The organism is Flavobacterium erigeronis, from assembly GCF_054075165.1.
Genome location: NZ_JBSKGP010000010.1, coordinates 57,672 through 115,342, shown reverse-complemented (window position 1 = coordinate 115,342; position 57,671 = coordinate 57,672). Strand labels below are relative to the sequence as shown.

At 33.8% G+C, this 57,671-nt stretch carries 48 protein-coding genes (2 of these 48 cut by a window edge); 21 read left to right on the top strand and 27 right to left on the bottom strand.

Annotation, left to right across the window (positions count from 1 at the left end):
- The 9 genes from ACWA1F_RS19265 to ACWA1F_RS19225 form a co-directional block, all read right to left on the bottom strand.
- Positions 1-423: the 5' portion of a methionine ABC transporter permease MetI gene (locus ACWA1F_RS19265; protein ID WP_456896045.1), read on the bottom strand. Its footprint begins 231 nt before the window's first position; only the first 423 of its 654 coding nucleotides appear in the window; it begins with the start codon at positions 421-423; its stop codon lies beyond the left edge, outside the window.
- Positions 416-1,447 (bottom strand): methionine ABC transporter ATP-binding protein MetN, encoded by a 1,032-nt coding sequence (gene metN / locus ACWA1F_RS19260; protein ID WP_456896043.1) that lies wholly within the window; start codon positions 1,445-1,447, stop codon positions 416-418. Before metN ends, ACWA1F_RS19265 begins: the two co-directional genes overlap by 8 nt.
- Positions 1,448-1,998: 551 nt before the next feature.
- Complete coding sequence (locus ACWA1F_RS19255) at positions 1,999-3,027, bottom strand: NHL repeat-containing protein (protein ID WP_456896041.1); 1,029 nt, start codon at positions 3,025-3,027, stop codon at positions 1,999-2,001.
- Positions 3,018-4,232 (bottom strand): hypothetical protein, encoded by a 1,215-nt coding sequence (locus tag ACWA1F_RS19250; RefSeq protein ID WP_456896039.1) that lies wholly within the window; start codon positions 4,230-4,232, stop codon positions 3,018-3,020. Before ACWA1F_RS19250 ends, ACWA1F_RS19255 begins: the two co-directional genes overlap by 10 nt.
- A gap of 154 nt (positions 4,233-4,386) precedes the next feature.
- On the bottom strand, positions 4,387-5,508 hold the full coding sequence (gene nagA / locus ACWA1F_RS19245) for an N-acetylglucosamine-6-phosphate deacetylase (RefSeq protein ID WP_456896036.1): 1,122 nt from the start codon (positions 5,506-5,508) through the stop codon (positions 4,387-4,389).
- A gap of 242 nt (positions 5,509-5,750) precedes the next feature.
- On the bottom strand, positions 5,751-7,148 hold the full coding sequence (locus ACWA1F_RS19240) for a TolC family protein (RefSeq protein WP_456896034.1): 1,398 nt from the start codon (positions 7,146-7,148) through the stop codon (positions 5,751-5,753).
- A gap of 1 nt (position 7,149) precedes the next feature.
- The gene (locus ACWA1F_RS19235; protein WP_306155963.1) at positions 7,150-8,502 is read right to left on the bottom strand and encodes an HlyD family secretion protein; all 1,353 of its coding nucleotides are present in this window, start codon (positions 8,500-8,502) and stop codon (positions 7,150-7,152) included.
- 2 nt (positions 8,503-8,504) lie between these two features.
- Positions 8,505-10,160, bottom strand: coding sequence for a peptidase domain-containing ABC transporter (locus tag ACWA1F_RS19230; RefSeq protein WP_456896031.1), 1,656 nt, complete (start codon positions 10,158-10,160; stop codon positions 8,505-8,507).
- 102 nt (positions 10,161-10,262) lie between these two features.
- Positions 10,263-10,667: a hypothetical protein gene (locus tag ACWA1F_RS19225; RefSeq protein WP_456896029.1), complete on the bottom strand. Its 405-nt coding sequence runs from the start codon at positions 10,665-10,667 to the stop codon at positions 10,263-10,265.
- Between the two features lie 373 nt (positions 10,668-11,040).
- Here ACWA1F_RS19225 and ACWA1F_RS19220 point away from each other — a divergent pair, with 373 nt between their 5' ends.
- Positions 11,041-11,490: a DUF1810 domain-containing protein gene (locus tag ACWA1F_RS19220; RefSeq protein WP_306155966.1), complete on the top strand. Its 450-nt coding sequence runs from the start codon at positions 11,041-11,043 to the stop codon at positions 11,488-11,490.
- 398 nt (positions 11,491-11,888) lie between these two features.
- Here ACWA1F_RS19220 and ACWA1F_RS19215 read toward each other — a convergent pair whose 3' ends face one another.
- The 11 genes from ACWA1F_RS19215 to ACWA1F_RS19165 form a co-directional block, all read right to left on the bottom strand.
- Positions 11,889-13,931, bottom strand: coding sequence for a protein-disulfide reductase DsbD family protein (locus ACWA1F_RS19215; RefSeq protein WP_456896027.1), 2,043 nt, complete (start codon positions 13,929-13,931; stop codon positions 11,889-11,891).
- A 139-nt stretch (positions 13,932-14,070) separates the two neighbouring features.
- The gene (locus ACWA1F_RS19210) at positions 14,071-16,887 is read right to left on the bottom strand and encodes a M16 family metallopeptidase (RefSeq protein ID WP_456896025.1); all 2,817 of its coding nucleotides are present in this window, start codon (positions 16,885-16,887) and stop codon (positions 14,071-14,073) included.
- Between the two features lie 13 nt (positions 16,888-16,900).
- Positions 16,901-18,283: a TlpA family protein disulfide reductase gene (locus tag ACWA1F_RS19205; RefSeq protein ID WP_456896023.1), complete on the bottom strand. Its 1,383-nt coding sequence runs from the start codon at positions 18,281-18,283 to the stop codon at positions 16,901-16,903.
- Between the two features lie 28 nt (positions 18,284-18,311).
- Positions 18,312-19,790, bottom strand: coding sequence for a retropepsin-like aspartic protease (locus ACWA1F_RS19200; RefSeq protein ID WP_456896021.1), 1,479 nt, complete (start codon positions 19,788-19,790; stop codon positions 18,312-18,314).
- A 6-nt stretch (positions 19,791-19,796) separates the two neighbouring features.
- The gene (locus ACWA1F_RS19195; RefSeq protein WP_456896019.1) at positions 19,797-20,672 is read right to left on the bottom strand and encodes a thioredoxin family protein; all 876 of its coding nucleotides are present in this window, start codon (positions 20,670-20,672) and stop codon (positions 19,797-19,799) included.
- 64 nt (positions 20,673-20,736) lie between these two features.
- A complete protein-coding gene (locus tag ACWA1F_RS19190; protein WP_456896017.1) occupies positions 20,737-22,257 on the bottom strand; it encodes a PKD-like family lipoprotein in 1,521 nt (506 codons plus the stop codon).
- Positions 22,258-22,291: 34 nt separating this feature from the next.
- Entirely contained in the window at positions 22,292-23,062 is a 771-nt protein-coding gene (locus tag ACWA1F_RS19185; RefSeq protein WP_456896015.1) for a DUF4843 domain-containing protein, read from the bottom strand.
- A gap of 15 nt (positions 23,063-23,077) precedes the next feature.
- On the bottom strand, positions 23,078-24,523 hold the full coding sequence (locus ACWA1F_RS19180) for a RagB/SusD family nutrient uptake outer membrane protein (protein ID WP_456896013.1): 1,446 nt from the start codon (positions 24,521-24,523) through the stop codon (positions 23,078-23,080).
- Positions 24,524-24,528: 5 nt separating this feature from the next.
- Positions 24,529-27,849 (bottom strand): SusC/RagA family TonB-linked outer membrane protein, encoded by a 3,321-nt coding sequence (locus ACWA1F_RS19175; protein WP_456896011.1) that lies wholly within the window; start codon positions 27,847-27,849, stop codon positions 24,529-24,531.
- A 172-nt stretch (positions 27,850-28,021) separates the two neighbouring features.
- On the bottom strand, positions 28,022-29,170 hold the full coding sequence (locus ACWA1F_RS19170) for a FecR family protein (RefSeq protein WP_456896009.1): 1,149 nt from the start codon (positions 29,168-29,170) through the stop codon (positions 28,022-28,024).
- Between the two features lie 157 nt (positions 29,171-29,327).
- Positions 29,328-29,921 carry an RNA polymerase sigma factor gene (locus ACWA1F_RS19165; protein ID WP_456896007.1) on the bottom strand — a complete coding sequence of 198 codons (594 nt, stop codon included), beginning with the start codon at positions 29,919-29,921 and terminating at the stop codon, positions 29,328-29,330.
- Between the two features lie 485 nt (positions 29,922-30,406).
- Between ACWA1F_RS19165 and pdxR the strand changes: the two genes are divergently transcribed.
- Complete coding sequence (gene pdxR, locus ACWA1F_RS19160; protein ID WP_456896005.1) at positions 30,407-31,816, top strand: MocR-like pyridoxine biosynthesis transcription factor PdxR; 1,410 nt, start codon at positions 30,407-30,409, stop codon at positions 31,814-31,816.
- Between the two features lie 134 nt (positions 31,817-31,950).
- Here pdxR and ACWA1F_RS19155 read toward each other — a convergent pair whose 3' ends face one another.
- Positions 31,951-32,211, bottom strand: coding sequence for a DUF2024 family protein (locus tag ACWA1F_RS19155; protein ID WP_456896003.1), 261 nt, complete (start codon positions 32,209-32,211; stop codon positions 31,951-31,953).
- 364 nt (positions 32,212-32,575) lie between these two features.
- Between ACWA1F_RS19155 and ACWA1F_RS19150 the strand changes: the two genes are divergently transcribed.
- Both ACWA1F_RS19150 and ACWA1F_RS19145 read left to right on the top strand, forming a co-directional pair.
- The gene (locus tag ACWA1F_RS19150) at positions 32,576-33,307 is read left to right on the top strand and encodes a YggS family pyridoxal phosphate-dependent enzyme (RefSeq protein ID WP_456896001.1); all 732 of its coding nucleotides are present in this window, start codon (positions 32,576-32,578) and stop codon (positions 33,305-33,307) included.
- Positions 33,308-33,671: 364 nt separating this feature from the next.
- On the top strand, positions 33,672-34,376 hold the full coding sequence (locus ACWA1F_RS19145; protein ID WP_456895999.1) for an AAA family ATPase: 705 nt from the start codon (positions 33,672-33,674) through the stop codon (positions 34,374-34,376).
- A gap of 114 nt (positions 34,377-34,490) precedes the next feature.
- Here the strand turns inward: ACWA1F_RS19145 and ACWA1F_RS19140 are convergent, their stop codons facing one another.
- Positions 34,491-35,936, bottom strand: coding sequence for a glycosyltransferase family 2 protein (locus tag ACWA1F_RS19140; RefSeq protein ID WP_306155982.1), 1,446 nt, complete (start codon positions 35,934-35,936; stop codon positions 34,491-34,493).
- Between the two features lie 497 nt (positions 35,937-36,433).
- On the opposite strand from ACWA1F_RS19140, the gene ACWA1F_RS19135 reads away from it, so the two are divergent.
- Complete coding sequence (locus ACWA1F_RS19135; RefSeq protein WP_306155983.1) at positions 36,434-36,880, top strand: response regulator; 447 nt, start codon at positions 36,434-36,436, stop codon at positions 36,878-36,880.
- A 12-nt stretch (positions 36,881-36,892) separates the two neighbouring features.
- Positions 36,893-40,912 (top strand): PAS domain S-box protein, encoded by a 4,020-nt coding sequence (locus ACWA1F_RS19130; protein ID WP_456895996.1) that lies wholly within the window; start codon positions 36,893-36,895, stop codon positions 40,910-40,912.
- 96 nt (positions 40,913-41,008) lie between these two features.
- Here ACWA1F_RS19130 and ACWA1F_RS19125 read toward each other — a convergent pair whose 3' ends face one another.
- A complete protein-coding gene (locus tag ACWA1F_RS19125; RefSeq protein ID WP_456895994.1) occupies positions 41,009-41,425 on the bottom strand; it encodes a lipocalin family protein in 417 nt (138 codons plus the stop codon).
- Positions 41,426-41,552: 127 nt separating this feature from the next.
- Entirely contained in the window at positions 41,553-42,539 is a 987-nt protein-coding gene (locus tag ACWA1F_RS19120) for a hypothetical protein (protein ID WP_456895992.1), read from the bottom strand.
- A gap of 348 nt (positions 42,540-42,887) precedes the next feature.
- On the opposite strand from ACWA1F_RS19120, the gene ACWA1F_RS19115 reads away from it, so the two are divergent.
- The 13 genes from ACWA1F_RS19115 (at position 42,888) to ACWA1F_RS19055 (ending at position 52,762) form a co-directional block, all read left to right on the top strand.
- Complete coding sequence (locus tag ACWA1F_RS19115; protein WP_456895990.1) at positions 42,888-43,079, top strand: hypothetical protein; 192 nt, start codon at positions 42,888-42,890, stop codon at positions 43,077-43,079.
- 51 nt (positions 43,080-43,130) lie between these two features.
- Positions 43,131-44,834, top strand: a complete 1,704-nt coding sequence (locus ACWA1F_RS19110) for a tetratricopeptide repeat-containing sensor histidine kinase (RefSeq protein ID WP_456895988.1) — start codon at positions 43,131-43,133, stop codon at positions 44,832-44,834.
- Between the two features lie 6 nt (positions 44,835-44,840).
- On the top strand, positions 44,841-45,509 hold the full coding sequence (locus ACWA1F_RS19105) for a response regulator transcription factor (protein WP_456895986.1): 669 nt from the start codon (positions 44,841-44,843) through the stop codon (positions 45,507-45,509).
- Between the two features lie 153 nt (positions 45,510-45,662).
- Positions 45,663-45,896 carry a hypothetical protein gene (locus tag ACWA1F_RS19100; RefSeq protein WP_456895984.1) on the top strand — a complete coding sequence of 78 codons (234 nt, stop codon included), beginning with the start codon at positions 45,663-45,665 and terminating at the stop codon, positions 45,894-45,896.
- Complete coding sequence (yidD, locus tag ACWA1F_RS19095; RefSeq protein ID WP_456895982.1) at positions 45,893-46,174, top strand: membrane protein insertion efficiency factor YidD; 282 nt, start codon at positions 45,893-45,895, stop codon at positions 46,172-46,174. Before ACWA1F_RS19100 ends, yidD begins: the two co-directional genes overlap by 4 nt.
- 11 nt (positions 46,175-46,185) lie before the next feature.
- Positions 46,186-46,581 carry a tellurite resistance TerB family protein gene (locus ACWA1F_RS19090; RefSeq protein ID WP_456895980.1) on the top strand — a complete coding sequence of 132 codons (396 nt, stop codon included), beginning with the start codon at positions 46,186-46,188 and terminating at the stop codon, positions 46,579-46,581.
- Between the two features lie 3 nt (positions 46,582-46,584).
- A complete protein-coding gene (locus ACWA1F_RS19085) occupies positions 46,585-47,853 on the top strand; it encodes an ABC transporter permease (RefSeq protein ID WP_456895978.1) in 1,269 nt (422 codons plus the stop codon).
- 4 nt (positions 47,854-47,857) lie between these two features.
- Positions 47,858-48,757: a hypothetical protein gene (locus tag ACWA1F_RS19080; protein WP_456895976.1), complete on the top strand. Its 900-nt coding sequence runs from the start codon at positions 47,858-47,860 to the stop codon at positions 48,755-48,757.
- A 172-nt stretch (positions 48,758-48,929) separates the two neighbouring features.
- Positions 48,930-49,991: a type I restriction endonuclease gene (locus ACWA1F_RS19075; protein WP_371878208.1), complete on the top strand. Its 1,062-nt coding sequence runs from the start codon at positions 48,930-48,932 to the stop codon at positions 49,989-49,991.
- Positions 49,992-50,066: 75 nt separating this feature from the next.
- Complete coding sequence (locus tag ACWA1F_RS19070; protein ID WP_456895974.1) at positions 50,067-50,432, top strand: DUF4359 domain-containing protein; 366 nt, start codon at positions 50,067-50,069, stop codon at positions 50,430-50,432.
- Positions 50,433-50,471: 39 nt separating this feature from the next.
- Positions 50,472-50,888: a hypothetical protein gene (locus tag ACWA1F_RS19065; RefSeq protein ID WP_456895972.1), complete on the top strand. Its 417-nt coding sequence runs from the start codon at positions 50,472-50,474 to the stop codon at positions 50,886-50,888.
- Between the two features lie 102 nt (positions 50,889-50,990).
- Positions 50,991-51,200 (top strand): hypothetical protein, encoded by a 210-nt coding sequence (locus tag ACWA1F_RS19060; protein ID WP_456895970.1) that lies wholly within the window; start codon positions 50,991-50,993, stop codon positions 51,198-51,200.
- A 209-nt stretch (positions 51,201-51,409) separates the two neighbouring features.
- The gene (locus ACWA1F_RS19055; RefSeq protein ID WP_456895968.1) at positions 51,410-52,762 is read left to right on the top strand and encodes a GH1 family beta-glucosidase; all 1,353 of its coding nucleotides are present in this window, start codon (positions 51,410-51,412) and stop codon (positions 52,760-52,762) included.
- A 146-nt stretch (positions 52,763-52,908) separates the two neighbouring features.
- Here the strand turns inward: ACWA1F_RS19055 and ACWA1F_RS19050 are convergent, their stop codons facing one another.
- The gene (locus ACWA1F_RS19050; protein WP_456895966.1) at positions 52,909-53,274 is read right to left on the bottom strand and encodes a hypothetical protein; all 366 of its coding nucleotides are present in this window, start codon (positions 53,272-53,274) and stop codon (positions 52,909-52,911) included.
- Between the two features lie 360 nt (positions 53,275-53,634).
- Positions 53,635-54,261 carry a hypothetical protein gene (locus ACWA1F_RS19045; RefSeq protein ID WP_456895964.1) on the bottom strand — a complete coding sequence of 209 codons (627 nt, stop codon included), beginning with the start codon at positions 54,259-54,261 and terminating at the stop codon, positions 53,635-53,637.
- A gap of 568 nt (positions 54,262-54,829) precedes the next feature.
- Between ACWA1F_RS19045 and ACWA1F_RS19040 the strand changes: the two genes are divergently transcribed.
- Positions 54,830-55,012 carry a hypothetical protein gene (locus tag ACWA1F_RS19040; protein ID WP_456895962.1) on the top strand — a complete coding sequence of 61 codons (183 nt, stop codon included), beginning with the start codon at positions 54,830-54,832 and terminating at the stop codon, positions 55,010-55,012.
- A 292-nt stretch (positions 55,013-55,304) separates the two neighbouring features.
- The gene (locus ACWA1F_RS19035; protein ID WP_456895960.1) at positions 55,305-56,813 is read left to right on the top strand and encodes a tetratricopeptide repeat-containing sensor histidine kinase; all 1,509 of its coding nucleotides are present in this window, start codon (positions 55,305-55,307) and stop codon (positions 56,811-56,813) included.
- A gap of 77 nt (positions 56,814-56,890) precedes the next feature.
- Here the strand turns inward: ACWA1F_RS19035 and ACWA1F_RS19030 are convergent, their stop codons facing one another.
- A protein-coding gene (locus tag ACWA1F_RS19030; RefSeq protein WP_306155998.1) for a TolC family protein crosses the window boundary here: on the bottom strand, positions 56,891-57,671 show its 3' portion. 659 nt of this gene lie beyond the right edge of the window; 781 of the gene's 1,440 nt are visible here — the last part of the coding sequence; the start codon falls outside the window, past its right edge — the gene reads right to left on this strand; its stop codon occupies positions 56,891-56,893.

The following is a 57,671-nucleotide window of genomic DNA, read 5'->3' as shown; positions in this document are numbered from 1 at the left end:
TTCTGGCAATAATACTTTGTACACAATTTGAAAAGGTGTTGCGCCTAATGCTCTTGCCGCTTCGATCAATCCTGACGGAAGGCTTAGCAAGCTATTTTCTACCAAACGTGCAATAAAAGGCGCTGCACCAATACTTAACGGAACCAAAGCGGCACTTACTCCAATTGAAGTTCCCACAATGGCACGCGTAAAGGGAATCATCCAAACGATTAAAATAATGAATGGAATAGAACGAAAAACATTTACTATAACAGATAATGTTCTGTTTAAAACTGGCTGCTCTAAAATCTGGTTTTTACGGGTTAGGAAAAGCAAGATTCCTGTTGGAAGTCCTAATAAAAAACCGAAAAAGCCCGATACAAAAGTCATAACAATGGTTTCCCATGTTCCTTTTAGCAATAAATCTATAATAGAATCAGACATAACCTAAAATTTCTGTTTTAATGTGTTTGGAATTAAAATATTGAATCGCCGCATCGTAATTTTCGCGTTTTCCTGAAAGTTCAATCAGCATGACACCAAAATTAACTTCGCCAGCCTGATCCATTTGCGCGCTTACGATTTTGAAATCGGTATCAAAAATTCTTGACACTTCTGAGATCACAGGTTCGTTAACCGATTTTCCTGTCATTTCCAATTTCAATAACGGATTTAAACTTCCGTTATCCTGCTTTTGCAATTTATCCTGATAAACTTCTGGAATATCAATATGAAGAGACGAAGCGATAAACTCTTTTGTCAATTCGTGTTTCGGGTCTGCAAAAATTTCGCCTACACTTCCCTGCTCTATCAATTTTCCGTGACTGATAACCGCCACTTCATCACAAATTGATTTTACCACTTCCATTTGGTGTGTAATCAACAGAACCGTAATATTCAGACGTTTGTTAATGTCTTTCAATAAATTTAAAATTGATCTTGTTGTCGCAGGATCTAATGCGCTTGTCGCTTCATCAGACAAAAGCACTTTCGGATTATTGGCTAAAGTTCTCGCAATCGCAACTCTTTGTTTCTGCCCGCCCGAAAGACTTGCTGGATAATCGTTTGCTTTTTCGGCCAAACCAACCAATTGCAACAATTCTAAAACACGCGTTTTGATTTCGTTTTTAGGAGTTCCTGCCAATTCTAGCGGAAAAGCCACATTATCGAAAACAGTTCGTGAAGAAAGCAAATTAAAATGCTGAAAAATCATTCCGATTTGTCTTCTTTCTATTGCCAATTCTGCATTTGATAATTGCATTAGCGCTTTACCATCCACTATAATTTCACCAGAAGTTGGCCTTTCTAATAAATTGACACAGCGAATCAGCGTACTTTTTCCCGCTCCTGAAGTTCCAATTACACCAAAAATTTTCCCTTCAGGAACTCTAAGCGAGACATCAGACAAAGCCGAAACGATTTTGTCTTTCTGATGGAAAGTTTTGGTTACATTTTTTAATTCAATCATTTTTTGAGTTTTAAAAACAAAAAAGCCTTTCATATATAAGTTGAAAGGCTTTCGAAATAAATTTTATTATTTTATATATAAGCCAGATCAATAAATACCATAACAGCAACACAGCACATCATACTGTGGCGATAATAATTATTCATTTTCTGGTTCTGTTTCTTCATAGCGAGTGCAAATTTAAACAGTTATTTTCAATTTTAAGGCATAAATTGTTAAAACTTTTATTTCCCTATCAATTTAGTAGGTTATTTTAAAAGGAAATTCCAATATTAAAAATTCCAAATCCCAATTGACGGAATTTAATTTTTAATTATAACCAACGTATTATTTATTTTCATTAGGACCTCGAAGAGGTCAAATATTTATAAAGACTCAAAAGCTGTTATGTGCGACCCCGAAGGGGTCGTATAATCGTAACCTAAATAAAATTTCTATAAACATACAATCCCGTTGGGATTTGTCACATCTTGAAAACAATTAAAATAAAAAAATTCCAAATTCCAATTGGAAGGTTGGAATTTGGAATTTCAAAATTGGAATTTAAAATTTTAATTATTTTGTTCTGCAATTACAGATTTATTCAGTTTGATTACTCTGATTTTTTTATTGGTATTATCAGACAAGAAAATGCGGTCGTCCAGCTGAGCTGTTCCTACAATGGTTCCGAATGCATTTTTTCCTAAAATATCAGAAACGCTTAAAGCTGCTTTGTAATTCATTTTAACGAAACCTGCTTTTGGATATAGTTTTAAATAAGACGCGCTTCCAATATTTTCTGAAGTTACAGCCCAATCTTTACTGAAAGAAACCGCAATTGGCTTGATATCTACAAATTGTACTTTTTGCGGTTCAATAGGTGTTGTCAGAGAAGCTGCAGCATTTGCTTTAATATTTGCAACACTGTAATATAAATAGCTTTTTGCATCTCTTCCTGCCACAACCAGATTTCCATCAGAAACATCCATAGAATATACTTCTGTGTATCCGTTTAAGGTATTCAGTTTGGCAATAGGCTGTAAATTCCAATCGCTTGTTTCGGTAATTTGAGAAGCTTCAAAAACTTTGATGCTTTTTTCTTTTTCCTTTACGAATATCAATCCGTCTTTTGCCACAACGCCAAAAACGTGTACAAAAGTCTGCCACCATTGTCCGTTTCCAACCGTGCTGATTCCGGCAGTAGTAGCTTCATCAAAAACAAACAATCTCGATTCTGTACTTCCAACATAAATACGGCCGTTATCAACGCTAACCGATGTTAAACTCGTCAGCGCAATGGTTGTGGTTCCTTTTTTATATTCTTTTATGGTTTTAATGTGTTGCAATGTTAGAGCATTAAAAATCTCCAAAACATTTCCGTTGATCACATACAGTTTTTCATTGGCAATAGCGATGCCTTTTGGGTCAAATGCTTCTGTACTTCCTGGAATATTTTCGTTTGTAATCGACGCTTCATCAGTCGGATAATAATAGGTGTAATCTTTAGAGGCAACATCATCTTTACTGCAATTGGTAAACAAACAAAGTGCTAAAATTAGGGGCAGAATATGTTTCATGTGTGAGGTATATTTTAGTTCCATTTTCCTTCGCCTTTATATTTCAGCAAAAATGGATTTTTAGGATCGATTTTAAATACTGGTTTTTTATAACTTCCTTTTACGTAAGCTGTTTTTGAATACGTTTTTAAAACCTCTGGATCTGTAAACGGAAGATCATTCAAATGAATCAGGTATTTATAAAAATGAGTCAGCATTTCCTGCTGTCCTCCGCCCTCTCCGCTATTTGCAAGATTGCTGCTATGGCTAAAACCAATATGATGAGAATATTCGTGAGACCAAACCGACATTTCTCCTACCCAATGTCCGGTTACATAACCCGATTCCCATTGCGATGCCAGATTTCCTCCGCCCCAAGCAGAATCTCCTCCTACCATAGCCATCCAAACGGGTCTTTTATCCAAGTAATTCCAATATATTTTTTCGATTTCTTCTTTCGAATAATAGTCGTAAACGCCATCAACATCGTCAGCATTCCCGTGCCAGTTTAAGGCCCCGTTTATTGCAGTTCCTGCTGTTGTTGCTTGCTCTTGTTTGTATTTATCGAAATTGGTAAAAGTGCTGTAATACAAAGGATGGCTCAGTGCATACGAATAATTGATAATCATCGTAATCGCTTCTTTTGCCAATGCCGGATTCATTGGAAGAAATTTACCCAATTCGTTAATGTGGTAACCGTCATGAAACTGAACTAAATGGTTCGATTTTATTTTTTTGAATTTTTGGAATAAAGGATCTTCCGATTCTACTGAAAACTCAATTGCTCCAGACGAAAATCCTTCTATTTTATCAATAGTCACGGTATTTCCTGTTTCTAACAAATAATCGTTTGTCTTGTCTGTCAAAGGAATTTTATGAAACGAACGATGAAATGCGGGAACTTTTGAAAAGCTAAAAAGCAAAAACTTCTTGTCGTAATTAGGCAGTTTTGCATAGACTTTTACATCTGTCAATCCAACTGGAGAATACAGGGAAACTTGTACAGAATCTTTTCCTTTTTGGATAACCTGAAAGGGTTCGTTTACTCGAAACCAGCGGTCTGTTTTATCATACATTTTTGAAGGACTTTCGTCATCTTCAAATAGGATCATCGGTTTATTTTCTGTGGGTAAAGCTGAGGCGTCAATGCTTGGTAGGTAATTTGGCTTGTAGTTTTCGCCATCGTCACTGCAGCCAAAAATAATACTTGCCAATAGGGCAAGTACAAAAAAGTGAGTGTTTTTTCTCATCAGTAAGTAAGTAGGTTTGGGGTTAAATATTCCTGCAAAACTATAAATATGCTTGGTATAAACAAGCTTCTTGCAAGAAAAATACGAATATAAAATATACTAACCGTAAGTTTATACCAATACCTACTATACTTAAAAGTTATATTTTAGAATTCTATTGGCTCAAGTCCAAAGTTTTGATTGCTGATAAATCAGAATTGAACTGGACAAAACTCGCAGGAAATCCTAACTTGATTTTTCCTACTTTATCTTGCAGGCCAATTGCTGCAGCGACTCTTATGGTTGCCATTTTTATGGCTTCATCTGCCGAAATGTTCAGATTATTAAAGGCATTTTGCACGGCTTCTGTCATCGAGATTGAGGCTCCAGCTAGATTTCCGTCTTCATTTCTATAGAAACCGTCTACCAAATGAGCATCAAAATTATCCCATTTAAAATTGGAAACTTTTCGACCTAAAAATGTCGCGTCACTAATTAAGAAAAATTTATCCTGTTTTAATTTATACGCAATTTTAGCGGCCGCATAATCGCAATGCACGCCGTCTAAAATAACTGGAGCATATACTTCTTCATTTTCAAAAACAGCTCCGACCAAACCTGGCTCGCGATGTCCGAACTGCGTCATAGCATTAAAGAGATGCGTTACGAGGTTTATTCCTTTCGAAAAATAAAATTGTGCTTCTTTGTGTGTTATGGTCGAATGTCCGATAGAGATTGTTATACCGCTTTCGATTAGCATATTCAATTGTTCTTCTGTAAAACATTCTGGAGCAATTGTAATGACTTTTATAACGTCTTTTCCTTTGCTAATAATTTCTTGAAGTTCTTCGTTGGTGGGTTTTCGAACTTGATCGATACTGTGCGCGCCACGTCTTTGCGGATTTAAAAATGGGCCTTCTAAATGCATTCCGATTACGCCATTTTTATGTTTTTTCATATAATCGCGAACGGCTTCAATTCCTTGCAGAATGGTTTCTCGCGAAGAAGAAATTAAACAGGGTAAAACATGTGTTGTGCCGTATTTCATGCTGGCTTCATAAATATCCTGAATGGTTTCTTCGTTTGGAGTCTGGCTGAAATAATACTTTTCTCCGCCATTTATCTGAATATCTATAAATCCTGCGGCAAGGTGATTTCCCTTTAAGTCGATTGTTTGAATATCGTTTGGAACTTCTGTCTGTACCGAAATAATAGTTCCGTTTTCTACAATTACAACTCCGTTTTCTATTATTTCGTCACCTGTATGCACAACAGCATTGACAATTGCTTGTTTCATGTTTTGGATTAATTTCTTTTTTCCAAATTTAAAAAGAAGTTTGGATTATTCTCTAAATAAAAAAGCTTCAGAAAGAGATCTGAAGCTTTTTTGAATTTAAATTCTGAAAATTAATATAATGAAAGCTATTATATGCAGGGAAGCAATGTGTTTTCATTTGCAAATCTGGAACACAATGCGGATATTCTTTACGTTCCCACGGTTGAAACCGTGGGCTATGTTGAATTAGATTATCAAGATTTTTAATCTGGATTGGCCAATATTTTATACAATTCGGCATTCGAAAGATAAAATTGGTTTTCTAAACTTATTTGCGAAAGCTTTGCACTTACCAAATTATTTTCTCTCGAATTGATTAAGAAAATCGAACTTTCGCCAAAAGAAAATAATTTTTCTTCTGAATTCAGCATCGTCATATAATCGTTTACCAGATTATCGATTACGATTTTTTGTTTTCTTAAAGAAGCAATTTCGGTCTGCTGTGCTTTGATTTTATTTTTAAGCTCCAATCGCTGCTGTCCAATATCGTACTGCATATCCTGAATTTTCAGTTTTGCCATTTTTAAACTTCCGCGTTCTTTTCTTAAGAAAATCGGAAAACTAAAATCGATATTAAACTTATAATCATCAGCGTTGAAATTATTCCAATAATTCGGTTCTGAAATATAATTGTAACCGACATTTATTTTTGGAAGCAATGAATTGGCTTTCAACTGTCGATTGACTTCCAAAATATCCATTTTAGTTTCTAAAGACTGAATTTTTGGGTGCGAATCTAACGACTCCACATCGACCATCATAGCATCCGTTCTTAAGGTTTCCTCAATTGTCTGTATTAGATTTTGTTCTGGTTTTACCACATCTCCCAATTCAACTGGAACATTTTCAATCCATAAAAAATTAGCCAGTTTTAGTTTTGCTTTCGCTAATTTAAGATTTCCGTTTTCAACATTCAGCTCTCTATTTCGCACTGTAATTTTAGCTTCAACGCTATCAATTGCCGGTGCATCTCCCGCAGCGATTAGTTTTTTAACTCCTTGAAAACGAGTGCTGGCAAAACCTAAATAGTTTTTGTACAATTCGGCTTCGTTATAGCTTTTTCTCCATTCAAAATACGCTTCACTAGCCTGATATAAAACTTCGATGGCTCTTAGTTTTCGCTGGGCGTCGCTTAATTTTACCTGAAGTTTACCTTCTCTTACATCGGCCATTCTTTGGTTAATAAACATTCCCTGCCCCAAAGCAACGTTAATTCCAAGCGAAGTTAAACCGGCTTCTGGAGTTTTATTTTGCGGATTGTAATATTCGCCGCTTGTATCGTCAAAACCTGCTTTAATCTCTACTCCATACCAAGTCGGAATTTTGAAACTGCTGTTTAATAACGAATAGTATTCTGTGCCTTTAAATTCTTTCTTATTGTAATCTACTTCCAATTTTGGATCAAATCCGCCTCGCGCCGTCATCAATTTTGCCTGCGCATTCGACACTTCAAGATTGGCTTGTTTTACCAATGGGTGGTATTTTTTTACATAACCCAAGAACTCGATATAAGTAAGTTCCTCTTGATTAAAGTTCTGACTCTGCAGCGTAGAAAAACAAAATACCAGTAAGAAAGAAAACAGTTTTACAAGATTTCTCATTTTACTTTTTCTCCTTTCCTTTTTCTTCTTTTTCGCCTGAATTATAATAGTTTGGCGGGAAACCATTCAAGTTTCGCCAAATCTCATACCAAACCGAAACCGTTTCAAGCAAAGCAATACTTTGCGCTCCGGCACCGATGCTTAACTCTTTAGGCCAATGGCGGTCTACTCCGTCTGGAGCTACTAATATTCTGTATTTTCCGTTCGGGCTTATAAAGTTTTCAATAGCAACGACTTTTCCTCCGTAAGTTCCGTAAGACAATCCTGGCCATCCCGAAAATACGATTCTTGGCCATCCGTCAAACCAAACACGAACTTTTGCACCGCGGTGAACCAACGGTAAATCGATCGGATCAACGTACGTTTCTACCGCAATATCGTATTTAGAAGGCATAATGCTTACCACAGAAGTTCCTTCTTTAATAGTTTCTCCAAGACCCGCCAATAAAGCACGGTTTACATAACCGCTTTGAGGTGCTGTAATGTAGTACAAACCATTTCTAAGTCTATAATTGGTGTACTGGTTTTCTAGTTTATTTACCTGAGCTTCTGTGTCGTACTGCGTGCTTAAAGCGGTAAATTTGTCGCTTCTCGATTTTGAAATTTTTTCAGCATATTCTGCCGTAATTCTATTGATTTCTACTTTCGCATTAATCAATTCGTTTTTGCTGCTTAGCAATTTATTTTCTTGCGTAATTACATAAGCTTCAGATTCTTGCAATTTTAATCTTTTTTGCTCGACATCTGTCAAAGGTTTTAAACCTTCTTTGTTTAAAGCAGTCGAACGATCAAATTGCGTTTTTGCAATTCGAAGCTGTGTTTTAACTGCCACAAGATCCATACTGTCACTTTTTATTTTTAGCAATGACTGGCGAATTTTGTTCTGCGCTTGCTGTAATTTCAATTGTCTTTCTGTGTTTAGCGACTGTGCCTGCACATCAAGAGAATTTACTTTATCGCCATACGATTCTACAGCCATTTTTTTGGCATCTACTTGTTGTTTGGTATTGCCAACCAGATTCGGATCCAAGTAATCTTCTTTGATCTCCGAAATAAAAAGTATCGTATCTCCTTTTTTTACATAATCTCCTTCTTTTACAAACCATTTTTCAATACGTCCCGCAATAGCGTTGTGAACTGTTTGCGGTCTTTGATCTGGTTTTAAAGTTGTTACAGAACCGCTTCCTGAAATATTCTGCGTCCAAGGCAAGAAAAGGCAGCATACTAGAAAAATCAAAAATCCGATAATGACTTTGTTCAAAATTCTGTAATGCGGTCTGCGGGCAACGCTTGTAATCGATTTGTATTTGCCCGGCGTTATAAGTACGTTATTATCTTTAGATATGTTGAGCATGATTAAAGCTTTATGTCGTTAATAATTTTTCCGTCATCAATCGTAATCATACGAGTGCATTTGCTTTTCCAAACATCATTTTTAGAAGTTACAATAACAGTCCAGTCATTTTCTTCAGAAAGTAAAAAATCAACTATTTTACTCGAAGTTATGTCGTCCATTTTATCTACTGGATCTTCTAAGAATAAGATATTCGGTCTCCCCACAATACTTCTGGCCAAAAGAATTTTTTGAACATCAGAAGCAGAAAGTTCACGACCTCCGGGATGAATTTGATTCTCCAACCCGTTTTCGAAAGTTTTAATGTACGGTGTAAGACCAACATTGTCTAAAGCCCATTTTAAATCATCGCTATTTAGTTTTTCGTTTCCAAAAACAATATTTTCGCGAATCGTTCCTGCAAAAAGCGTGTCTCCCTGCAAGTAGGTTCCTGCCTGCGCTCTATAAGTATCTTCGTTAAGACGATTCATATAATTGTCTGTCACATACATAGCACCGCTTTCTGGTTCTAAAACGCCCGAAAGCAATCGCAGTAAAGTACTTTTTCCTGCACCGTTTGTTCCGGTAAGAATAATTTTTTCTCCTTGAGAGATTTTTAAATTGATATTCTTAAGCGATTTTTTATTGTGTTGCGGATAATTGTAATTAATGCTTTCGGTTTCGATATTGATTCCTTTTTCTGTTTTGTCTGAAGTTTGCGGAATGCACGAAATCTCCATATCTGTCACCTGACCGATTTTTTCAACAGAAGTCAAAACGTCGTAGAAAGACTCCAAACCGAAGATAATTTTTTCTACCGAATTGATTAATAATACAATTACGATCTCAGCTGCTACGAACTGCCCTATGTTCATTTGGTGGTGAATTACCAGAAAACCACCGATCGATAATAAGGCAGCAGTAACAATTACCTTAAAAATAGTAAGCTGAATGTATTGTTTTTTCATTACCTGAAAGTGTTTTTCACGGTAATTGACGTAGTTGGTTACATAGCCGTCATTTCGTTCCAGAGCATATTCAAAAGCTCCTTTTCTGCGGAAACTTTCTCTGTTTCTGGCAATTTCCTGAAGCCAAGCTGCAACTTTATATTTAAATTTTGATTCGTTCAAACTGGTTTCCAGTCCGTCTTTATAAGAAAATTTAAAAATGACATATAAAATCACAATAAAAAGAAGTCCGATTACCATAAAGAAAGAATGGTAGAGAACTAATAAAATAATCCCCAGACCGACCTGAAGAAATGCTGTACAGAAATCTAACAACAATTTAGCTGTACCTTTCTGCACCATCAGCGTATCGAAAAAACGATTGGCTTTTTCTGGAGCATACTCAGAATACATTTCTTTAAATTTAATTAAAGGCATTCTGTAAGCAAATTCGAAAGAAGAACGAACGAAAATTCGCTGCTGCAGATTCTCTACAATACGCAGCTGTAAAATGTTAAGGACTCCTCCAAAACCAACTCCAATTGTTACCAGAATCACTAGAACGATCCACGAAACGCTCAGCTGTCCGCTTTGAATAAAATTAATAATGGCTTGGATTCCCAAAGGCAGAGAAAGATTTACTAACCCTGCAAATGCAGCATAGAAGATAATTTGATATACATCGCGCTTATCGAGCTGCAATAAGTTATAAAAACGTTTAAATGGTGTCATGAAATGTAAGTATAAATACAAGATTATTACATAGAATAAATATACGGCAAAAACCGCACTTATAGATTAAGATTTTGATCCTAATCCTTAAAAAACAAGTATTTATGAATTCAGCCGAGGAGGCGGTATGTCTATTTTACCATGAAAACCAAAGGAGAAGATTGTATTATCAATATATTTTTTGCCTTCAGATTCAATTCGAAAACCCATATTAGGCATCAATGATTCTGATGAAATCAAATATTCCATTAAGGGAATTCCTTTTGCTAATTTGGCTGTTTTAGTATCTTTTGTTTTATAGTCATCCAGTTCTTCTGGAATTCCGTCGCATTTGAAGATTTTTTTCAAGAAATTACACGTAATCCCTTTTACGGTGTAGGTTTCAGCATTATCGGTCAAGATGCGGCTCACGCTATTAGAAATGTTCAAACTGCTAATTAGAAAATAGCCGACAAGCAACGCCTGAAGGCATTTACATAAAAAGCTATTTTTAATTTTATTCAACATTTCTAAAATAAATATTTTATTCTACTGCTAAATTTTACTTCTTAGTTGGCAAAAAACTATCTTTTTTCATCTAAAAACCCAATGATTTAGCGGTGTTATTCTAATTTTTGTGAGCGCGCAATTTAGACCCATATTTTTTGCCGTACATTAAAATAACATTAGAATTTCGCTTATTTAGAAACTTTAAAAATTAATTAACAAGTGATTCTTACAGAGCTATCGGAATTATGTAAAGACAGATCAGAATTCTATAATTCTTACAGCGATATCCGTTCTACTTTTGGGTATCGAAAATTTGACTTAGTTCTATAAAAAAAATATAATGTTACCCGTTACAGAAATTAGATTTAACCATTTAATACACAATCAAAAGATGATCTACGCAAAAAATGATTTGACCCGATTTTTAGATGCACAGAACAAACTTTATTTAACTGCTTTTTCTGAAATCAAAAAAGGTAAAAAAGAAACGCATTGGATGTGGTTTATTTTTCCGCAGATTAAAGGTTTAGGAAAAAGTACTCTTTCTGATTATTATGGTATAGCCGATTTGAAAGAAGCAACGGAATATTTGAAACACCCCATTTTGGCAAAACATTTAATCGAGATTTCAAAATTACTTTTGACTTACAAGAAAAAATCTGCTGAAGGCATTTTGGGCGAACTTGGAGCTAGAAAACTACACTCGTCTATGAGTCTTTTTGTTCAGGTAGAAAATGCAGATCCTGTATTTCAACAAGTTCTGGATACCTTTTTTTATGGACATTTAGATCCATTGACTTTAAATTTTGCAACCAACGAAATGTTCCTAGCGGAACAATAAATATCAAATAATCATTCCGTAGGAATGTTTGGTTGGTAAAAACAATAATAACCCCGCAGTCACGTTCCGTAGGAACGTTTGATATACCCAATTTAAAAAATGATGCAAAAAAAATGTAACGTTCCTACAGAACGTTGAATAATTATTGCTACCGATGAAATGTTCCTAGCGGAACATAAAAAAATCTGTGAAAATCTTTTAATCTGTGGCCAAAAAACTACCGACGAAATGTTCCTAGCGGAACATTTAAGCATTTTCTAGGAATGTCTGTTGGTAAACTAGTGTTCTGCCAAACACTGTACTTTCTTAATATTCTTAGGACAAAAAAGGGAATAGTTTTCGAGCTATTCCCTTTTTGATTAACAACATAATTATAAATAAAGTACAAATCCTGAACTTTAGCTTTTCTCAAATTTTGAAACTCCTTTTTTGAGCCAATTCAAATAATCTTCGACATCTGGATTATAGGCCGACGTTTCGTTAAGCGCTTCTCCGTTATGATTAACTAAAACATAAAACGGCTGTGCATTGGTTTTATAAGTAAGCGTTTGAAATTCGCTCCATTTCTGTCCAATATATTTCAATTTTTTTCCTGTTATCTGAGACGTAATTTGCTCATTCGGATGCAATTCTCTTTTATCGTCTACATACAGCGAAATTAAAACTAAATCGCCTTTTAAGATTTTTTGCACCTTTTCGTCAGACCAAACGTTGTCTTCCATTTTACGGCAGTTTACGCACGCATGACCCGTAAAATCGATCATAACTGGTTTTCCGATTTTCTTGGCATATTGCATTCCTAAATCATAATCGGTAAAAGCCATAATATTGTGCGGACCAAGTTCTGCACCTTCTGGCAGGTTTTGCGTTATTTCTTTTGAAGAAGAATTATTGAGACCATTTGGAATTTCGCTGTAATGCATTGGTGGCGGAAAACCGCTGATCATTTTAAGAGGCGCACCCCAAATTCCGGGAATCAGATAAATCGTAAAAGCCAAAACTAAAACGCCCAATCCTAATCTTGGAACACTTAAATTCGAAATCGGACTATCATGCGGTAATTGGATTTTTCCAAACAAATAAAAAGTCAATGTTCCAAAAATGGCAATCCAAATTGCTAAGAATGTTTCTCTTTCGAACCAGTGTAATTGCAGCACCAAATCGGCATTAGACAGAAATTTAAAAGCCAGAGCCATTTCTAAAAATCCTAAACATACTTTAACCGAATTGAGCCAGCCACCCGATTTTGGCAATGAATTCAACCAACCCGGAAACGCAGCAAATAAAGTAAACGGCAAAGCCAAAGCCAGAGAAAAACCAAACATTCCGACAAACGGTGCGATTCCGCCGCGAGAAGCCGCTTCGACTAATAATGTACCAACAATTGGTCCCGTACAAGAAAACGAAACAATCGCCAATGCCAATGCCATAAACAATATTCCGACGATTCCGCCTTTGTCTGCTTGCGAATCGACTTTGTTGGCCCACGCATTTGGAAGCATAATTTCGAATGCTCCTAAAAACGAAAAAGCAAAAACCATTAAAAGGACAAAAAAGATCAAATTAAACCAAACGTTTGTCGAAAGCGCATTGAGAGAATCTGCTCCAAAAGCCCAAGTTACAACCGCTCCCAAAAAGATATAAATGGCAATAATTGCGATTCCGTAAAAAACGGCTTTTCTAATTCCCTGTGATTTTGTTTTGCTTTGCTTGGTAAAAAAACTCACCGTCATTGGGATCATTGGGAAAACACAAGGCGTTAGTAAAGCCGCAAATCCAGAGAAAAATGATAATAAAAAAATCGTCCACAAACTTTTGGATTCGGTTTCAGATTTTGCTTTTTTTAGTTCTTTTTTTGGCGTTTTTACCGCTTCTACAGGAACAATTGCTGCTTTTTGCGGTTTTGTTTCGATAATAGCAGAATCTATTTCAACCGTTTTATTTTCTTCTTTTACAGCAGTTTCAATTAAAGTTTTCGCTTTCGCGGAAGGGCTAATCATAAACTCCAATTCGTCTGAACTTGGCGGAAGACAGTTTTCGTCATTACAAACCATAAATTCAACTTCAGCATTGATTTTGAACGGTTTTGATGAAAGTATTTTTATACGCTGTCTAAAAGTGGTTTCTTTCTCAAAAAACTTAATCTGCATTTTGAAAACAGGATCATTGATCGTTTTTCCTTTTTCTTCTTTTACAGCATCTGTTAACTGAAAATCGGCACTTTTGATAAAATTAAAATGAGTAGGAATCGGACCTCCGTCTGAAACTTCCTGACTGTATAAATGCCAGCCCGATTCTATAATGGCTTTTGCCTGCAATTCGTATTCAGTATCAGAAATTTTCTCGACACTGGTTTTCCATTTTATGGGATTATAGATCTGAGCCTTTACGAATATGGAAAACAGCAGGAAAAAGCCCAGTAAAAAAATATTTTTTTTCATGGGAAAATTTTTAAAAAAGAGGGTTGAATAGCAAAAAACAACCCTCTAAGTAATCCGCTATACAAACTAAATTGCTTACTAATTCAAAATTTTATTTGATAGGGAAACACAAATTAAACTCTAATAAAAAGGGGTCAGATTATTTTAGTGGTTTGAAAACTATTTCATAAGAATCTGCTTTTTCAAATAATGAAATGGCGAATTCCTGAATATCTTTCGCAGAAATGCTTTTTACAATATCCTCAAAATTTTTAGGATCATTCATGTTATAGCCTTCTTCAAAATAATTAGAAAGTACGCTCATGCTATAACTATTGAAGTTTTTGCTGTCTTCTCTTGATTTCAAATAATTGGTTCTGGTTTTTTCGATATCTTCTGCAGCGATTTCTCCTTTTTTGATTTTATCAATTTCCTGATACACAATTGGTAGTAAATGCTCCACTTTATCAGCATCACAATCAAAGGTAATTTCTACTCGTGCTTTTGAAACAGGATCTTTATCCAATCCTCCTTTAACGTGCGCACCATAAGTTCCTCCTTCTTTTTCGCGAAGACTTTCTGTATAACGCAACGTTAGAATGTCGCCTAGATAAGAATTTAAAATTCTATTTTTTTGTGAGTAAGCATAGTCTTTTAAGAAAACAATATTAACCGAACTTTTAGGCGTTTCCATTTTAATAAAAACATCTCGGTCAATTTTTGTTGATATCCATTTTGGATAATCTTTACTAAAGGTTTCTTTTCGCTTAACACCTTTTATACTCGCAATATATTTTTCTAATAATGGTTTTAAAACTTCTGGCGTAACATCTCCAACAATATAAAATTCAAAGTTGGATACATCTGCAAAACGATCGGTGTAAATCGCTTTCATTTTTTCAAAAGATAAATCATCAATATACTTTTGATTCAGCTGACGGATTTTAGGATTGTTTTTTCCGTAAACAATATTAGACATACTGTCTTGCATCTTGGCATTGATATCATTTTCTCTATTTTTCAAAGAATTTTGAAGTCTTTGCTTTAAAAGATCGTACATCTGAACATCAAATCTTGGCTGTACAAAACGTAAATGCACCAATTCCATCATGGTTTCAATATCTTTTACGTTGGCAGAACCAGTTACCTGCTCTGTTAAAGAATTGATGGTAACATAAGAATTTGCAATTTTTCCTTTTAAAACCTTTTCCAAATCAACATTAGAAAGTTCGCCAACTCCAGACATCATTGCCAAACTGGTAGAACGATATACTGAAGGCAAATCTTCTGTTTTATACAAAGACATTCCTCCAAAACTTTCGGCTTCTAGATTTACCTGTTTCTTATTTTTATCAGCAAATTTATAATGCACTTTTACGCCATTGCTAAGTACAAAAGTTGTGGCATCGATAGTAGTTTCTTTTTTCTCAGACACAATTTTTCCTGGAACAATTTTTAGATTTCCTAAAAGTGTTTTTCCTTCAAAAGTATCGACATAAGGCTGTAGCGAAGCATCGTTTTCTGCTTTCTGAATAATAGCAAAAGCTTTTTCCTGAGTTAAATTTGCCTCTCCTTCAACTCCAGTAACAGCAACAACTCGGTTTTGAGAAGTGTATAATTTGCTGATTTGTTCCTGAAGAATTTTAGAATCCAAGTTTTTCAAAATGCTTTTTGTCATTTCAAATTCTGCCTTAGGATCAGCAATTACTTCGTGGTTCAAATAATCGTCTTTTACCATTCCGATTACTTGTTTGTGCGAAATCTCGTTTAGTTTGTCTAAGTAGTTTTCGTATCCTGAAATAGTTTCTGTAACGGCGCGTTCGATTTCTCCTTTAGAAAAACCAAATTTATACGCTCTCACCCATTCGTTCACTACCATTGCAAAAGCTTCGGCCTGTTTTTCTGGTTTTGGCGAAACGCTTAAAATCCAGATATCATTTAATCGAGAATAATTTTGATAGCCAATTTGAGCACTTTTAAAAGGGCATTCTTGTTTCTGTGCCATTTCTGCCAAACGATTATTCAGAATCGAAAACGCAATACTTCTTTGCGTCGATTTTTCTAATTCGGCGTAGTTATTTGTTGGTTTTTCAGCCGCATGGCGAATCATAAAACTAATTCCAGAAGCCGAAATTTCTTTGTCCAAAGCCAATTTAAAAGTTGGTTCTGCTCGATCTGGAATCGCAATTTCAAAACGTTTTTTCGGGTTTTGAGGCGTCGGAATATCAGCAAAAAGTTTCTTGATTTTTGCTTCAATTTCGTCTGCATTAATATCTCCAACAATGGCGATTGCCTGCAAATCTGGACGATACCAATCTTTATAAAAATCTTTTAAAACCTGATATTTAAAGTTTTTTACAATATCCATATCACCAATCGGCATACGGTCTGCGTAAAGCGAATTGTTGTAATAATAAGGCGCCAACTGATTGTAAATTCTCGCACGGGCATTTTGTCTCGTACGCCATTCTTCAGTAATTACACCGCGCTCGGCATCGATTTCTGCATCTGTAAGCGATAAGAAATTAGACCAATCGTGCAGAACCAATAAACAAGTATCTACTACTCCACCATCTTTTGACGGAATATTGTCTAAGTTGTAAACCGTTTCGTCTGTACTCGTATAGGCATTGATGTTTTTCCCGAAAACGGCTCCTTGTTTCTGAAGCGTATTCAAAATGCCTTTTCCTTCAAAATGTTTGGTTCCGTTAAACGCCATGTGTTCCAGAAAATGCGCCAAACCTTTCTGTTGATCGTTTTCTAAAATCGAACCTACATTCTGAATAATGTAATAACTTGCCGTATTTTTATTGACTTCTGTCGGATAAATATAATACGTCATTCCGTTTGGCAGAACTCCTTTTTTTATTTTCTGATTGACCGCAATTGGATCAGTCGATTTAAAATTTTGCGCTTTCGCGGAAGAAAAAACTCCCGCGATAAACAGTAAAATGAATATTTTTTTGCTGCACCACATAAAATATATTTTTTTAGCTTTTCAATAATTTGTCCAGCTGCACTCTCAATTCCGGATTTGAAGGGCGAAGTGCATCGGCATTAATAATATTTCCTTTTGTATCAAACAATAAAAATCTCGGAATCGCATTGACATCGTAGTTTTTAGCCACATCAGAACCAAAATCTTTATCTGCCATTAACTGAATTCCTTTTAACTCTTGTTTGGTTACAAAATCTTTCCATTTTTGAGCATCTTTTGCTTTATCTAACGAAAGACTCACAAAAACAATATTTTTTCCGTGATAATCTTCTTCGATTTTTTTCATGTGCGGAATTTCAGCCTTACATGGTCCGCACCAAGTTGCCCATAAATCGATGTATACAAATTTACCTTTGAAATCTGAAAAAGAAACTGGTTTGTCATTTATATCTTTATAGGTAAAATCTAAACCTTTTTGTCCGACATTTTTGTGCAATACTTTTTCATATTCTAGTAAAAATGCTTTACTCGCCTCAGAAATCATAAATGGTTTGATGCTTGGGGCAATTTTTTCGTATTCTTCTATTTTCATTCTAGAAGTTGCCACTGCATCACGAAGATAAACATCTTTTAACGCTGGATCTGTAATATGATTTAATGATTCTACCATATCTAAACGCTTTGCAGGCGCAGTGCTGTTCATACTAATGTAGAAAAAGTAATTTGACATTAAAGAAACGCCATTTTGCAGTTTTAATAAGTCTGGATCTGTAAACTTTTGATCTGTTTCCCAAGTTTTTATAACTGCTGGACGGTCATTTTTATCTGGAAATGCTGTTCTTGGCATTCTGAAAAAAGTATACGTCAATTCTTCAACATCTGTTGCAACAGCTAATTTTAATAATTTATTGAATGCAGCATCTTTCGTTTTAATGGATTTCGAAAATTCTTCGGCTTTTGCCACACCTTTGTCAATAAACGGATAAAACTCTACATAGGTTACATTTTCACCAAGTCTTGAAAACGGTGCAAATTCGTTGTAGATTTCATTTGCTTTTTGAACTAACGCATTTTGCCCTACATTCTTTCCACTTAAAACATAATTTTCTTTATTGATGGAAAGGCTAATGTCTAATTTTGGTTCTAAATACAAACGAATTAATTGATTTCTGCTTTTCATTTGACCATAATCTACGTAATAAAAACCAGCTGCTGAAACTGGCACCATAAAACCAAACTCCCCAGACGTATTGATTTTAGCCGTCGCAGCTACCGCTGGCTTTCCTTCTTCAACATTATAAAGCGTTACTTCTTTCGCTTTAAGATCGGGGATTGAAATTGTTCCTCTAATTACTGCATATTCAGAAAGATTGGCGGCAAAACTCATTTGAACCGTAATAAAGGTCAAAATGAAATGTAAAATGTGTTTTTTCATATTATTTTCTTGTTTTTTGATTGATAGCTTATATTGAAATTTGCATAGACTGATCGCCTTGCTCGATAATAAAATCTTTGGTTTCTTTTGTTGACTTTAGCTTTTTAAGGTTTTCTGGATTTACTAAATCTTTGGCTTCAAAATCGTTAATCTGTACTACTTTGGCTCCGATTTTCACTTGCTGTAAATATTTATTTTCATGATCTAAAATTCGTTTTACAAATAGGTTTTGGTTTTCATCAAAATCCAATTCTAAACCACTTAAATAAAAAGAAGAAAGCTTTTTGAAATTTTTATTGGGTTCCAGATACACCGTTTTATGCAAAAGATCGATTGTAAAATTGAAACGCTTGATTAAATCGATTCCGAGTGAGCCGTCGGCAAAAGCGGCCCAGTTTTTATTTTCTTCGTCATATTCCTGCAAAGCAATTGTTACGTTTGGAAAATTATTTCCGTTAATGGCAATATTCGGAATAGTACCGCCGACAATTTTGGTTTGTTTTCCTAAACTGTGATTGATCGAAGTATATTCTGTTTTTAAACTTGCTTCGAGATTATTTTTATGATTGAAAGGGCCGTAAGCAATCAGATCGTAGCCTGCGCCCGTATCAAAAGTAAAATTGCCTTCGACTGTTTTTTTATCTTCAAAAGTCAGATTCATTTTTACAACTGGAAGTCCCGATTTATAATCGAAAACAAAAGGTTTTGCTTTTCCCCAATAATTGAAATTTCCGAAATTGTACAAATCAATCGTCATCGTATCAAAATTGACCGAAGTGATAAAGTTTCGAAGCAGATTGGCACCAAAAAGTCCGTCGTAAACACCATGTTTTGGAAAAATAACCAATGCTTGATTTTTAAGAACCTGATCGCCAATATAGATCGTATTGTCTGCCGAATACTGCACTTGCTGAGTACCGCCGACAACACCTGCAGATTTTGTTTTAGTAACGACAACACCCGCTTTGTAAGCACTATCGGGATTTAAAGCCATACCGTCGGCACCAGTATCAAACTGCATTAAAAATTCACGATCCGATTTGTTCAGTTTTATTTTAATGGCAATTCCATTTTCGATAATTTCAAACGGAATGCTAGCAACTTCTTTCACTGCGGCATGTCGATCCACTTTATATAATCCATCAAAAAATGTTACGTACAAAATTTTATTTTCAGAATTGAAAACGAATTGAGTCGTTTTTTTTTCTTTTCCTTTAAAACAAAAATCGGCCAGAACAAAAGTTTCCTTTTTAATTTCGACAGATTTTCCAATTTGAATAGAATCCAGAACCGGAAAGGCGTTCATAATTCCGTTCAGATAAAATTCGTTTGACGAAGAATCTCCAACACCGACTGTAAATTCAGGTGCCAAAAGATTTTTTATACTGCTATAATTCTTTTGCTGAAAAGCTTGCTCAAATGTTTTTATACATTGGCGGACATTATTTTTCTGTCCGTAAAGGGAACAACAGAAAATCGTCAGTAACAAGACTGCTATTTTTTTCATTTGTAATTACTTTTGTAAAGTGTACGGATTGCTTGCTGCAGATTTTTCTACACCAAAATCTTTTAGCAGAATGCCTTCATATTTTGTCCATTCTTCTGTAGTATAAAGGGATTTCATTTCTTCTAAAAGCCTTTTAAAAGAAGCCAGATCTTTCGTTTTTTCAAACTCTTTTCTTTTGCTTCTCAAAATATTAAAAACATGAATATTTACACTTGAAGAACCGTAATCCTTATAAAGTTGCTGTGCATTTTTTAAATAAAAATCATCGTACTGGCGCCCAATTCTTAATCCTGAAATTATTACAAAAGGAACTTCTGCCATTAATGAAGGCTGTGCTTTTAGGTAAGCATCAACGGTTTCAAAAGGAACATTTCTTTTGTTTGCCATATACGCCTGCACATAAAAATCAGGATAATCTTTTTCGTTAATTGTGATGCTGTACTTTTTAAATTTTGCTTTCTCAGCCTGACTTTTTGCGTTTTGAAGCAAAGCTGTAAATTGCTCCACGCTTTGAAAACCGCCTGCAATATCAATTACCTTACCTTCAGCATTCATAAATAAGAAAGTTGGAAATCCAGTCACGCCATATTTCATGCACAATTTTTTTCCGATTTCTTCTTTCAAAATATCCGATTTAAAAGTGACAAAATCGGCATTTAAAAGCGCTGCCACCTTCGGATCTGGAAATACCTCTTTGTCCATTTGTGCGCACGGCATACAACCCGTAAAGTACAAGTCGACAAAAATTAATTTCTTCTCTGCAGCGGCTTGTTTTTTAACATTTTCCCAAGCAGAATCTGTTGATTGTGCTTGTGCTTTTAAGGCAATAGAAGGACAGGCAAGCAGCAAAACTGCACTTGCGATTTTAAAAAAACGTTTCATAAAATGTGGTTTTTAGCCAAATGAATTTTGAGAATTCATTCGGCTTTGATTTAACAATTTTTAATTATCTCGCTCGGTATGCAACATCAACAATTTTACACAAACCTGAATAACTATAATCAAGTACCAAATTTCCATTGACAGGAGGAACAGTAAATAATTCTAATTTTCCTGACGAGCCATTGTAGCTTCCAACAATTAATTTTTTATTGTACAATTTATTGGCTCTTGCATTGCAATCTAGAAAAGTGATTTCTTCACTGCCTTTGTCTAGCATTAATTTTGCAGACTGAGTTCCATTATCATACTCGTATAATTTTCCTCCAACTGCATAGAATAAGTAACCAGAATCTGGGCTTACAGCAAATTTTGTGGCTTTATCAAAATCTGGCGCATTCAAGATTTCTTTATAATAGGTCTGCGCCAAAGCTTTATTGAATCGCAATAAATGGTATTTACCTGTTGTAACATTCTTTAAAACTGCAAAATTTTCAAAAGAATTATATGCAGACGTTGTCATAAACACTAAATCGCAGTTGGTATTATTCCAATCTAAAACAGTTGTAGAGCCAGCAACTGGAGGCATTATAGAACAATTTCCTTTTACTACATTCATACGAACAAAGCGACGCAAATTTTTATCAAATAAAACTGGCGGACCTCCGTACCCTTGGTTATCGGCTATAAAGGGTGCCGCATAAAATGGTTTGGTTTCTGTATCCAAAATATTATTAGGCAAACCATATCTAACTTGCTGCACTTTTACATAGCTATACACATTTCCTTTACTATAAATAAGATTTTCCGCAGGACTAGCTGATTTCATAAAATCAACGCCAAAATTGGTATCAAAAGCACCGCCGACACTTTCGTAAGCAATATTTTGAGATTGCGTCCACGCAAAAGAATCAGGCTCTAATCTTGTTGTACCAGTTTCTGTAGAGGTAACATAAATTCCATAAGCAGTAGAAGTGGCAAGGGCTGATCCAAAACATTCTACATCCACAGCTTTACCGCTTAATTTTAGAGCTGAACCTGCAGCGTCTAAAACATCAGTAATAATACGTGTAGTCCCATTTGGTATTATAGAAACCATATCTAATCTTGCTTTACCATCAACATCACCAACGACTAGCCAACCTTCATAAATAGCCGAAACTACATTTAGCGTAAAATAATCCTGTTTCTTTGTAACTCCAGTAACTTTATCAGTAACTAAATATTCTGTTTGCCAAGTAACTCCAGTAACGTGATCTGTAATGAGGTAATAAATCTTGTACTGACCAGGTGACAATTTTATAAAATCATCAAAATCTTTTTTTGTCCCTATAACAGTTCTAGTTCCCTTTAATGCAACCCATTCAAATGTATAGCGATTAGGATCAGCCCCATCATCTTTAGTAGGATTCAAATTTGGAGATACTTTAAAACTTTCTCCAGTATAAACAGTATACTCATTTTCGATACCCGTTACATTTAAGGTATTAATATCAGTGTAATTGTAATTGCCTTCGTCGCTTACGCAGCTGCTCGCTAAGATCAATAGGAGCATCACAGCGTTAATAATTTGTATCTTTTTAATCATTTTAATATGTTTTATATGAAATGAATTTGATAATTTATGGAAGGAACATTTCTGTGCCATCTTCTTCGTAGATTATATTTCCAGATTTCTTCTGATCGGCTAAGTAACGTTTCATAAAATTTTGATAATATGTAACATCTGGAACCGTTAATCCAGGAGAACCCAATTTCTGGGCAAACATCTCTGGCTCTAAGTCCATGAGCTCACACATTAAAAAGAATTTTTTGGCAGTAAAAACACCCAAATAAGCGGCAAACCATCCAGGAGGCTGTGTTAATTTATCATCGAAAGTTATTTGAGTTCGAATAAAACTCATGGTCTTCCCTGTAATAGAATTCACCACTTTTGTCTGCATTTTTGTGGTAAACCATTCATTTTCTTCAAGATTTAAAACCAGTGTATATTGATTGGTTTTCATATCTGGAGTTCTAAAAAAAGTAACATCAACCGTGTCAACATGTTTTCCTGCATGAAGATAAATTTCTTTAGGAAGAGAAAAATGCGTTCCTTCAATCGCTGTACTTGACGGATCTACAGTAAGTTTTACTTTTCTGTCTACATCACTTAGGTTCCCTTGAACCCTAATTGGAATTTTGAAAATTCTTCCTGTAATAGCTGGCTTGTCTAAACTGAAACTAAAACCTGTACTATCGCGAACAGGCTCACTAATTCCGTTGGGAGCATATAAAGCATTAGAAAAATAAATGTTATCAGTATCTTGGTATGTTTCGATTTCTTCTTTCTCGCAAGATGTAAATCCTAAAAAAGAAACGAAGATTATACTTAAAATCAATATCTTATTCATATTTAATCTTTTAAATTATTGAAAGTTAATTTCAGAATCTGGTAAAGGCACTACATATTGAGTAGCATTCATCGTTAAGTTTCCTGATGCTGCAGAACCGTTTGGAATAGCTGTAGAGTTGAGTCTTTTGTAATAGAAAAACAACTGCCCTTCTCCGATAAATTCTTTTCGGTATTCTTTTGTAACTTCGGTTGCTAAAACCGCTGTTGCCGCTAAATTCCCAAGACCTCTGTTAAAGCGAAGCGTATTCAAGTAAGAAATTCCAGTTGCAGAAACTGTTGAAGTTTCGGCTGCGATTAAATACATTTCTGAAAGTTTGAACATTGGAATCTGCAAACGAAACACTTTAGTCTTCTCACTAACATCTTCATATTTAAAGAATGTTTTCTGAGTTTTTCCTCCAACAATTGGAATTTTCCAGCTTGGAAGACTTCTATAATCGTTATCATTCGATTCGAAAACTGCGTTGATTCTAGACAATAACGGAGAATATATTTTACGATCATCCAGACTAGAATCAAACAAATCTTTTTGTTTGGTATATAAAGTATAATCGCTTAAAGCAAAGAAGTTTTCTGAAGAAAAAATACGGTCAGGATTTGCTGAATTTGTCGCGTCTAGAAAAGCTGTCCAAGGAAAAAGTGTATTTGTATTTGTAAAATTGATTACTTCATTTGCAACAGCAGAAGCGCCTGTTTTATCTCCAGAATATAATAGAACACGTGCCTTTAAGCATTTTACTGCCAAATAATTCATTCTATTTCCTCTGTTTACAGAATAATACGGATTACCACCAAATGCTCCCGATCCTGTATACTTTCCTGTGATCAAAATAGGGTCATTTGCTAACAGAGCTAAAGCCTGATCAAGATCTGCAAGCACCTTTGCAATGACATCTTTTGCTGGAAGAATTGGATTATTTGTTGTGACATATCTATCATAGTAAGGTATTCCTGGATCAGTAGGAGCGACTTTGTAAATAGGACCATAAAGACGCAGCATATCAAAGTGAAGCATAGCACGAATCGCAATCGCTTCGCCTTTTAGCATATCCGCTTTTTCTGTGGAAATTACACCAGCATGTTCTTCTATGCTTTCCAGAAATTTATTAGCTGATAAAATGGTTGTAAATGCTGTTTCCCAAATACTTGTAAAAGTCGCTTTAGGTGTTTTTTCAGCATAGGCATATGTTGCCATAGTATATTTGTCATGATTTGACGGTATATTATACTGCTGCGCCAAAATCTCAACGGCATCCATAGTCAGCTGTTTACCATAAAGATTATTTGAAGCCAATTGCAGGTAAAGTCCATTGTGCACATTCTGAACTCCTGTTTCTGAACTGTACATCTGTGATTCTAAGATTTTATCCTGAGGCACCACATCTAGAAAATCACTACAGCCAACAGCTGCAAGAGATACTAGAAAAAGGAATGAAATTTTATATATATACTTTTTCATACTAATTAAAATGATAAGTTTAGATTAAGTGAATAAATTCTTGAAAAAGGATAATCGATGCCGCGTTCTGCTTTCATAGAAGACACTAGGAAAAATTCGTTTGCAATAGCATTAAATCCTAATCCTGTTAATCCTGCTCTTTTTAACCAAGCTCTATCGGTTACTCGATATCCTAAGCGAATAGATTCTCCTGCTATATAATCGTCTTTTTGAATAAAACGAGAAGAAATTGGAGTATTATTTGTCAAGCCAATAGCTTTAAACTGTGCTATTTGTCCTGGTGTTGTCCAACGATCTGTAAAAGCTCTTGCATCTTGATTATCAAAAATATTATCCTTCGAAATATTTTCTACTTTATTGTATAAGGCACTGTTAAATCTTTCTGCACCGAAACTGTATCGTACAAATAATCCGAAACTGAAACCTTTATAGGTCACGTTTGTCGAAACAACTCCAGTAGCAATTTCTCTTGAATTCCCCATTACCACCTCGTCTTTTTTATCTAATGTAAAAGTTGTTTGTCCATTTTTCTTCAAGAAGACCTCTCTTCCTGTTGCAGGATCAATTCCTAGTGAAGGAACAGCCCAAAGATCATTACTGCTTGCCCCATCATAAAAACGTGTAAGACTTGTTGTTTTTTGGGCCGCTTCATTCAGAGAAGAAAGAGCATTATTAAAACCTCCTAATTTATTGTCTCCCGAAGCTCCCATTATGCCAATACCCCAGATAAAATTCTTTTGGAGGTCATAAATAAAGTTGTAGCTCACTTTCCATTCTATCCCTTCTGTTGTTAAATAACCAATATTTAAAGGATATGAATTTACTCCTGTTGAAGCTGCCATGTCGATAGCCACAATTTGCGGAGAAGTTTTACGTCTGTAAGCACCCAATGTTGCAGTAAGTCGGTTTCTGAACATTCCTAAGTCTAATCCAACTGATAAGTCTTTGGTTTTTTGCGCTTCCAAATTAGGATTTGCCAATTGAGAAATGGCTAATCCAGGACCGAAAACATTAGTATTGATATCATAAGTATAAACATCAAAAGAAGCAAAACCAACTAAATTCTGATTTCCTGTCTGTCCAATATTTCCTCGAAGTTTTAAAATATTCACAATGTTTTCGTTCATTTTGAATTCATTGTTGATATTCCATCCAAAACCTACACCCCAGTATGGAGAATATTTTTTATTAGTTCCAAAGTTGGTTGCTCCCGAAATGGTCTGTGTAAAATCAAACAAATATTTTCTGTCGTAAGCATAGTTGATCTGATTGGTTAAATCAACGCTTCGAATTAACTCGGTATATACTTTAGGTTTTCCATTTGGCTCGTAACCAAAAGCAAAGGCAGGATTACCTCCAACACCCAATGGAAATCCTCTTAGAGTCGTACCAAAAGCATTGTTTCTCGTTTCTAATGCAGAAGCTCTAATAGTGTAATTAAATGAATGGACATTATTAAAAACATTAGAATATGTAGCGCCAAGATTAGCGTTCCATTTATCAGTAATTGCCTCATTTTTAAAGTACGATCCTTTTTCTGTTGCAATATCTTTAATATATCTAGTGTCATCTGGCGATACAAAAACAGTTGAAATCGTGCTATTTCTAGACACCGATAAAGCTCCTGTTGCTTTAATATGAGAACTTACGTCATAATTGATAGCAAAGTTATTGGTAAAATTGAAGACGTTTGATTTATCATAACTTCCTAAGAAAACATTGTAAAGCGGATTAGGAGCCTGATTTACCACAATATCTTTTGCTTCCAATGGTAATGAAGAACCATCCAAATAACGTGTAATAATTCCATCTTCATTATATTTTGGATAATACGGACTTGCTTTTGCCCAAGTTTCAAAAGAGCCATACGGCGATTCTTGATTATCTCCTCCAGAAACAAAAAAGTTATCATTTATGCTCAATTTATTTTTTCTGTAAGTTAAAGAAGCATTGTACCCCCATGTATTATGCTCAGTCCCTTTCATAGTTCCTGTAAGCTTTTTATAATTTCCAGCGATATTGAATCGGAATTCATCACTTCCACCACCAAAATTCAAACTATGTCCTGAGGTGATTCCCATTTGGATTGGCTCATTTAACCAGTAGGTGTTGATTCCGCTGCGCACACCTGCCAAACGTCTTTGATATTCTTTTTGTACTTTAAAGTCAAATTCAGAAGCAGTATTAGAAGTGGTATATACTCCCGAAAGCCTTTCGAATTCTAGCTTTTGTTCTGCATTCATTAAATGATAAACACTTAAATCTGCTAATTCGTAAGATGAATTATAAACATAATTAAATTGCAATTTTCCTGGCAAAGGTTTATTGGTTTCGATAACCACAACTCCATTTGCAGAACGAGAACCATATAATGCAGTCGAAGCCGCATCTTTCAATAAAGTAATGCTGGCAATTCTATTAATATCTAAATCAACAACCTGCTGTAAAGTAGTTGGAAATCCATCCAAGATAAACAACGGCTGGTTTGGGTCGTCTCTAAATTGGCTATCAACCTGATTGGCTGTTAAACTCGTCTGCCCTCTCACCTCTATTGTTGGCAGAATATTTGGATTTGAACCTGCAATATTATTATTCACAACAATAAAAGAAGGATCTAATGATTTTAGCGCCTGAACTGCATTTTGTGTCGAGATCTGCCTTAATTCTTCTCCTTTAAAAATAGTTACAGCGCCCGTAATTAATTCTTTTTTACGCACTGTAACCCCAGTATTTACTACAACTCCTTCAAGTTCTTTTCTTTCTTCAAGCAGTTTAATATTAATCGTTTTTCTTTTATTAACTTCAATGATTTGAGCGCGATGTCCTATATACGTAAATAAAATCTGTCCGTCTTCTGGAGCCATGATTGTATATTTTCCATCGAAATCGGTTTGTGCTGTGACATTGCTGCCTTTTACTTTAATATTTACTCCTGGTATCGGTTCGCCTTTTTCGTTGGTTACTGTACCTTTAATTTCAATATCTTTTGCTTCAATGATATAAACCTTCTCTAGTTTTCGGTTTTCTTTGATAACAATGGTATTGCCGTTTGCGAAACTAAAGCCAAAATCATTACCTGTAAAAGTGGCTGCCAGTAAATCATTTACTTTAATTTTTCCTTTTTTTAAATGTACTTTAGGCAATTTTTTAAATGAATCTTCCTGATAAATAAAAGTATAGTTGGTCTGTTTTTTTATGATGTCAAAAACTTCGTCAACAGATACTGTTTTATCAGCTGTAATTACAACTTTCGTGTTTTGTGAAAATAGATTTACGGGAGAAAAACCAAAAATTGTAGTACAAAACAAGAAGATAAAAGTTCTCATAATGTTAATAATTAGCCGCTTTCTAAAATAGAAATAGGCACTGGTTAATTTAAATTTCATAAATTTACATGTTAATTGGTTGGTTGGTTGTTAAAACTGATTAATGGATTAATACACAGAAAGGGATAAAGCGCAGTACGGTGAGAGGTCTAAACTTTAATCCCTTTTCTTTTTATTTGATTATAATCTTATTGTCTTTTTTCTCATAGGCATTAATAAAATTAATATTCTTGATCGTTGTTAATATATCTTCTAGTTTCTGATCTTTATTTAAAACCCCATTAAACTTAACATTGCCAAGCGCAGGATCTGCAAACACGATATCCACATCGTACCATCTTGACAATACTTTTGCAATATCTTTTAGCGGCATTCCTTTAAAAACAAACAAACCTTTTCTCCAAGAAATTTCATTATAAACATCAACCTCAGAAACGGCAATATTTCCGTTGTACTCCGTTATTTTAGACTGTTCGTTTGGAGTTAAAATCTGTTTTTTGGCAGCATTGCTAACAGCAACAACTCCTTTTACCAGAGTGGTATAAATGGCAGGTTCGTCTCGGTAAGCTTTAATATTAAATTCGGTTCCGATAACTTCAACATTTTGTTCTTGGGTTTTAACTTTAAATCTTGAACCTTTATGTTTGGTGCTTGGCGATACTTCAAAATAAGCTTCTCCGTAAACCAGTTCCACTTGCCTAATTTCGCCATCTGTAAAAGCAACTGGATATTTTAATTGCGATTCCGAATTCAGCCAAACTTTGGTGCTGTCTGCTAATTGTACAAAAAACTGACCTCCTCTCGGAATTGTTAAAAGGTTATTGGCAATAGCTGCTGTTTTATTATTCGAATTGTAAAACAGTTTTTCTCCGTTGCTAGAAGCGTTTCCTTTGGTATACGATTTTCCTTTTTCCAATTCAATTACAGAACCGTCTTCTAAAGTCAGCGTGGCTTTGTCGCTTCCAATTAAAATTTCTTTGTGTGCCACTTGCGGCGTTTCAATCTTAAGCGGATTAGTTTTATTAATTATTAATGAAATTGAAATCAGTAATAATAATGAAGCTGCCATTGCTCCTAGTTTAAAAGCCGTTTTGGTATAAAATGGCTGCATTGGCAACACTTTCGTTTCTTGAGACTGAATGGCATTTTGAAGACGAGTTCTCATTTTAAATTCCAATTCTTCTTTAGAACCTAAGTTTTCGTCCCAATCTTTGTCTGTCTGGAAACTTTCGTAAAAATTCAATAATTTATTATTCTCCTCGAGATTCGTATCACCGGAAAGATATCTATTTAGTAACAGTAAGAAATCCTCTTTTTTCATTTTTTATTGTATTATTTCGGGAGTATATAAGGTAAGTAACCAAAAAGGAATGTTCCCCCTAGTCCAAATGGTAATTTTTTTTGATTTTTTTTGAAAAGCAATTAAAAAAGAAGAAAAAACCAAACATCATCAACCCCTTCACTGTATTTTATTTTTGCTAAAAGATATTTTTTGAAAGCCATAAAATCATCGCCATGCTCATACTTTCGCCCATAGAAGATCGAATGGTATGCAGCGCTTTTGTAATATGATTTTCGACAGTTTTGGTAGAAATATTAAGTCGTTCGGCAATTTCTTTATGACTCAGCTGTTCTTCACGGCTTAATTTATAAACGGCCTGACATTTTTCTGGAAGCGATTCAATAATTAAATTCAGCTGTTGCACCAATTCGTCGTGCATAAGCTGCGTTTCTGGGGTTGTAGCTAAAAAACGTTTTTCTAAATCGTCAAAAAGCTCCACATGAACTTTGTCTTTGTTTTTTCTTAAATGATTAAAAACCTGATATCTTGCACAAGCATACATATATCCTTTCAGCGAAATATGAATTTCGATTTTTTCGCGATTGTGCCAAATGTTCATGAAAATATCCTGAATAATATCTTCGCACAATTCTTTGTCTTTAATCACATTGTAAGCCGACATAAAAAGTGCCTGCCAAAATTTATTATACAATTCTGTCAATGCCGATTCATCGCCGTCGCGAAGACGATCGATTAAAACTTGATCCTGATTTAAGATGGAATTTGGCAATGATGGTTTTTTAAAGAATTGAATAATTCGCAACAAACTTAATAAATTCCGTTAATAATCCTAATTTGCTCTAATCATCAGAGTTTTATAATTAGCATTAATCTTAATTTTAAATAGCAAAAAGATTTAAACAAAATCTAATTTTAATCCAACAATCTGCTCTATTTTTAAACATAAGCAAGAATCACAATTAAAATAAAATGAATTTTTCAAAATACAAAACCCAAAATCCTGTTAAGTTAAAATTGTATTTTTATTAAATTTCAAAAAAATGACGTAGCCAATTTCTTTAAATCTAAAAGAGAATTTTCAACACTTATTTTTTTAACTCAAAAATTCTTAAATAAAAAAATCTACCATAGAAATTTCTACAACAGATTTTATACGCCAGAAATAACAATACCAATTTGATAGTGCCCTTTTTATAATTATTTGTATTTTTGGACTAGCAGATTACATTTATTCCTAAAATAAAAACAGTCCAGATGCTTCGACCTTGGCCTTTAGAAATTCAGCTAGATAAAAAATCAGACAAAGCCATTTACCTGCAAATTGCCGACGCGGTAATTGATGCTATAAAAACTGGAAAACTGGTTAGCGGAAATGCTTTGCCAGGAAGCAGACAGCTTGCCGACTTACTCAAAGTAAACCGAAATACTGTTGTAGAAGCTTTGGATGTTTTAAATGCCGAAGGCTGGCTCGTAACCATCGACAGAAAAGGCACTTTTGTAACAGAATCGCTTCCGCAGATTAATCATTCATTAGAAAATATAAAAGACGAAAAAGTTATATCTGAAGAATCTAAAAGTTTTTTGGTTTTTGATGACGGACTTCCAGATAGTCGTCTCGCTCCAATGAATGATCTGGCAAGGGCTTACCGCGAATTGTTTAGCCGAAAATCCCGCTGGCAGATTATGGGTTACAGCAGCGAATTGGGAAATTTGGAGTTTAGAAAATCGATTACTCAAATGCTGAATTTTAAACGCGGCATGAGTATTTCTCACGATCAAATCTGCATTACACGCGGAAGCCAGATGGCTATGTATCTTGCTTCGCATTGCATTCTGAAAACTGGCGATTTTGTCTTAGTCGAAAATCCTGGCTACAAACCTGCGTGGGAAGCTTTTGAAAATGCCGGCGCAACTCTACTTCCTGTAAATGTAGAACATGACGGACTGGATATTGATCAAGTCGAAAAATACTTGCAGCATAAAAACATAAAAGCGATTTATGTTACACCGCATCATCAATTTCCGACGACGGTTACGCTATCTTTAAAAAAGAGATTAAAATTGATCGAACTTTCTAACCAATATCATTTTACGATTATTGAAGACGATTATGATAATGAATTTCATTTCGGACAGCGGCCCATACTTCCTATTTCGAGTTATTCGGCTTTAAAAAACTATATTTATATTGGCACTTTCAGTAAAATCGTTGCTCCTGCTCTTCGTATTGGTTATTTAGCCAGTTCACATGAAATTATTCAGAAAATCGGGAATCATCGAAAAATCATCGATGTTCAGGGCGATAATATTATGGAAGAAGCGATTTTAAACCTCATCAATGAAGGCAAAATAAAGCGTCATCTTAAAAAAGCTAGTTTGGTTTACAAAAGCAAAAGAGATTATTTCGAAAGTATTTTAAACCAGTATCTTCAAGACAAAATCACGTTCACAAAACCTGAAGGCGGATTGGCTTTTTGGATTGTTCCAAATAAACCAATCAATGTTCTTGATGTTTTCGAAAAACTAAAATCGCAAGGCATTCAAATCATGAATCCGAATAGATTTAGTTTTGATGAAACGATCAAAGGTTTCCGTTTAGGGTATGCCTCTCTTTCAGAAAAACAAATGGAAGAAGGAATTAAAGCACTTTCTAAATTGCTTTAAAATTAAACTCGGATTTAACAGATTTGCTATCGCAATCCCGATAGTTATCGGGAGCGGAAAAAAACTGATTTTAAAATCAGCGTTAATCAGCGTTTTCGCGATAGCGAATCTGTGTTAATCAGCGTTCAATTAAACTAATTACAGTTTTCCATTTCAATAATAGAAAAACCATTTGCCCGAATCTGATTTTCAACTTCGATCGGTGCTTTATCGATGTGGCAGAAACGGCATTCTTTTGAAGACAAATCCTGTCCTTCTTGCGCCACACTTTTCAAGTATTTTTTACCATAATCATATACTTGTTCTGCATTAACATTTTCGTCAACCAAAATATCAAAATGCATAATTTTTCCGTCTTTGCGGGTTACATAAGTATCCCAAACTGCTACTTTCATTTTTTTTCTTTTTTAAGGTTCTAAGCTGCTAAGGCGCTAAGTCGCTAAGGATATCTCTCGCAGATTTTGCAGATTCGGCAGATTTTTTTATTTGTAAATCTGCGCAAATCTTTACACGTTTAGTAATCTGCTTTATCTGCTAAATCTGCGAGAAAACATTTTTACTCATTTTTTACAGCAAAATGTTTTCGAAGATTTATGCAAAACATACACTGATCAATATCTCAGAAACTTAGCATCTTAGAAGTCTCATTTTACTCTGCAAATTTATGCTGGTTTTGAATGTGCGGAATCATCCAGTTTTTTCATTTTTTGAGCGGTACTGGTCCAGTACTATTTTATAGTTTAGATTTAATTTTGTGATATGGAAAATGAGATTATTTTTAATTTGAATCAGGTTCATCAGCGTATTGAAGAGGCCTGTAAAATTTCAGGAAGAAATCCTGCTGATGTTCAGCTTTTATTGGCGACCAAAACAGTTCCGGCAGAAAAAATAAGAATCGCAATTGAAGCGGGCGAAACTTTAATGGGCGAAAATAAAATGCAGGAATTGCGGGATAAAAATGATGTTTTGAAAAATCTTTCTGTCGAACGCCATTTTATTGGACATCTCCAAACTAATAAAGTAAAAGATGTCTTAAAATACGTTTCTTGCATTCAGTCTCTGGACAGAATAAATCTGGCAGATGAATTACATAAACAGCTGCAAAGCCAAAACAGAAAATTGGATGTTTTTGTGCAAGTTAATACCTCGTATGAAGAAAGCAAATTTGGACTAGCACCAGAAGAAGTTCTTTCGTTCATTAAAAAAATAAAGACATACGACACTTTAAATATTAAAGGTTTAATGACTATTGGACTTTTGGATGTTGAAAAAGAAAAAATGATTCCGTCTCTACGACTTTTAAGAACAATTCGAGATGAAATTTATGCAGAAGAAATCGAGGGTTTATCCAGTTTAAAATTGTCTATGGGAATGTCTCAGGATTTGGAGCTCGCCATTGCAGAAGGTTCTAATATCGTTAGAATCGGTACATCTATTTTCGGGAATCGATTTTTAGGGAAAGAGATTTGGAATGAGAATATTGTGGAATGAAATTGAGTTATTATTCTGGGACGATTTTTTTTATTAATATCAACCCCGCTGGGGTTGTAGATGACGGTGATTTTAATTTTCTATAAATATGTAATCCCTCTGGGATTTATTAATGAGGAAGATAATTCAATTGGATTTAAACAGCAAATCCAAATTTTGAAAAAAATTAAAACAACTAAAGAATATCCCGAAGGGATTACATATTTATAGAAAAAAAATCCCATACTAGAATAATAACTCCAGCGGAGTTAAATATTTATAGAAAATTCAAAATCCCCTCTATCAACAACCCCAGTGGGGTTGCACCTATTGACATCAACAATTAAAAAAATAAAAAATTACTTTTGCAAAAAAATAAAAGCAGATGAACCTGAATGATCTTACTGTAATCGATAATGAAAAAATTGCTTTAGACGATTTGTTTTTTAGTGACGAAAACAAAGGCGCTTTATTTCAAATCATTAAAGAACATCAATATATTGACGAATTAAAAAAATACAATCTGAAGGTTGACAACAAGATTTTACTGCACGGAAGTTCTGGCTGCGGTAAAACGACAACGGCAAAAGCGATTGCCAATACTTTAAACAAAAAAATTATTATTGTAAACCTCAGCACGGTTGTCGATTCTCGAATTGGCGAAACTTCGAAAAATTTAAAAGCGATTTTTGATAAAGCCATTCTTGAAAGAGCCGTTTTATTTTTAGATGAATTTGATCAGATCGGAAAAAGCCGTGACATTGACGACAAAGATGTGGGCGAAATGAGACGTTTGGTTAACACTATCATTCAGCTTTTTGATTACTTTCCTTCTGACAGTTTATTAATCTGTGCCACCAATCATTACGAAATAATAGATAGTGTTTTATTGCGAAGATTTCAGCTTCGTTTGAAATATGACATGCCTTCAAAAGAACAGCTGGATATTTATTACAATAAAATTTTAAGCACCTTTCCAGAGCATTTTCAAAACATAGAAAGGAAATATTCGATTTCTTATGCCGAAGCTTTGGACTATACCAATACTACAATGAAAAGGCAGATTATTGCAACTTTAGAATCTAAGTAGCCTCCTTAAAAATATTCCTTAGGAATATATCATTGGTAAAACAGAAAACCCGCTGTACAATACAGCGGGTTTTCATTTGGCGGAGTTTTTATATAGAATGAATAGTGTACTAAATTATAATCCTCTTGTTAGCCATCCTCTTTTGTTGGCTGTTACTAGAGCATAAGGCGCAATCCAGAATAAACTGAAAGTATAGAAAAAACTATAAGTGTACGCCCAGAAAGATTCTGTCGATTTATATCTTTTTGCATAAAATAGCATCGAGAATGTTGACATAATCAGAATTCCAAAAAATGTAGAAGTCAAGAATAATATCGGGTGAACTGCAATAAAATAGATCATGAATATTAAAAATGGATACGTCATTGCGATTCTAAAGAACTGATTTAAAAACAGCATTCTTGCTCCAAATTTTGATTCTTTTCTAAAGTTGGTGAACACAAATTTTCCCATTGCCAGATTTTCACGAACATTACTTCTCGCCCATCTGATAAACATTTTGTACAGCCCTTTATATTCTTCAGGAACATTGGTTAAAACCACTGCATTTCTTTGAAATTTCACTTCCAATCCTTGTTTCAAGATCATATTAGTCATCGCACGGTCTTCTCCAATATCTGATGGCTGTCCCATAAAAGTTTGGTTGATCCATTCTGGAAGACAGTTAAAAACTGCATCTCTTCTGTAAGCTGCAAGTGCACCAGGAGTACATAAAACAGATCCTAACTCGCTTTCTGCAGAACGCTGAAATTCAAAACTCATTACAAAACTTACATTCAGCATTTTTGGCAAAATAGCGGTTTTGTTATTTAGAACCTGAACGTTTCCTGCAACGGCACCACATTTTTTGTTTACCACAAACGGACTTACCAAGTTTCTTAAAGTATCTTTTTTCACAATAGAATCACTATCTACCGTTACAAAGATTTCTCCTGTACCCAATTTAAATCCTCTGTATAAAGCGTGACGTTTTCCAGCATTTTTAGGTTGTTGAAAGATCGTTACTCTATCTCCCAATTTTGCTTTTGCTTCTTGCATCCAGTACCAAGTATCGTCTTTACTTCCATCGTCAATTGCCAAAAGCTGTAATTTTTCAGCTGGATAATCGCTGTCTGCAAGACTTAATAAAGTGTCCCAAACTAGTTTTCCTTCATTGTAAGCTGGCACAATGATCGTACAAGTTGGCAACAAATCGTCTGAAACAGATGGAATTGCTTTATATCTTAAATACAAGAAAGAACTGTAAAGAAAAACTCCTGCTTGATAAAAGAATAAAATAGTAGCAATAATCAAAAATGGAAATCCTAATGTAGATTCGATTCTTTCCATTTGAAATTGTTCGAAATCATCTTGCAATTGAATCGTAAAATAAGTTCCTACCAACATCAATATAAATGTTCCGATTAAGACAGTAGAGCCTAATAGACTGTTTGGTCTTTTTACGTGTATTTTTTGCGCTTTTTCATTGGTTCTAAAAAAAGAACCGTTTAATGTTTTTTTGCTGATTGCTGAACTGCCGTTCGCATAAAATTGTTCTGAGATAATTGTTTCGCTTTCCATGCTTATACTCCTTTTTTAATTTCCTTAATTTGGCTTTTAGTAAAATCTTTTTCCTTTCAAAAAACGGACACATAAAAGATTTGACATAAACACAATTTGCAAGCGGCATGCCAATACGATTTTAAACTGGTATAGAGCCATTTAAGAAAATCAAGACCAAAAAGAGTGTGTAATTATTTTACACTTTCTGGATACGGTATACACAAAAATCGAAGAATTTGGAATCGAAGAAGTCAGATTTCAGAAGGGTTTGGAGTATTTTTTATTTCGCTTGAAAAAGAAATTCTGAATCTCAAAAAGCAAGTTTTATAAAAAATTATAAGAACTAATGAAACGCTATTTTTATAATAAAATTGCATCAGAAAAAGAAAGCAGCTTTATTTTGTATTTTTTTTTATCTTTTAAAAAACATTCTTCACAAAAAAGCTAGAAGTTTTAGCGAAAAAAAGTTAAATTTATCGAAACAAACTTAACCCTAAACTTAAGGAGAATACAAAATGACTAAAGAGCATTATTATCTTTTATTGGCTGATGACGACGAAGATGACTGCCTTTTCTTTAAAGAAGCTCTCGATGAGATAACTGTCGGCACAACTTTGTCAATGGTACACGACGGAGTGCAGCTGATGAATCATTTAAAAAATACTATTTCAAATCTTCCAGATGTTCTTTTTTTGGATTTAAATATGCCTCTAAAAAATGGCTTGGAATGTCTGGCCGAAATAAAAGCTGACGAAAACTTAAAAAACTTGCCTATCATTATTTTTTCTACTTCGTTAGATGGCGAAATAGTAAACAAATTATACCAAAAAGGCGCTTCTTTTTATATTAGAAAACCAGGTGAATTTGCTAAACTCAAAACTGTTATAGAAAAAGCGCTCACCATTGCATCCGAAAATAATTTCAAACAGCCCGAAAGAGCCAATTTCATTCTGCAACCTTAATCTTCTTTGGAAATGAACCGCAAAAAAAAGGAACATTATTTTCTTTCCCAAGAAGGAGAAATGGGGAATTTAATTCGTTCTGCAGATTGGAGCAAAACTACTTTGGGCGATCCCGAAAATTGGCCTCAGAGTTTAAAAACCATGACGGCAATGATGCTTGGCAATCCGTTTGGAATGTACATTGCTTGGGGAGAAAATTATACGCAGCTGTATAATGATGCTTTTCGCCCCATTCTTGGCGCTTCTAAACATCCTCATGCCTTGGGGATAAGTTCAAGGGAAACATTTGCAGAAATCTGGGATACGATAGGACCTATGTTTGCAGATGTCATGAAAGGAAATGCGGTAAGTTTTCCTGATTTCAAAGTTTCGCTTCATCGAAATGGCTATACAGAAGATTGTTTTTTTGATTTTTCGTACAGTCCCATAAAAATAGAAGATGGTTCTGTTGGAGGAATTCTGGTGACTGTTATCGAAAATACAGAGAAAAGAATTGTTGCAGATGCTTTGCAGGAAAGTAATGCAAGATTTATTAATAACATTATGCAGGCGCCTGTGGCAATGTGCATTTTTAGAGGAGAAAATCATGTTGTTGAAATAGCCAACGAACAAATGCTGGAGCTCTGGGGAACAAAAGCTGAAAATGTAATTAATAAGCCTATTTTTGAAGTTCTGCCAGAATTGAAAAAACAAGGTTTCAGCGAAATTCTTCAAAACGTTTTTAGAGACGGAAAAAAGATTACTACAGACGAATTATTTGTCGAATTAAGCCGAAACGGACAAACCGAAAATACTTATATCAATTTTGTTTACGAAGCGCTGAGAGAAAAAGACGGTACTATTTCTGGCGTAGCGGCAATTGCTACAGAAGTTACCGCTCAGGTTTTGGCTCGATCAAAAGTAGAAGAAAGCGAACAAAAAATAAGACAGCTGGTTGAAAATGCCCCTTTTCCAATTGCGGTTTATGTTGGGAAAGAAATGCGTATTGAACTGGCGAATGATTCCATAATTAAAGTTTGGGGAAAGGGCCCAGACGTAATCGGAAAAACATACACCGAAATTCTTCCGGAACTAAAGGACGAACCTATTTTTAAACAGGTCGAAACAGTATACGAAACAGGACAATCTTTTCATTCTAAAAATACAAGGATTGATCTTGTAGTAGACAATGTTTTAAAAACTTCTTATTTCAATTACAGTTTTACGCCTTTATACGACCTCAACGGTAAAATTTACGGCGTAATGAACACTGCTGTCGATATTACCGATTTATCTTTAGCCAAACAAAAAATTGAAGAAAGCGACAAGCGATTTCGAGATACGGTAAGGCAAGCTCCTGTAGGAATTACGATTCTCCGTGGGCAGGAATATGTGGTAGAAATGGCCAACGAAGCTTATCTAAAACTTGTCGATCGAGAAGAAAAGACTTTTGTCGGAAGGCCTTTATATGATTCGCTTCCTGAGGTGAAAGAAACTGTTAGCACGTTATTAGATGAAGTTTTAAATACTGGCATTCCTTTTCATGGAATCGAAGTTCCTGTTCCTTTAAACCGATACGGAAAAATAGAGATTTCGTATTTCGATTTTCTATATCATCCCTTAAAAGAAGAAAACGGGACTATTTCGGGCATTTTGGTAACCGTTACCGAAGTAAGTGAAAAAGTAGAAGCCCGCAAGAAAATCGAATTGAATGAAGATCGTCTTAAAATAGTGGTTGAAGCCAGTGAATTGGGAACTTGGGAACTCAATGTAAAAACACGGGAACCAATCTATTCGCAAAGATATCTTGAGATTGTGGGTGGTTACAAAGAAGATCTTCAGCTCACACACGATCAACTTTTAGCACATTTGCATCCTGATGATATGCCTATTCGAAATAGAGCTTTTAAAGATGCTCTAGAAAAAGGCTTTCTAAATTATGAAGCTAGAGTTATCTGGTTGGACAAATCTGTACATTGGGTTGAAGGAAAAGGCAAGCTTTTTTATGATGAAAACAATGAGCCTCAAAAGCTTATCGGAACGATTAGAGATATAACTGAAGAGAAAAAATACCAGCAGAAAATAGAAGATAGCGAAAGGAAACTGCGAAATCTTATCATGCAGTCGCCTGTTCCAAAAGCCATTTTACGCGGAACTGATTTTGTCGTCGAAATGGCCAATTTTGTGCTTTTGAATAATATTTGGAAGAAAGAAGAGTCGGAAGTTCAAGGAAAAAAACTATTAGACATATTTCCAGAACTCAGCAAACAAAAATATGCTGAATTACTACAAACAGTGTACGAATCTGGAAATGTATATGCAGAATCTGAATCGCTGCTTTTTATTGCTAATGAAAAGACGGGCAGTCAGTTTTATGTTGATTTTGAATTTGCACCGCTCCGCGAAAGCGATAATTCGATCTCTGGAATTCGAATGACATTGATTGATGTGACCGAAAAAGTCGAAGCCAGAAAAAAAATCGAAGAAAGCGAGAAAAGATTCCGCTCGCTTACCGAAAGTATTCCGCAATTAATTTGGGAAACTGATGCTGAAGGAAAAGCGCTTTTTACCTCTGGAAAATGGCTCGAATATACCGGAATTGAGCCTGGAATAGAAGATTCTTGGCAAAAAATGATTCATCCAGACGATTTTGACGAAAATGTAAAAATCTGGCAACATGCTCTGAAAACGGGAGAAATGTACCGCTGCGATGTAAGAATGCGTAGAAAAGATGGTTCTTACAGATGGCACACCGTTATTGGCGAACCCGTTTTTGGGCTTAACAATAAAATTATAAAATGGGTTGGCGCTTTTACCGACATTCATACCGAAAAAGCCTTTACTCATGAACTTGAACAACAGGTTACAGCCAGAACAAGAGAATTAATCCAGATAAACGAATCGCTTCGAAAAAGTGAAGAACGCTACCATTTAATGGTTGAAGAAGTTCAAGAATACTCCATTCTATATCTGAATCCAAATGGAATTGTAGAGAATTGGAATGTTGGAGCAGAAAAAATTAAAGGTTATAAAGCAGAAGAAATTATCGGAAAATATTTTGCCATTTTTTACACCGAAGAAGATCAAAAAGCCAAACTGCCAGAGAAACTTTTGCAACTGGCAAGAGAAAAAGGAAAAGTAATTCACGAAGGCTGGCGTGCGCGCAAAGATGGAATTTTATTCTGGGCAAGTGTGGTTATTACGGCTGTTCATAATAAAAAAGGAGAAGTAATTGGTTTTTCTAAAGTTACACATGACTTAACGGAAAGAAAAAAAGCCGACGATAAACTCAAAATGAATGCACTAGAATTAGAGCAGAAAAATAATGAACTGGAAGAAATGAACAAAGAACTTCAGTCATTTGCTTATATTTCGAGTCATGATTTACAGGAACCACTTCGAAAAATACAGACTTTTGCTTCTCAGATTATCGAAAAAGAATCTGAAAATTTATCTGAAAATGGGATGGATAAATTTAAACGAATGCAGAATGCCGCTCAGCGAATGCAGACTTTAATAAACGATTTATTGGCTTATTCGAGAACAAACATTCAGGAACGCATTTTTATAAAAACAGATCTAGCCCAGATTATTGGCGAGGTAAAAGAAGATTTAACCGAAGAACTGGAACAAAAAAGTGCTGTAATTAAAATCGAAAAGAATTCTGAAGTGGATATTATTCCGTTTCAGTTCAAGCAATTGCTTTATAATTTGATTAGCAATTCGTTAAAATTCTCAAATCCTGAAATTCCAATTGTTATTAAAATCACAAGCGAAATTGCGTTGGGCAAAGATTTAGCAGAAGAAAAACTGATTCCGGCTAAAAAATACTGTCACGTTAAAGTTTCTGATAACGGAATTGGTTTTGAAGCACAGTACAACAAAAAAATATTCGAAGTTTTTCAGCGCCTGCACGGCCGGGACCGCTATAATGGCACCGGAATCGGACTGGCCATTGTCAAAAAAATTGTAGAAAACCATAACGGAATCATTACTGCTTCTGGACTTCAGAACGAAGGTGCTTCTTTTGATATTTACATTCCTGTAAAATAAATCAATTAAATAAAAAACAAAAAAAAACGGAAACTACTTAATTGGAGTTTCCGTTTTTCCATTTCAAACGAATTGAAATTTTCTCAAAACAATTTTTTATCTGCTGTAAACAGTAATTATTCCAGTTGTTTTGTCTTTAATTTTAAGTTCTTTGTTAGTAAGATTCATAATATCACTTGTTGAACTTACTCCACCAATTGTAAGCGTAAGGTCATTATGAGATCTTACATAAGTCCCTGTAGTTTCTGTCAAAGCGCACTCAGTACCATTATAATCACCTACAACTGCCGCATTACTTAATCTAAGATCTAGGTAATCTCCTGGACAACCAGCTTGATTCTGTGGAGCATCAACTAAAACTTCTTGTCCATTAACAATTGTTCCTGTTTGTCTCAAATTATATTTCCCCTGAATTGGTACAATTGTTTCTCCTTCATTATCGTCGCTACTACAAGAGGTAACGAACATTCCCGCGCTTAAGGCTAATACGAATAATAAACTTTTATTTCTCATGATTTGTTTGTTTTTTATTAATTTAATTCAATACTGCTAAATTAAATGTATATACTTACAAAAAATTTCATGATTTTAGGAATATCTTACATAAATCGCATTTTAAGAAAATTTCGTTTTTTTATAGTTATTTACATTTTGGTCTGTTTGCGAGGTATTTATCAATCATACGCTTGGTTATTGGCTTTAAGAATATATTGTTATTTTCGGGATAAGGAGCAAATCGATCATAACATTCTATCGTGTTGCCAACTTTAATATACCAAACTTTCGCTCTGCCATTATTATCAAAAAACTCAGTTGTATCACATACTTCAATTTTTTTCAAATCAAAATATCTTGCATCATAATAAGTATCACAATAACCTTCATCAGATTTTTCTAATTTTTCGTAATGATCGTTCGTCCATTGCATACAATCTTTTTGTGACATGCTTAAGTAAATGATCAATCCTAATATTGTGAGAAAAGCTATAATTATCGAATATTTTTTAAATCCAGATTTTCCCCCAATATTCCCTCCTCTTTTGACGGGAGGTGAAACATCTACTATACCTGTAGGAATTGTTTCCCAATTCTGATTTTCATCTTGTTCTATTTCTTCATTTTTATCTTTCTCTGATTCTTCATTATTTATATCAAGAAAATTTTCATTTACTACCTCGTCAACTAAAGCGCCTGAAAAAAAATTACTCTTATGGTGTTCAGTGTCTCTTAACTCTTCTATTAATTTCTGATTTTCTGGATCAATTTCTTTTCTAAACTTATTAAAAGGTCTAGGTTGAAAATCCACTAAAATTGCTGCCATATCAACAACATCAATTTTATCTGGATCAGTTTCTCCTTTGAAAAATTTTTCTACTGGTCTAAATAGATCAGCCTCTTTTTTAAACTTATTTTTTGAATTAATATCAAAAGAAAGTCCAAGCAAGGAATTAAAGACATTCAAATCATTTGAATGCATATCGTTATTCGTGAATTTTTCCCAACACAACTTATTGAGTTTCCCTCTTGTTGGAGAATTCAAGAAAAAAAAATCATCACCGTTTTTTACTACTTCATATTTTTCTTTAACAGCTTTTTTATATAAATCTTCCAAAGTATTGTTATGCATAGGCTCCATTTTTTTGGGATTTTAAGGATTTATAGGGAATAATAGGGATTTTACAAAACTAACTCGGACATCCCGGAATTCCGTATCAACACAGGCTCAAAACGGTTGTTACTTTGCCTCAACAAAATTAGTTATCGCTTTGATCTGCAGATTAAAAACAAAAGTACAAAACTAGTTTATGTACCAAGTGCGGAAAACCGTAAAACGGAGTTTATCCGGGAAGTATAAATAAAGTTTTATAGTTCTACGCACTTCACTTCCCAACCAAAATTTGGTATTGCCATTTAAACCAACCTGGAAAAGATTCAGGCAGCAATACCCATTGTTCAACATTTAAATTTTAAAAAAATGAAAACACTATATTTATGGGGAGCGTGCGCGCTACTGTCAACTACATTATTTTCTTGTACTGCTGATGAATTAGAAACAGCTGCAGATAAAACTGAGGTAAAAAAAGAAATTAATCCTTTAACTGGCGGGCAGGCAACGGGACCAGATGATGATCCGATTCCAGTTAATCCTCCTCCAAAAAAACCTTAAATAAAATTTGTAATATTTAATTAATTCTTAATTTCGGGGAAAGTACGTATTATGCTACGATCCCCGATTTTTTTCTTATTTATTCTGCTGCTTTTTTTCTCCTGTCAGGAGAAACCTTCTATTGCTATTAAACCTGAAACATCACGAAAGAACGCTAATATTTTACAACAAAATGCAGTTGATAATTTTAAAAAAGGCAATTATAATAGTGCTTTTTATTACTTCAATAAGTCTAAATTAGAATATGAAGCTACTAAAGACAGTGCCGACATTGTCTTTAACCTTATTCAAATGGCCAACATTCAGCAAATAAATGGTGACTATTATGGAAGTAAGGAAACTTTAACAGAAGCATTACCCTACGCTAAAAATGATTACAATTATTCTGCTGCAATAAACAATCTTTTTGGCATCGCAGATAAAGAACTTTCTTTATACAACGATGCTATTTTTTATTATAGTCAAGCAATCAAAGGGGTTACAGATTCTATTTCAACCATTTCCCCATTAAATAATATCGCTGTAGTTTACATTAAACAGAAAAAATATGATAATGCTGTTCAAATTCTAGAATCTATATTAAATAAAAAGATTCTAGACAATAAACCTTCATCTATAAAAAGTAAAGCACGGGTTACTGATAATCTAGGTTTTGCTTACTTCAAAAAAGGATTAAACTCGAAAGGTCTTGATTTGTTAAACGAAGGTTTAAAATTAAGAATACAACTCAACGATGAATATGGCTCTATGGGAAGTTATCTTCATTTGGCTGAGTTTTATTCTCAAACAGATATTAAAAAATCAAATGATTATGCTAAAAAAGCTTTCGAAATTGCAACCAAATTTAATAGTGTTGATGAACGGCTGAAAGCATTATCTTTATTAATCGCTAATAATTCTGATGCAAAATATGCCCAGAAATACATCGCAATTAATGACAGTATTATTACGGTGCGAAATAATTTTAAAAACAAATTTGCCAAAATAAAATACGATTCGAAAAAAGAAAAAGACGAAAACCAAAAACTTCGTTTAGAAAGAGCTGAAAATTTAGTAGCATTAAAAGATGCTGAAATAGAAAGAGCAATATTTATTGCTTGCTTTATAATCTTTCTGGTTTTAGTGGTTTATTTTAAAAAACAATATGACAATAGAAATCGTATAAAGAACATCAAAACAGCATACGATACCGAAACCCGAATTGCCAAAGACATTCACGACGGATTAGCAAATGATGTTTTTCATGCCATTACCTTTACACAAACCCAGCCATTAGCCAATGAGAATAGCAAAGAAAATCTGTTGCAAAAACTAGACGACATTTATTCGCGAGTTCGTGGAATTTCTCGAGAAAATAATGATATCGATACTGGTCCAAATTATTCAAAAAATTTAAAAGAAATGCTTTCAACTTATAATAGTAGCGAAACAAACGTTATTATTAATGGCGCCGAAAAAATAAACTGGGATTCGGTAGAACATTTAAAAAAAGTTGCCATTCAGAGAGTTTTGCATGAGTTAATGGTCAACATGAAAAAACACAGTGACGCTTCTATTGTTGCTTTAAAGTTTGAAAGCGCTTCAAATTCCTTAATTATAAATTATTCGGATAACGGAAAAGGCTGCGAAATATCTAAAATTATAAAAAATGGTTTACAAAATATGGAAAACCGTATTTTGTCTAATAAAGGAACTATTACTTTTGACACTGAACCCAATAGAGGTTTTAAAGTAAAAATAACAATGCCAAAATAAGAGCCTATGTTTAAAAAAGTAATTATTGCCGAAGATTTTGAAGAATTTAATTTAGCCGTAAAACAAACTTTGAGTGACCTCAACATTGTCAATTTTCAGCATGCCAAATATTGTGACGATGCTTTTCTAAAAATAAGAAAAGCCATTCAAGATAATGAACCATACGATTTATTGATTAGTGATCTTTCTTTTAAAAAAGACCATCGAGAAGTAAAAATCGGCAGTGGCGACGAGTTAATTCAAAAAGTGCGTGAACTGCAGCCCGATATTAAAATCATCGCTTACTCTATTGAAGATAAGAATGCTCGTATAAAATCACTTTTTGAAGATTCTGAAATTAACGCCTTTGTGCTAAAAGGTAGAAACAGTATAGATGAACTCAAAAAAGCAATTTCAATAATTTCAACTTCAGACCAAAAATTTATTTCGCCCGAAGTAGCTTCTGCTCTTCAGGAAAAAGGCAACTACGAAATTGATGATGTCGATATTAAAATCCTAAAATATTTATCTGACGGAACCTCTCAAGATGAAATTATAGAAATTTTTAAAACCAGCGATATTAAACCAAATAGCAAAAGTGCCATGGAAAAAAGATTAGCCAAACTAAAAGACTTTTTCAAGGCCAATAATACCGTTCATCTGGTTTCGATTACAAAAGACATGGGAATAATTTAAATTCCTATTCAATTCATTTTAAAGCTCCTTCGGGGGCTTTTTTTATTTCTAAAATCTAAATTTTACCGATTATGGATTTCCGTAAAATACTGGTTTTGATTGGTTTTACTTTTGGGTTGTTAATCATCTAATATTAATTTAAAATCAAAAATTATGGAATACAAAGTAGTACCATTCGTAGCTTCAATTGACCCAAAAAAGGGAACTTCAAATCATGTTGCTGAACAGCTTGAAAGCTTAATAAAAAATTACACAAATCAAGGATGGGAATACATACGTTTAGAAAGCGTATCAACATTTGTTCATCCAGAGAGCGGATGCTTTGGATTGGGTGCAAAACCAGGTTATACAACTAATAGCCAAATGGTTGTTTTTCAGAAAAAATGAAAATTTTCATCTTATTAATTATTCGATTGTACTGGATTCTGATTCCTCAATCTAAAAGAAGAAAATGCATTTTTAAAAAATCTTGTTCAAATTATGTTTTTGAAACAACTCAAAAAGAAGGTTTTATAAAAGGATTAAAAGCTTTTCAATTTAGATATAAAAATTGCAGAGGAAATTTTTCAATTTTTCAAAATCCAATAGACAACAAAATTCAAATGATTCTTCCGTCGCAACTCATAATTGACATAGAGGAAATCGCTGATAGACTAATCAACTAACAAAATTATTCATGATAACACTAGAACTAAAAAGCCATTTTTTAAGATTATACCAAATGGCATTATCTGATGATCAATTTGATGTATTAGAACTTCAAATGCTTTACCATTTTGCAGACGAAAGAGGAATTCCAAAAGAAGAACTTGATAAACTTTTTCTAAACCCTGTCAATACAGATTTTATTGTTCCTGAAACTTTAAATACAAAAATTGAATATCTGTATGATTTAACTCGCATTATTTGGGCTGATGGAAAAATTACCGACGACGAATTAAATATGCTAAGAAAGTATTGCAGAAAATTTGATTTTGTAGAAGAAAATATCAATGACTTATCTGATTACCTCATCGGTTGTGTGCAAAAAAATATCGGAAAAGAAGAAATTATTAGTCAACTAAACTCTTAAGTTATGAAAACAATAACCCAACTATTCAGTTTAAAAAAACCTGAAGATGCTTCTTTTAAAATTTTGGAAGAAAATGAAGAAGACAGAGAACAAATTAGAATTACTTACTACCAGAGTGGTTTTGCCGCATCGGTTAAAGCAACGGGAAAACCAATTGTTTTAAAAGCTTGTCTGCAAAATTTATATATGAGTTTTGAAGACCAATGCCGAAAGCAAAAAATGGAACAAGACAGACTGAAACAGCCTTACCGTGAAGAGCAGGAAAAAAACAGAACTGAACTGAAAAAGTCTGAAGCTGCAATTGGTATTTTCGAAAAAAAAGAACAGGATGTTAATGATAATATCGACCAAATTAAAAACGAGATTATAGAAGTAAAACGCAATCCTGATAAATACGGAATTGAAGAAGGAAAAGGTTTAAAAGCACAATTTTATATTGGCCTAATTCTTTTGCTGCCGATTACCTTATATGTTTTGGTTTTCTATATTTCGGCTTCTTATTCGGCTTTTTTCAAAGAATTTTCAAATGACAGTTTAACCGCCGCAATCTTTGATGCCGATGCTTTTACAAATGCATTTAAGGCAAGCTGGCTTGAAGGAGTTTTAGTTGTAACGATTCCGTTTGTCTTCATGGGATTAGGTTATGTTATTCATATGGTGCAAAAAGGAAAAGGAATTAAAAATATTTTTAGACTAGCGGCACTTTTCACTATAACTTTTTTATTTGATTCTCTCTTGGCTTATATCATCGAGAAAAAAATATATGAATTTAACAAAACAACCGAATCATCTCCTTATAACCTAAATATCGCTTTGGGCGAACCAGAATTTTGGATGATCATTTTTGCAGGTTTTGTAGTTTACATCATTTGGGGACTTGTGTTTGATTTTGTGATGAAAGAATTTGAAAATATTGATAAAATCAGAGCTTTTATAAGAGGCCGAAAAGAAAATTTATTAAATCTGGAAAAACTTAAAACAGATTACATAAATAAAATCAATGGCTTTAAAGAGCAGATTGTTACTATAAACGGTAAAATTTCAGAACTTCAATTGAAAATTGATGGTTTTGTTTTCCCTGTAAAAGAATATCTGCATTATCATCATCAATACAAAGAAGGATGGTTTCAGGCAATCAATACAGAAATTGCTTTACCACATAAAGAAAAAGTAGAACTGCTCGAAAACTGCGAAAATTTATCTGAAGAACATCTTGGAAGATTAAACTTAATCGATCCCGATTTTCAGCATTTAGTGTATTTTAAAAACTAAAATTATGAGAAATACTCTACTCAAAATTTCGACATCCTTATTGATCGTTTTATTTTTTTCATGCAAAGAAGAAATCAAGAAAGAAGAAAAAGAAAATGCTATTAAAAGTTCTGTTTCAGAAAATTATAATATCAGCATTCTTGTTGATTTATCTGATCGAATAAGTCTCAAGAAAAATCCAAATCCTACAATGGAAATTTACCAAAGAGATTTGGGATATATTAAGTCAGTTTCTGAGGCTTTTACAGATCATCTAAAATCTAAAAGAATGAGACAGATTGATGATAAAATGCAGTTGTTCTTTAATCCCGAACCAGAAAATCCTGAAATTAATTCTATTTCAAAAGAATTGAGAATTAATGTCAATAAGGACAATGCTTCAAAAAAATTGCTGAATTCTATAAACGAAACTTACGCTTCTAAAACAGCTGCAATTTATGAATCGGCAATTAAAGACGATAAATATATTGGATCTGATATTTGGAATTTTTTCGACAGCAAAGTCCAAGATCAATGTATAGATAAAAACTCCAGAAACATTTTAGTTATTTTAACTGATGGATATATATTTTATGAAGGAACTCAAATCAAAGATGGAAATTTATCCAGCTACTTAACACCTCAACTAATTAAGCAAAATGGATTAAATACTACCAATTGGCAGAATAAATTTGAAAAGGAAAATTTTGGCTTCATTAAAATTGATGCTGATTTATCTAACCTTGAAGTTTTAGTTTTAGGAATAAATCCAAGCAAGAATAATCCATTTGAAGAAAAAGTGATAAAAGCTTATTGGACCAAATGGCTTTCTGAAATGAAAATAAAACATTTCGAAATTAAAAATGCAGATCTGCCTTCTAACATGGACAAGATTATCAAAGATTTCATTTTAGAAAAAGAATAAATAAACAACACCAATATGTTTTAAAGAGGAACTTTATTGTCCTCTTTTTTCTGTTTAAACTCATTTCTAAAAAACTTCCTTTAAAATTATATCCCTTTACGGATTTCCATAAAATACTGGTTTTGATTGGTTTTACTTTTGGAGTATAAATTTAAACTATAAACCTATGGAAATGAATATTCAACTTAAATCGTTAGCAGATAAAATCAATCAGCTAAAAAGTAAAATTGAAACAGAAGAATCTACAAAACATGCTTTTGTATTACCATTTATTCACATTTTAGGATACGATGCATTTAATCCGCTGGAAGTCGTTCCTGAATTTACAGCAGATCTTGGCTTGAAAAAAGGTGAAAAAGTAGATTATGCTATTTTTCAAAATGGAGAGCCAATTATAATCGTAGAATGCAAAAGCTGGAAAGAAAAACTAACGGTTCACAATTCTCAATTGTTCCGTTACTTTCATGTTACAAAAACTCGATTTGCACTTTTAACAAATGGAATAAATTATCAATTCTTTACAGATTTGGATGATCAGAATAAAATGGATGAAAAACCCTTTTTAGAATTCGACATCTGCAACCTAAAAGAAAATACGATAAACGAAATTGCTAAATTTCATAAAGCGAATTTTGATGTAAATAATATTGTAAGCAACGCCAGTTCGCTTAAATACATTAAAGAAATTAAGAAGCTTATCAATGCTGAATTAGAAAGTCCTTCTAACGATTTTACAAAATTATTTGCCAATAAAATATATGCGGGACGATTAACCGAAAAAGTTGTTGACGAATTTAAAGATTTGGTTCAAAAATCAGTAAGCCAATTCATTAATGATAAAATTAACGATCGTTTAAATGCTGCTTTAAGCAAAGAAACGATTAAACAGCAAGATGAAGAAATAACTTCTGTTGAAGATGACAACAAAGTGGTTACAACTGAAGAAGAACTTGATGGCTATCGAATAGTCGTTGCTATATTACGCAGAAAACTACCAATTGCTAGAATAGTGTATCGAGATACGCAATCGTATTTTGGAATATTGTTAGATGATAATAATCGAAAACCACTATGTCGACTTCATTTAAATAGCGGAAGAAAATATATCAGCCTTTTCAATAATAATAAAACCGAAACTAAAATTGCCATATCTTCTATTGATGATATCTATCAATACGAGAAAGAATTATTAGAAACTGTTGCTCTTTACGAAACAGAATTAAATCCCGTATAAGTACTTATTTTAAAATACTTTATTCTAATTAGATTTATCAAAACTAAAAACTAATCTACCTCTAACATTAAAGCTATGAAAACAAAACATTACATAATTATTGGACTTTGCTTATTTCTTCTAATTGGTGCTCTAACTAACCCTGGAACGGAAAAACACAAGGAAGAAGTAAAATTAAAAATGAATGAACTTTTAGAAAAAGAAATGGATAAGGAAAATGTCACTCAAAATGATGAATTATCAACAGCTGGAGGAATAATGGGAAATGCCCTTGCTAAATCAATGATAAATATGATGGTAGACAATCTCATTTCTTCCTCAAATTATATTCTTTTTTCAACTACAAATGTTACAGTTGAGGGAAAAACTAAAACAATTGGTTTTGGAATTTTAGGGAATGTCTTTTTATCTGGAAAAATTGATGAAGCATTAAAAAAATAGTAATCCAATATTCTAAATTCTACCCCAAACCCATCGCCTATGCTAAAAAACTACTCTCTACTATTTGTATTACTATTTGCATTTTCCTGTAAAAAAGCCAGCGCCCCTCCTCCACCGCAGCCACAAGTAAGTTCGTTTTATAAAAATGTCATTACTGCAGATGACCGTAAAACCATTACGGCGGCAGAAGCCAAAACGTACCATGTAAATTCAACTTATAAATACGAATATAGAACGGGGCATCCAGGACATTATAAGTATAATTATCATGTAAAAGGAATAAACATTAAAGGCGATTCGGTTTTTGGAAACATAAATACAGAGGGAAAATATGGCGCAGGAATATTAATAACGGATACTGTGCCTGAACTAGAGATTAATACAGAATGGGTTTCGCACGGGAAACTCAAAGCTGTTGATAAAAAAGGAAACGAATATCAGCTGGTTGTTAAGTAATTAGATAATTTGTCAATTTGAAAATTTGATAATGCTTGATACTGTTTTTAATTTTTCTTTTTTCTATCCTCTTTGCTCTTCATTCTTTTTAAATACCACATTATGAAATACACTTTACTTTTATTATTTTTAATTCTAAGTTCTTTTAGTCCTGTCGAAACTTCCGTTTATATCTGCGGGCCGACGGGAGCTAAAAGATACCATTACAAAGAAACCTGCCGCGGATTATCTTCCTGTAGTCATGAAATCGTTAAAACATCGCTTAAACAGGCTCAAGGTTTAGGCTTAACTCTTTGCGGATGGGAAGATTAAACTACCTTTATTTCGTTATTTAATTATTTGATAATAATCACTTTACAATAAATTCACATTAGTTTTATTAATTTGATATAAAACTAATCGTTATGAAATTCTTTAATCTAAAATTTCTAGTATCTTTCAAAGAATGGCTTTTTTTAAGAGCAATGCAATCTTCTTTCCTACACTAATAAACACTTAATTATAAAGGAAAAACCGATTGAATGAATAAAGTTGAAAGCTCATTTCTGAATAAAAACCAATTTGGCGAAGATTTCTTGTGGGGTGTGTCAACCGCCGCTTTCCAAATTGAAGGTGCACATGATTCTGACGGAAAAGGTTCTTCTATCTGGGACGTTTTTACTTCTCAAAAGGGAAAAATTAAAAACGGACATCATGCCTTAACTGCCTGCGATTTCTATAATTGTTATCAGGACGACATCAATTTAATTAAGGAATTAAACATTCCGAATTTTAGATTCTCTATCAGCTGGACTAGAATTATGCCAACTGGCGTTCATCCTGTTAATCAGGCGGGTATTGACTACTACAACAAAATCATAGATTCATTATTGGCTTCTGGGATAGAACCTTGGATAACACTTTACCATTGGGATTTGCCACATGCTCTAGAAGTAAAAGGAGGCTGGACAAACCGAGAATCTGTTTCGTGGTTTAAAGAATATGTCGAAGTCTGCGTACAGTATTTCGGTGATCGCGTTAAAAACTGGATGGTCATTAACGAGCCTTCTGTATTTACGGGAGCTGGTTATTTTTTAGGTATTCATGCGCCTGGCAAAAAAGGCATTACCAATTACTTAAAAGCCATGCATCATGTTACTTTGGCAACTGCTGCTGGAGCTAAAATAATTCGCGAACGAGTTCCGAATGCGAATATCGGAACTACTTTTTCATGCACACATATCGAACCAGCGACAGAAAGCGCAAAAGATATCGAAGCCGCAAAACGTGTGGATACTTTACTGAACAGAACTTTTATAGAACCTATTTTAGGATTAGGATATCCGCAGAAAGATCTTCCTGTTCTTAAAAAACTGAATAATTATATTCTAGGAGACGATTTAAACAATCTAGATTTCGATTTTGATTTCATTGGCTTACAATGTTATACCCGAGAAGTGGTAAAATCTTCCATACTTACGCCTTATATTGGCGCCGAATTGGTAAGTGCCGAAAAAAGAAATGTAATTGCAACCGATATGGGCTGGGAAGTTTATCCGCCTGCCTTATATCATGTCTTGAAAAAATTTAATGATTATAACGGAATCCGAAAAATCATTATTACTGAAAACGGAGCCGCTTTTCCTGATACTGTAAAAAATGGAAAAATTCATGATATAAAACGAACCCACTACATACAAGATCATTTAGAACAGATTTTAAAAGCCAAAGAAGACGGTTTAAATGTTGATGGCTACTTCGTATGGACTCTAACCGATAACTTTGAATGGGCTGAAGGTTATAATGCCCGATTCGGCTTAATTCATGTCGATTTTGAGACGCAAAAGCGTACGATCAAAAATTCTGGACTTTGGTTTAAGGATTTTTTATCGTAGACTTGTTTTTTTAACGCAAAGTTCGCAAGGTTTTTTATCTTAATTTACGTATAAAAAACGCAAAGTTCGCAAAGCTTTATCCATAAATAGCTTTGCGAACTTTGCGTTTATCTTGGCGCTCTTTGCGGTTAAAAAAACTTTTTAATTTAACGCACTCTATACTTATAGCTCTGTTTTAAGATTCCAACGTGAATTTTGCCATTATTTTTTAAATGAGTTGTAACCATAATATATTTTTCTTCTGGATACTTTATCTCAAAATTAAAAGTGGTGTCTTTAGCTTTTATCTGAAGCAAGTGTTTTCCTTCACCAGAAACTGACAATCCCACTGTTTCGTAAGTTGGCAATGCTTCTGTTGCTTTCAAATTAATATCCTGCATTTTTTCTTTATCCAGGAATACTTCCAGTTTTAAATTATCCAATTTCATATTTGTCGGCTGTTCAAACGACACGACATATTTTTTACAGCCAAAAAAGCAAAAAACAATTAATAGTATTAGGAACTTTTTCATAAATAGTATTTTAAACTAAACGATTATCTAAAGGTAAATTTTATTTATAATTGTTTGCTAAATATAGACAATTTTTGTGCATTTCAGCTATCGAAAAAAAGTACATTTTGCTACTGGAGAAGTGATATTTCGCAGTTCAAAAAAAAACTTTTTTTACGCAAAAAAAATCGTTATTTTATTGATTTTTAGTTGTTTTATCAATATATTTTTCGTATATTTATAGTGTAAATAACCATTAATTATATGCCAAAAAACAAATTTTCTACATGCCTAAATTATCTTCTCAAAAATTATTTTTTACTTCTTCAAACATTTTATTTTTCAAAATGTTTTCAAGTTTCATTTCCGAAACTGCTTTTTCTAGTCTTTTTTCTGCACCAGATATAAACACGCAGAAGAAACTAGAGCAACAGCTCCAACCGCAACCGTAATTATCTTGCGGGGATATATTTTCTGAACCATTTTTTTAGAAAACAAACTCGCAAAATCCAATAAAGAATTTTCTGTTTTAGAAACTTCTTTAGACTCTTCATGCCCATTATTCACCAAAACATTTTTTTCTATGCCATTATTATCGATTTCGACAGCAACCTTCCCTACATTTTTAATCTGTTTTGCATCTTCAATTCTACATTTTTCATTAAACTTTTTAAAAGGACGAGGCTGAAAATCGACAAGTATTGCGGCAAGATTTATAGCATCAATATTTGATGGATGTGTTTCGCCCTTAAAGAAGGTTTCAATAGGTCTAAACTTATCTTTCTGGTCTTTAAACTTATTCTTTTGAGTATGATTAAAATCTAAACAGAACAAATTCCGAAAAACATTTAAATCGTCTTGAGTCGGGTTATCTTCAAAAATAATCCAGCATAAGTCACGGAGTTTACCGCGCGACGGATTGTATAAAAAATCAAAATACTCTCCCTCTTTTTCGGTCTCGTATTTCATTTTAATTGCTTTAATATATTCTTCTAATGTATTATTCATCTTGCCTTTTTTAGGAACTTCTTTAGACTCATTAATTTTCATTTTTCACCAAAACAATTTTTATATGCCATTATTTTCGACTTCTCTGATTACCCCTTCTCAGCACTTTCAATTTTTATTCCAAAATCTATATTATTTGTATATTTTTTTTAATTGTTCTCAGCCAACTTTTGAAGAACTTTTTGCATCTATAATAATAAAGATTTGTTTAGAATTAAATAAAAATTAATGTCAAAATAGGCGTCGATTTTTCGCTTTTACTGGGAATTCTCGGGAATCTCAGGAATACGTGGGAATTCTGGGAATCCCTTGTCAACAGTGGCCTAGAAACGCCTTTCCTTTGTATCAGAAATTAGTTCAAGTTTTGTCTGCAGACTAAAACAAAAATATAAAACTAGTTCTAATTAACATTGTGGAAAACCGTAAGACCGAGTTTATTCGGGAAGTATAAATTACGTCTTACCGTTCTACACGATCGACTTCCCAAAATCAAATTGGTATTGCTTTCAGAAGCTCTGAATATGATTCGGACGGCCATACCTATGTCTAATTTCTAAATTAAATTAAAATGAAAAAACTAATACTATTCATAGCTTTCGCGCTATTGTTCACTATATTTTCTTGTACTCCTGATGAGTTCGAGACTCAACCAACAAAAAAAGTTGAAAAAACTATTGATAAGGCACAAGCTGGTGATGCTGATCCTGATGGTCCTGGGGATACAAAAACCAATCCGCCAACAAAACCATAATAATATATTGTGGTATCTAATTAATTACTATTTTCGGGGAAAGTAAATTTATATGTTACGGTCCCCGTTTTTTTATTTTTTAATAATTGTTTTTCTTTTTTCTTGCACAGAAAAAAAGGAAATAGATCATAACATAAAATTTACAGAAAATAAAGCAAGAAGCTTAAGAAACAAAGCTCTTGAGAATTATGAAAAACAAGACTTCAATACTGCCTTCTATGGATTTTATAAAGCGAAACTACTTTATGAAGACTTAAAAGATAGCATCAATATAGGATATACATTAATTCAAATGGCATCAGTCCAACAGGTCAATGGCGATTATTATGGAAGTAAGGAAACGGTAACTGAAGCATTGCCTTTTGTTGAAAAAGACAGAATCTATGTAGCTGCTATTAACAACATATTAGGGATTGCCGACAAAGAGCTTGCTCTTTACAATGATGCTATAGTTTATTATAAAAAATCAGCAAATGGATATATTGATCCAATTGAAAAACAAAGCCCTTTAAACAATATTGCTGCCGTATATTTATATCAAAAAAAGTATGATAAGGCAATTAATCTTTTAGAATCTTTTCTACGTAAAAAATTATTACAGGATAAAACTCATTCATATCAAAGATCCTTAATTCTAGATAATTTAGGTTATGCCTATTTTAAAAAAGGAATGAATGAAAAAGGATTATCATTAATGAATGAAAGTCTCGAAATAAGGAAAGAAACAGAAGATACTTACGGAAGTATTGAAAGTTATTTACACCTTGCCGATTACTACACAAAAAGAGACCCTCAAAAATCGGATGAACATGCACTGGCTGCTTACAATACAGCCACGAAACTAAACAGTGTTGATGAAAGATTGGAGGCACTTCAAATTTTAATTTCAAATGATCATTCTCCTAAAACAAATCAATATACGCAACATTATTTTTCGTTAAATGACAGCATTATTAAAGTTCGAAATAACTTTAAAAATAAGTTTGCTAAAATTAAATACGATTCCCAAAAAGAAAAAGACGAAAATGAAAAGCTTCGTTTAGAAAAAGCAGAAAATCAACTAGCTTTACAAAGAGATAAATACCTAAAAATTGTATTTGGTATTATATCTGCATTTTTGCTCGTCTTAATAGCAATTTTGGTGCGTTATTTTAAAAATAAGAACAAGGCTATAGAATTTAAAACTTCATACAATACAGAAACCCGAATTGCTAAAAAAATACATGATGAATTGGCAAACGACGTATTCAATGTGATTGCTTTTACAGAATCACAGCCACTATCAGCGGAAACTACCAAAGAAAATCTTCTTCAGAAACTCGATGACATCTATTCTCGCGTGAGAGGAATCTCAAGAGAAAATAACAGTATCGATACCGGGCTTGATTTTACACAAAGTATAAAAGAAATGCTTTCGACTTATCAAAGCAAAGAGAGAAATGTCATGGTTACCAATATAGAAAATGTTGAATGGGAAATTATTGACGAGGTGAAAAAGATTACCATAAGCCGTATTCTACAGGAATTAATGGTGAACATGAAGAAACACAGTCAGGCAAATCTGGTTGTCATAAAATTTGATAGCGATCCGAAATCTATATTTATAAATTACATGGATAACGGAATTGGCTGCGAAAAAACTAAGATTGCAAAAAATGGCCTTCAAAACATCGAAAGCCGTCTCAACGCCATAAAAGGAAATATTGAATTTGACACAGAACCAGACAAAGGATTCCGTGCAAAAATGGAGATACCCAAACATACTCAAAGTAAAGTTAAGAAAATAGCAGCTGCGTTTTAAGCTATTTTTAGAAAACAAAAAAGCCTTTCAGGAATTTACTCCCAAAAGGCTTCTTCTCTACAAATCAATTGGCAAAATTATTTCCATCCGCCGCCCAAGTCTCTGTAAACATGGACTGCAGCATTTAATTGTTCTTTTTTAGTATCTACCAATTCTAGTTTTGCTTCTAATGCGTCTCTCTGCGTCATCAAAACTTCAAAATAATCTACTCTTGCCGATTTAAACAAATCGTTTGAAACACTAATAGAGGTATTCAACGCATCAACCTGTTGTGATTTTAAATCATAACTTTTTTGAAGGTTTTCGATTTTAGAAAGCTGTGTTGAAACTTCCAAATACGCATTCAGAATTGTTTTATCGTAATTGTATAAGGCTTGAAGCTGTCTTGCATTGGCACTAGAAAATTCGGCTTTAATCGCATTTCTATTAATCAAAGGCGCAACAAGATCTCCCGCTAAAGAATACAAAAGTGATTCTGGCATTGTGAATAAATAAGATGGTTTAAAAGCTTGAACTCCAATTGCAGCCGAAATATCCAAAGAAGGATAAAATTCTGCACGAGCCACTTTTACATCCAATTTTGCCGCTACTAATTCTAATTCAGCTTGTTTAACATCTGGACGATTCATTAATAATTGAGAAGGCAGTCCCGAGTTTACAGCTGCCGGAAGCAAATCTGTAAAATTGGTTTTGTCTCTTTTAATATCCTGTGGATAACGTCCTAACAAAAAGTTGATTTTGTTTTCGTTTTCTTTGATTTTCTGCAAAATATCAAACTCCAAACTTTTTGAAGTTAAAACCTCAGCCTGAAATTTCTGAACTCCCAATTCTGTTGCTCTAGCCGCTTGTTTCTGAATT

Coding starts and splice junctions, on each gene's coding strand:
- metN (WP_456896043.1), bottom strand. CDS start 1,447: ATGATTGAATTAAAAAATGTAACCAAAACTTTCCATCAGAAAGACAAA.
- ACWA1F_RS19255 (WP_456896041.1), bottom strand. CDS start 3,027: ATGGAACTAAAATATACCTCACACATGAAACATATTCTGCCCCTAATT.
- ACWA1F_RS19250 (WP_456896039.1), bottom strand. CDS start 4,232: ATGAGAAAAAACACTCACTTTTTTGTACTTGCCCTATTGGCAAGTATT.
- nagA (WP_456896036.1), bottom strand. CDS start 5,508: ATGAAACAAGCAATTGTCAATGCTGTTGTGCATACAGGTGACGAAATA.
- ACWA1F_RS19240 (WP_456896034.1), bottom strand. CDS start 7,148: ATGAGAAATCTTGTAAAACTGTTTTCTTTCTTACTGGTATTTTGTTTT.
- ACWA1F_RS19235 (WP_306155963.1), bottom strand. CDS start 8,502: ATGCTCAACATATCTAAAGATAATAACGTACTTATAACGCCGGGCAAA.
- ACWA1F_RS19230 (WP_456896031.1), bottom strand. CDS start 10,160: ATGACACCATTTAAACGTTTTTATAACTTATTGCAGCTCGATAAGCGC.
- ACWA1F_RS19225 (WP_456896029.1), bottom strand. CDS start 10,667: ATGTTGAATAAAATTAAAAATAGCTTTTTATGTAAATGCCTTCAGGCG.
- ACWA1F_RS19220 (WP_306155966.1), top strand. CDS start 11,041: ATGATCTACGCAAAAAATGATTTGACCCGATTTTTAGATGCACAGAAC.
- ACWA1F_RS19215 (WP_456896027.1), bottom strand. CDS start 13,931: ATGAAAAAAAATATTTTTTTACTGGGCTTTTTCCTGCTGTTTTCCATA.
- ACWA1F_RS19210 (WP_456896025.1), bottom strand. CDS start 16,887: ATGTGGTGCAGCAAAAAAATATTCATTTTACTGTTTATCGCGGGAGTT.
- ACWA1F_RS19205 (WP_456896023.1), bottom strand. CDS start 18,283: ATGAAAAAACACATTTTACATTTCATTTTGACCTTTATTACGGTTCAA.
- ACWA1F_RS19200 (WP_456896021.1), bottom strand. CDS start 19,790: ATGAAAAAAATAGCAGTCTTGTTACTGACGATTTTCTGTTGTTCCCTT.
- ACWA1F_RS19195 (WP_456896019.1), bottom strand. CDS start 20,672: ATGAAACGTTTTTTTAAAATCGCAAGTGCAGTTTTGCTGCTTGCCTGT.
- ACWA1F_RS19190 (WP_456896017.1), bottom strand. CDS start 22,257: ATGATTAAAAAGATACAAATTATTAACGCTGTGATGCTCCTATTGATC.
- ACWA1F_RS19185 (WP_456896015.1), bottom strand. CDS start 23,062: ATGAATAAGATATTGATTTTAAGTATAATCTTCGTTTCTTTTTTAGGA.
- ACWA1F_RS19180 (WP_456896013.1), bottom strand. CDS start 24,523: ATGAAAAAGTATATATATAAAATTTCATTCCTTTTTCTAGTATCTCTT.
- ACWA1F_RS19175 (WP_456896011.1), bottom strand. CDS start 27,849: ATGAGAACTTTTATCTTCTTGTTTTGTACTACAATTTTTGGTTTTTCT.
- ACWA1F_RS19170 (WP_456896009.1), bottom strand. CDS start 29,170: ATGAAAAAAGAGGATTTCTTACTGTTACTAAATAGATATCTTTCCGGT.
- pdxR (WP_456896005.1), top strand. CDS start 30,407: ATGCTTCGACCTTGGCCTTTAGAAATTCAGCTAGATAAAAAATCAGAC.
- ACWA1F_RS19155 (WP_456896003.1), bottom strand. CDS start 32,211: ATGAAAGTAGCAGTTTGGGATACTTATGTAACCCGCAAAGACGGAAAA.
- ACWA1F_RS19150 (WP_456896001.1), top strand. CDS start 32,576: ATGGAAAATGAGATTATTTTTAATTTGAATCAGGTTCATCAGCGTATT.
- ACWA1F_RS19145 (WP_456895999.1), top strand. CDS start 33,672: ATGAACCTGAATGATCTTACTGTAATCGATAATGAAAAAATTGCTTTA.
- ACWA1F_RS19140 (WP_306155982.1), bottom strand. CDS start 35,936: ATGGAAAGCGAAACAATTATCTCAGAACAATTTTATGCGAACGGCAGT.
- ACWA1F_RS19135 (WP_306155983.1), top strand. CDS start 36,434: ATGACTAAAGAGCATTATTATCTTTTATTGGCTGATGACGACGAAGAT.
- ACWA1F_RS19130 (WP_456895996.1), top strand. CDS start 36,893: ATGAACCGCAAAAAAAAGGAACATTATTTTCTTTCCCAAGAAGGAGAA.
- ACWA1F_RS19125 (WP_456895994.1), bottom strand. CDS start 41,425: ATGAGAAATAAAAGTTTATTATTCGTATTAGCCTTAAGCGCGGGAATG.
- ACWA1F_RS19120 (WP_456895992.1), bottom strand. CDS start 42,539: ATGCATAACAATACTTTGGAAGATTTATATAAAAAAGCTGTTAAAGAA.
- ACWA1F_RS19115 (WP_456895990.1), top strand. CDS start 42,888: ATGAAAACACTATATTTATGGGGAGCGTGCGCGCTACTGTCAACTACA.
- ACWA1F_RS19110 (WP_456895988.1), top strand. CDS start 43,131: ATGCTACGATCCCCGATTTTTTTCTTATTTATTCTGCTGCTTTTTTTC.
- ACWA1F_RS19105 (WP_456895986.1), top strand. CDS start 44,841: ATGTTTAAAAAAGTAATTATTGCCGAAGATTTTGAAGAATTTAATTTA.
- ACWA1F_RS19100 (WP_456895984.1), top strand. CDS start 45,663: ATGGAATACAAAGTAGTACCATTCGTAGCTTCAATTGACCCAAAAAAG.
- yidD (WP_456895982.1), top strand. CDS start 45,893: ATGAAAATTTTCATCTTATTAATTATTCGATTGTACTGGATTCTGATT.
- ACWA1F_RS19090 (WP_456895980.1), top strand. CDS start 46,186: ATGATAACACTAGAACTAAAAAGCCATTTTTTAAGATTATACCAAATG.
- ACWA1F_RS19085 (WP_456895978.1), top strand. CDS start 46,585: ATGAAAACAATAACCCAACTATTCAGTTTAAAAAAACCTGAAGATGCT.
- ACWA1F_RS19080 (WP_456895976.1), top strand. CDS start 47,858: ATGAGAAATACTCTACTCAAAATTTCGACATCCTTATTGATCGTTTTA.
- ACWA1F_RS19075 (WP_371878208.1), top strand. CDS start 48,930: ATGAATATTCAACTTAAATCGTTAGCAGATAAAATCAATCAGCTAAAA.
- ACWA1F_RS19070 (WP_456895974.1), top strand. CDS start 50,067: ATGAAAACAAAACATTACATAATTATTGGACTTTGCTTATTTCTTCTA.
- ACWA1F_RS19065 (WP_456895972.1), top strand. CDS start 50,472: ATGCTAAAAAACTACTCTCTACTATTTGTATTACTATTTGCATTTTCC.
- ACWA1F_RS19060 (WP_456895970.1), top strand. CDS start 50,991: ATGAAATACACTTTACTTTTATTATTTTTAATTCTAAGTTCTTTTAGT.
- ACWA1F_RS19055 (WP_456895968.1), top strand. CDS start 51,410: ATGAATAAAGTTGAAAGCTCATTTCTGAATAAAAACCAATTTGGCGAA.
- ACWA1F_RS19050 (WP_456895966.1), bottom strand. CDS start 53,274: ATGAAAAAGTTCCTAATACTATTAATTGTTTTTTGCTTTTTTGGCTGT.
- ACWA1F_RS19045 (WP_456895964.1), bottom strand. CDS start 54,261: ATGAATAATACATTAGAAGAATATATTAAAGCAATTAAAATGAAATAC.
- ACWA1F_RS19040 (WP_456895962.1), top strand. CDS start 54,830: ATGAAAAAACTAATACTATTCATAGCTTTCGCGCTATTGTTCACTATA.
- ACWA1F_RS19035 (WP_456895960.1), top strand. CDS start 55,305: ATGGCATCAGTCCAACAGGTCAATGGCGATTATTATGGAAGTAAGGAA.